This window comes from Pseudoalteromonas sp. c7(2019) (genome assembly GCF_011378625.1).
GTDB lineage: Bacteria > Pseudomonadota > Gammaproteobacteria > Enterobacterales > Alteromonadaceae > Pseudoalteromonas > Pseudoalteromonas arctica.
Window position 1 is genome coordinate 1 of the sequence record NZ_WTKS01000019.1, and the last position, 57,671, is coordinate 57,671.

Genomic DNA, 57,671 nt, shown 5'->3' on the forward strand with positions numbered 1-57,671 from the left:
AAAAAAATCCCCGCTAATTTCTTAGCAGGGATTTGTGTATAAGAGACAGCTATTAGCGCCTTTTTTAGTTAGTTAAAAACTTACTTATAGTTTTCGTAAATTTTATCGAGCGGTTCTGATAAACCACTTTCTTGCACTATACGTACATGTTCACGTTTTAATTCGCGTGCACTAGTCACACCACAAGAATGAGCTATTAGCCCAGCTCCGTAATGAATGTATTTATTATAGTTAGCTACTCGCTGCGCTTTATCAGCTACATTTAAACCACGTTGCAAACGCTCGTTATGCGTAGTGATACCCGTCGGACAGGTATCTTTATTACATTGCATTGCCTGAATACAGCCCAGTGCAAACATATGCCCCCGAGCCGATACAACAAAATCAGCACCGAGCGCTAACGCCCAAGCAACCTTTGAAGGAACAATTAATTTACCTGAGGCGATTATTTTAATACGATCTCGCAGCCCATGTTTTTCAAGCATGTTAACTACAAGCGGTAAACTTTCGCGCAGTGGTAAACCCACCGAATCCATAAGCGGTTGTGGTGCTGCGCCCGTACCACCATCAGCACTATCTATGGTAATAAAGTCAGGTGCAGACTCTATACCACGGTGGTTTATTTCAGCGAACAACGTTTCTAACCATCCGTAAGCACCAATTACCGCTTTAAAGCCTGTAGGCTTTCCTGTCGCGTTACGTACAGTGGCAATCATATCGAGAATATCGGCTGGGTTTTTAATTTCAGGATGACCATTGGGGCTAATAGAATCTTGCCCTTCTGGTATACCCCTAATTTTAGCTATTTCGGCGTTGACTTTGCGCCCTGGTAACATACCACCTTTACCTGGTTTTGCGCCTTGGCTCATTTTAAGTTCAAACATTTTTACTTGTTCGTGAGCCGCTATTTCTTTAAGTTTTTCAGTACTTAAATTACCGTGCTCGTCTCGTGCACCATATTTAGCGGTACCAATTTGGAAAACAATATCAGCCCCCCCTTCTAAGTGATAAGGGCTTAACCCCCCTTCACCGGTGTTCATCCAACAACCTGCTAGTTTTGCCCCTTTTGATAAGGCTCGTACAGCTGGCTTTGAAAGCGCACCAAAACTCATACCAGATACATTGAATAACGAGTTGGTTGTGTAAGGTGTTTTACAGTATGGACCCAAAGTAACATTGCTCGGGTCGAGTGCTTCTTCATCTAAAGTAGGAAAAGCACAGTTCATAAACATAACCGTACCTGTTACTTCTAAGCTTTGCGTAGAACCAAACGCAGCTGTACGGTCAACATCTTTTGCTGCACGATAAACCCAGCTTCGCTCTGCGCGGTTAAACGGCATTTCTTCTCTATCTTGAGCAAAAAAGTACTGTCTAAAAAACTCCCCTTGGCGTTCAAAAAAATATCGAAAGCGACCAATAACAGGGTAATTACGTCTAATAGCATGCTTTGTTTGCGTTACATCTCGAATATAAAAAATAATAACAGTAAGCACAACGAACCCGAGTACAACTATAAACATACTTGCAAATATATCGATACTAAACATTATAAAATTGCTCATTTATGACCCTTGGTGATTTTTAAAATAATACCTAATAAATACTGACCGTTTTAATGAACTAAATGGCTCATTATATTTACTAACTTGCTTGCTTAAAATAACAAATACAAACACTTACCAACAAACTAGTAACTTAAATAGCTATAAAAACAACTCAGTACCCATTTTTTAAAATTATACTTATTTACTTTCCAGCTTAACTGATTCATTTTTTATATACATGCGTACTTGTGTTTCTAGCACTGATAAAGGCACTGAACCATGACGTAATATTTGATGATGAAATTCACGAATATCAAAGTTTTTTCCTAGCGCTTGCTCTGCCTCAGCGCGTAAACGCTTAATAGTTAGCTCACCTATTTTGTACGAAAGCGCCTGTGCAGGCCATGTAATATAACGATCGGTTTCGGTTTTAACGTTATGCAACGAAAGCGCTGTATTTTCGCTCATAAAGTTCATGGCACGCTCGCGACTCCAGCCATACGTATGCATACCTGTATCAACAACTAAACGCGCTGCTCGCCACATTTCATACGTCAAACGACCAAAACGGCTATATGGGTCTTGGTAAAAGCCTGCTTCTAAACCTAAATATTCAGAGTAAAGCCCCCAACCTTCGCCAAATGCCGAAAGGTAAGCATCACGACGATAGCTCGGCAGATTTTCAAGCTCTGCATTAAGTGATATCTGTAAATGATGACCTGGCACTGCTTCGTGCAGCGTTAATGCTTCCAAAACATACAAAGGACGCTTATCTAAAGCGTAAGTATTTACCCAATAATACCCTGCTTCATCATCTCGATTAGAGCCTGAATATCGACCGGTTGTGTATTTAGGTGCAATACTGGCCGGTACAGGTGCTACACCATAAGGTTTGCGCGGTAAGGTATGAAATAACTTAGGCAGTTGTGCATCCATTTTTTTAGCAATATAAGATGCTTCTTTTAAAAGCTGCTCTGGTGTTGTAGCGTAAAATTGTGGATCAGTGCGTAAAAAGTGGATAAATTCAGCAAACGTGCCTTTAAAACCTACCTCTGCTATTACGTTTTCCATTTCACTACGAATTCGCTCAACTTCTTTTAAGCCAAGTTCCTGAATCTCTTTAGGTGTCATGTCGGTGGTGGTGTAGTACTTAGCTCTATTTTTATAAAACGCTTCGCCATTAGGTGTTTCTGATATGCCAATACTTGTACGTGCAAAAGGTCGATACTGCTGCGTAAAAAACACTAAGTAACCTTTATAAGATTTTATAACCTCTTTTTTTATAATGATTTTGGCTTTTTGTTGTAGTGCTTTAAATTCACTGTCGCTCAAACCCGCTGTATTAGTTAAAAAAGGTTTATAAAACTCAGATGTAGTTACATCGTCAACAATGTAAGCATTAATTGAATCTTCATAACCTTCCAATACAGCTTTAGGTTGAGTAAGCCCAGTCTCAAGCCCTTTTTTCATCCAATACATGTTTTGCTCAAAAAAGCGCGGAACTTGCGCCAATCGTGCAAGATACACTTGGTAATCTTCCGGGTTTTTATATTGAGAGCTATTTATTATGTACGACAAACCAGAATGAAACCCATATTCAGAGGTGAGCGGCATATAGTGCGCATTAAATACATATTCATCGACACTGTTTTGTACTTGAGCTCGAATAATATCGAAGTTAATTTGATTTTCATCGCTTAGCTTTTCAATATTAATAGTGTCTAATTCAGCAAGTAATCGCGTTTTATTTTTATATTCTTGCGCTAAAAATTCAGGGGATAAATTTGGCAATAAATAACCTTCAACACCACCTACACTATCGTAAGGGTTAATGCTTTCTCTATAATCAACAATACTTTGCGCTACTTTAGTAAATTGTTGATCTGAATTTTGCATGGTCATTTGGCATGCACTTAATGAGCACAAAACCGTGATACCAAATAAAGATTGGCGAAGTGGCTTAATTAAAAAATGATTCATTATAATGTAACTTAGCAGTGTTATTAATTTCATAAAGCTATCGTAGGGTAAATAAATAGCAAGTAAATGAGACCAACCTCATAGTAATAATCCCTACTTATACCAAGTGTATTAATACGTTACATACATTAAATGAAGTAAAAACCAGCCTAATTGATGAGAAAAACAGCGATTAAGCTGCTAAAGCAAAATTTAAGTTCCCTAACTATCGTTTTTGCTTTTAAATAGCTCGGATAATGATTACTGTATAAAAAAATAATAAAAAGCTCGGACGCATAACCGCCTCATGGAATGAGATATTTTAAAATTTGCACTTATGCGTACTTAGTTGGTATTTAAAATGATGTTCCATGATTCCATGGCTATTGCACAAGAAAAAATGACCAAAGTGTGTGTTTTTTTAGAGCGCTATACGCTCCCACCTACGCCGCTGAATTATCAAGTTATTTATGCTTATACCAGTCAAACTAATCTCAAGCTAAATAAAGCTTTAGACCGTGCTATCGCTGTTGAAGACAATATAGATAGCGTTTTAATTGAACAACTACATTCTGAGTTTTTAAATACTGGCCACAAAGCGCAAGTCAACATGATTCAAAATGTTGATGGTGTTATAAACTCACTTTCTCAAAATTCTCAAGCTACTGAAAAGCAAATAATTCGCTTTGCGGGTCAAGTGAGCGAATGCGTACATTCGCTAGATGAGAACAACATAGAACAAAGCCGTCAAGCGCTTGAAGTTCTTCATAATCAAACCGCCGAATTACTCAACCAACATAAGCAATTTAAGCAAGAACTAAGCAAAGCCAAACAACTACACGAAAAAACACAAAAGCAGCTAACTCAACTTCGTAAACAGCATATTATTGATAGCCAAACAGGGCTTTATAAGCGACATTATTTAACGCAACAAACCCAAGTGTGGACTAATCAACAAAAATCTATTTGCGCAATAGCGATTCAAATAGACAACCTTGATCACTTTACTAAAAATTATGGTGATATTATTGGTGAAGTCATTTTGAGTAAAGTCGCTAAGCAAGTGCAAAAATATGTTTTTCAAAGTGGCTTACCTGGTCGCACAGCAAAAGATCAATTTACTGTTCTCCTCGCCGACATAGACCCAGATACAGCTAATGTTATTGCCGAAAAAGTACGAAATGGGGTCGAAAAGCTACGCTTTGTTAGTTCAAAAACAGGTATCAAGCTACCAAGTATTGGCTTATCACTAGGAATTGCTCAGCATCAACAAGAAGATGATTTTAATCAGTTAGCAAAAAAAGCATCTCATGCGGCTTTTAAAGCACGTTCATTAGGTCAAAGTAGTTACACTGCAGGGCAATAAATCACCTGATAAATCATATTCAAATTGCACCTACTGTGTACAATAAAGTACACTAACCTCTATTGTCACGATAGAGATTAATCATGAACGAAACCGAACAAAAGACCACGCATTTTGGTTATAAAACAGTAGCCGAGAACGATAAAGCTTCTATGGTTGCTGATGTATTTCACTCAGTAGCTGCAAAATACGATGTAATGAATGATTTAATGTCTTTTGGGGTGCATCGTTTATGGAAACGTCAAACTATTGCAAGCTCAGGTGTTCGTAAAGGCCATCATGTACTCGATTTAGCCGGCGGCACTGGCGACTTAACGGCAAAGTTTAGCCAATTAGTGGGCGAAACGGGTCAAGTTGTTTTGGGTGATATAAACTCATCTATGCTTAAAGTTGGTCGTGAAAAACTGCATAATCTTGGATTAGTGGGCAATATCGACTACGTACAAATGAATGCAGAAATGCTACCGTTCCCAGATAATAGCTTTGATGTGATCACTATTGCCTTTGGCTTACGTAACGTTACCGATAAAGACAAAGCATTACGCTCTATGTACCGCATTTTAAAGCCAGGTGGTCGTTTACTTGTTTTAGAGTTTTCAAAACCAGAGCATGACGTACTTAGTAAAGCTTACGATTTTTACTCATTTAATTTATTGCCTACAATGGGTAAGCTAGTTGCTAACGACAGTGAATCGTATAAGTATTTAGCTGAATCTATTCGAATGCATCCAGATCAAGACACGCTAAAAGCGATGATGGAAGATGCAGGCTTTGAGCAAACAACATACCAAAACCTCACAGGCGGAATTGTTGCGCTGCACCGTGGTTTTAAATATTAAGGCTAGCAGTTATGGCGCTTGAGAAAATAACAAAAAATAATAATGATGCAATGCCATCTGAATTTTTTATGTTACCTAATTTTGTACTTTCGCTTATTGAGCGTGTACTAAATCAAGCACTTAGCCTTGACCCACAATTATCTGAAAAGCTAAGCGCCGTTAAACATCAGCGCTTAGTGGTTGAAGTAAGAGATTGGCAACAAAGCATCCAACTTGTTTATAGCGCTGAGCAATTACACTTATACAGTGCTCAAAATAATGAAAACGCAGATTGTATGATCAGCGCAGACATAGACACGCTTTTAGCGCTTAAAAACCCAGCTATGCTTACCCAGTTAATTCGCCAAGATAAGCTCGACTTACAAGGCGATTTAAATATTGCGCAAACTTATAGCAATGCGTTTTCAGGCATTGATATTGATTGGCCTGAACAGCTCTCTAGATACATTGGCGATACCCCCGCTCAGCAGTTATATCTGCACTTAAAAAAACTAAAACAAAAGAGCAGCAAAACCAACACTAAAATAAGTACAATGCTTACAAGTTTATGCCAAGATGAGCTCGCAATTACTATTCACCCATTGGAACTTGAGCAATTTAAACAAAAAAATAGAGAACTCAAAGGCCAAGTCGCTGCTGTTGAGCAGCGTATAAATACCTTGTTAAACTCTTTTTCACCTTCAAACACCCGCTAAGGATTTTTTGTGTCGACTGCACGTTTGTATAACATCACCAAAACATTACTTAGCTATGGGTTAGACGAGCTAATTCCAAAACATAAGATCCCTTGGTTTGGTAAAGTAGCTCGTGGCAGTTTGTTTTGGCTGCGTAATCAGCACAAAGAAAAACCTGCAGGGCTACGCTTACGTTTGGCACTACAAGAGCTTGGTCCTGTTTGGATTAAATTTGGCCAAATGCTCTCAACTCGTCGTGACTTACTCCCTCATGATATCGCTTTAGAGCTTGCGTTTTTACAAGATCAAGTTCAGCCATTTGAAGGCGCACTTGCACAAAAAATTATAGAAAAAGCCCTAGAAATTAACGATATAAGTGAGTTGTTTAGTGAGTTTTCACAAATTCCACTGGCCTCAGCATCTATAGCGCAAGTACATACAGCAAAGCTTATTGATGAGCAAAGCATTGAGCAAGATGTAGTAATTAAGGTTATTAGACCCAATATTTACGAGCAAATTAATGCCGACTTAGCGTTAATGGAAAAGCTCGCTAAGGTACTTGCAAAAGTCCATAACGAATCAAAACGTCTACGCCCCGTTGAAGTGGTTAAAGAATACAAAAAAACACTCCTAGACGAGCTCGACTTAATGCGCGAAGGTGCCAATGGCATTCAACTAAAACGCAATTTTGAAGGCTCTGATTCATTATATATCCCTGCAGTTTACAGTGATTACAGCCGTAGCAATGTGCTGGTAATGGAGCGTATTTACGGTATACCTGTGTCTGATACGGATGCATTACTGGCGCAAAACACTAATATGAAATTACTTGCTGAGCGCGGCGTAGAAGTGTTTTTTACGCAGGTGTTTAGAGACAGCTTTTTTCATGCCGACATGCACCCTGGTAATATATTCGTCTCTCGCGAGCATCCTGAAAATCCAATGTATATCGGTATTGATTGCGGTATAGTTGGTACGTTAAGCAAAGAAGATAAACGCTATTTAGCTGAAAACTTTATCGCCTTTTTTAATCGTGATTATCGCCAAGTTGCACAGCTACACGTAGATTCTGGTTGGGTACCACCAGATACTAGCATTGAAGAATTTGAATTTGCGATTCGCACAGTTTGCGAGCCTATATTTAATAAACCTTTGGCTGAAATTTCATTTGGTCACGTACTCGTAAATCTATTTAATACTGCACGTCGTTTTAACATGCAAGTACAACCGCAATTAGTATTGCTACAAAAAACCTTATTATACGTTGAAGGATTAGGGCGTCAGCTTTACCCGCAACTCGACTTATGGAAAACAGCCAAACCCTTTTTAGAAGATTGGGTGAAGCAGCAAGTTGGACCGCTATCAGTACTGAAGCAAATGTATGCTAACTTGCCATTTTGGGCTGAAAAAATGCCTGAACTACCTGATCTAATTTACCAAAATTTAAAGCGTGCACCACACGCTCATCAACCTCAAGAACAAAAGGTATCTCATAAACCTTTAATATTGAGTTTATTTGGTAGTGCTACAATGATTATGGCAACACTTTGTTATTTACAGCACGATTTAGTAGCTGCAAGCATTGCAATAGCCTTATCTGCTATTAGCTTTATTGCAGCATGGCGCAACGCATAAACTGAGTGCTATTTGCGCTATTGGGCGTATAATTAGTATTTAAAATATACATTTAACCGTTTTATATATTGGAGAAAACCATGGGTTTTGGTGGTATTAGTATTTGGCAATTATTAATTGTTTTAGCGATCATAGTTTTACTTTTCGGCACAAAAAAACTACGCGGTATGGGTGGTGATATTGGAGGCGCTGTTAAAGGCTTCAAAAAAGCAATGTCGGACGACACAGCGAGTGAGCAAGAAAAGTCAGAGCAAATTCAACAATCAGAAAAAAGCACCGTTGACGACTCAACCAATACTGAAAAAAACAAAGATAGCAATAAGGTTTAATTAGTATGGGGATGTGGGAGCTTGTTGTTATTTTTATTGTTGGCTTAGTGGTGCTCGGTCCTGAGCGCTTACCTGTTGCTATTAGAACAGTGAGTAAATGGGTTAAAACCGCTAAATCACTTGCCAACTCGGTAAAAGCCGAAGTAAGTGAAGAACTGCGTATTCATGAACTTCACGAAAACCTTAAAAAAGCAGAACAACAAGAACTAAAAGACTTAAGCCCTGAGCTACAAAGTTCATTAACAGAGCTACAAAAAGCGGCTGAATCAGTTACTCACAGCTACAAAAAAACACAATCTGATACATCAAATAACCAACAATTTGATGAGAAAAAGTGAAATTTATTTCTCACTTTGTGGTCAACTTACTACATGGTATAAAAAATAATGGCTGAGGAAGTAAAATCGGGGTTTGTAGCGCATTTAATTGAGTTACGTGATCGGCTAATAAAAGCACTATTGAGCATTTTAGTTATTTTCATTGCCATAGTATATTTTGCGAATGATATTTACGCCTTTGTTGCACAGCCGTTAGTTTCGCATTTGCCAAGTACTGCGACTATGATTGCAACCGATGTAACAGCCCCCTTTTTTGCACCTTTCAAACTTACTTTATTTGTCGCTTTATTTGCGTCGATTCCGTGGATATTGCATCAAATTTGGGGCTTTATAGCACCGGGGTTATATCAGCACGAAAAAAAAATGCTCATGCCCATTCTCGCCTCAAGTATAATATTATTTTATGGCGGCATAGCTTTTTGTTATTTTGTAGTTCTGCCAATTATTTTAGGCTTTTTTACAAGTACCGGCCCCGAAATGATGACCCTTGCGCCCGACATAAGTAGCTATTTAGGGTTTGTATTAAAACTATTTTTTGCATTCGGTATCGCTTTCGAAATTCCAGTAGCTATTATGCTGCTATGCTGGAGTGGCGCAACAACAACAAAAAGTTTAAAAGAAAAGCGCCCTTATATCGTCGTGGGTGTTTTTGTAGTCGCGATGTTTTTAACACCGCCTGATGTTTTATCACAAACATTATTAGCATTTCCGATGCTTCTTTTGTTTGAACTAGGTTTAATTTTAGCAAAATTTTATACCGCCAAACCACAAAAAGAATCTGAGGAATAAAATGAAAAAACAACTACTCTCACTATTGGTTTTATTAAGTGCGCCTACTTTTGCTGCGCAAACTGAATTTAATACTCAAGCGTTACAGGCATGTAGCTTTATTGAAAATGACTTTAACCGATTACTTTGCTATGACAATACAATTGCTGGTAAATCACTAACAAAGCCAACAATAACAAAAACGCTCACTCCACCAACGGCTAACAATGTACCTCAAGTCGTAGTTGCTGCACCAATTCAAGCAAAGGCAAAAGCTGACGATTTTGGCTTAGAGCACAAAGAATCACAGGTAGAAAAAGAGACTGAAATTAAAGCTATGGTTACTTCAGTGAAAGAAGCAGCTTATGGCGAGTTAATTATTTCGCTAGATAACGGCCAACAATGGCGTCAAATTGGCTCTGACAGCATGCGTTTAAAAGAAAACGATACAATTGTAATCAGCCGTGGTGCATTCAACTCCTTTTTACTGAAACAAGACGGTAAAAACCGCTCTATTCGCGTTAAACGTACTAAGTAATGTCATATACGTTAATTGATGCTGGAGTTAACTTAACTAATCATCAATTTGATGACCAGCATTATGATGTAATTACCCGTGCAAGCGAAGCCGGTGTTACAAATATGCTTATTATAGGTTGTGATATTGCGAGTAGTCAGCAATCACTTGAACTTGCGATAAAACATCTCCAATATTCTACGGCGGGTGTCCACCCACATGATGCTAAATCGGCGACGAATGAATTAGAAGCACAATTAACTGCACTTGCAAACAATAAGCAAGTCATAGCGATTGGTGAATGCGGCCTTGATTATAACCGTGACTTTTCGCCTCGCGATGTACAGCGTAGTGTTTTTAGACGCCACCTAGCACTTGCCGAAAAATTAGATTTACCTGTTTACTTACATGAACGTGATGCAAGTGACGACATGCTAAGTATTTTAAAAGAGTTTAATATTCGCGGTGTACTCCACTGCTTTACGGGTAACTCAGCAGCTCTAAAGCAATATTTAGATTTAGGTCTGTATATTGGTATAACGGGTTGGGTATGTGATGAAAGGCGTGGTAAAGATTTACAACAACTAGTGCCTAGCATTCCTCTAGATCGATTATTAATAGAAACTGATGCACCATTTTTAATTCCACGAACAGTTAAGCCAAAACCTAAATCGCGTAAAAATGAACCTGCTCTGCTTCCTTATATTTGCCAAACAGTTGCGCAACTTTATCAAATAGATGAAGAAGTTGTGGCCCGCAAAACTACAGAAAACTTTTACAATGTTTTTGGTTTAAAGAGCTGCTAATGGCGTGCGCAAAAGCATTACTAAGTTTATTGATGCTTCTTTGCACTTTTTGCTCTTTCGCAAGCCCTGTAATAATAAAACATGATTTTAACTCCCAAAACATTAATAACCTGCATTACTCTTTTGAACCAACTTCGCTATTAGATGCACAACAAAGTAGCCATATACAGTGGCAAAAAAACACAGGTAAACCTCTTAACCTAGGTCTTGAGCAGCGTTCTGTATGGATGAAATTTAAAATAAAAAACACGCTTAGTTATAATACCGAACAACTGTTGTCACTAAACAACCCTCTGCTAAACGACGTTCAAGTATATCAGTTACATAACTCGCAATTAATTTCTCACACCCAAATTGGCGATGGATACCCCCTTAATAAACGTGCGATTAAGAGTGAATCTTTATTAGTTAAACTAATTAGCCCTGCAAATAGCGAAACCATTATTATTATGAGAGTGACGAATAGCTCCGGCTTGCGAGTCCCTTTAACGCTGTGGCAACCAGAAGCTTATTTGGCACATAAAGGTAAACTTAATTTACTCTATGGCTTATTGATTGGTTTTATATTTTCTTTAGGCGTGAGTTGCTTAGTTTTATATAGTTTTTCACGTAAACGTTATTTTGTTTATGCTGGATTAATTACCCTCACATTAGGTAGCTTATTAGCCTACATTTGTGGCTTTGGCCTAAAATATATTCACCCTAATTTGCCAGCGTTACAGCAAGTTATGATCCCTATATTACTTATTCTTATTGCTTTAATGCTTTTGCCTTTACAAAAGCAAATTTGCCATCCAAAGCCCTCTTTTTTACTAATGGTTCAAAAAGTGATAGTTAATGCATTAGGTGTCTCGTTATTGTTTATTTGGCTATTTCCAACCCATATAGTGACACTATTTTGCTTAACTACTATCCCAATCGTTTTAGGCTTTTATATTGCAACTACACTTATGTGCATACGTTTATCACCTTCTAAACCTAATAAAGCGCTACTGCTCGTATTAGTTTTTTTCTTGGTGGTGATGCTTTATTTTATTATTGCAGTAATAGGGTTATACGCCTTTGACAGAAGTACATTAGCATTTGTATTTACATGCTTTTTTAGCTGCACATTTTGTCTATGCTACAGTGTAATGAAGTTATTTATTTTGCAACGTGATGAAGAAGTAATTGCTCAGCAAACCTTGATTGCTGAAAATGCAGCTCAAGATACGCTACTTAAAGAGCGCTTAAAGTTACAAGAAAAAACACGCCAAGAACTCGAATCACAAGTCGACGAACGCACCTTTGAATTACAAGTTACACTCAGAGAACTTGAAGAAAAAAACCGCTCACTTGAGTTACTCAATACCGAAGACGCTTTAACCGGAATAAAAAACAGACGCTTTTTTGATAAAAAGCTAATAATGGAGATTCGTCGGTCTCGCCGAGAACAAACGCCGCTTAGTATTGTTATGCTTGATATAGACCGATTCAAAAGCATTAACGATACATACGGACACATAATTGGCGATCAAGTTATTAAAGCAGTATCTGACCTTATAAAAGATCATTTAAAGCGACCACTCGATGAAGTTGCTCGTTATGGCGGTGAAGAGTTTGTGGTGCTATTACCTAATACCCCCAGCGAAGGTGCACAAGACATAGCTGAAAAAATACGAGCAGCTATCTCAGCCAGTACAGTAACGGTTGCCAATAATGATATTCAATTTACAATTAGCGCTGGTGTATACACCAGCATTGCTGATGATGTTAGCAACCCTCAAATTTTTACTGAGTGCGCCGACAAAGCACTTTATTACGCAAAGCAACATGGCCGTAATCAAGTAATCACTTTTCCATTACCACAGTAGGAGCATATTAATATGGCCCAGTCAGGATTAGACCTTTTCCCGTATACTCGCATGCGCAGAATGCGCCGCAGCGACTTTTCTCGCCGCTTAATGGCCGAAAACCAACTTAGCGTAAACGATTTAATTTACCCTGTATTTGTACTAGAAGGTAAAAATCGTCGCGAAGCAATTGAATCAATGCCTGGTATTGAACGTCTATCGATAGATTTACTATTACTTGAGGCAAAAGAACTTGTTGAGCTTGGCGTACCTGCCGTTGCTATTTTTCCGGTAACCCCTGCGGACAAAAAATCACTATTTGCCGAAGAAGCATATAATGACGATGGCTTAGTGCAACGCACTGTTCGCGCTTTAAAAGAAGCCTTTCCTGAGTTGGGTGTAATTACTGATGGTGCACTTGATCCATTCACGACGCACGGTCAAGACGGCATTATTGATGACACAGGCTATGTAATAAACGACGTAACCACCGAAATTTTAGTTAAACAAGCACTCTCGCATGCAGAAGCGGGCGCTGATGTAATTGCCCCTTCGGACATGATGGATGGCCGTATTGCTGCAATTCGTGAAGCACTTGAAGCTGATGGGTTTGTGCATACCCGTATTATGGCCTACTCAGCTAAATACGCATCTAGCTACTATGGCCCATTTAGAGACGCAATAGGTTCTGCTGGGAACTTAAAAGGTGCCGATAAAAAAACCTACCAAATGGACCCAGCAAACTCTGATGAAGCAATACGTGAAGTCGCATTAGACTTACAAGAAGGCGCTGATATGGTCATGGTTAAGCCTGGCATGCCTTATTTAGATATTGTACGTCGTGTTAAAGACGAGTTTGGTGTACCTACTTTCGCATATCAGGTAAGTGGCGAGTATGCAATGCACAAAGCAGCTATTGATAACGGTTGGTTAAGTGAGGAAGCTACTATAATGGAGTCTTTACTTGCATTTAAGCGTGCAGGCGCTGATGGAATATTGACCTATTTTGCTAAGCAAGCCGCACAATACCTAGCTAAAAAGTAAGGTTTTTATAAAAAGGCGGTTAAACTGCCTTTTATTTACATTTGTTTACATTTTTGTATTATTTTCGTCATATTTATTCTCTAAACTGGTGTCCCATTTTGGGATTAATACACGGGAATAATAAAAAAATGTTTAAAACAAAAATAACACCACTCGCACTTGTTATAGCAAGTCTCAGTGCACCAGCCTCTGCAGATCTAATCATTTCAGAATACATAGAGGGAAGCAGTAATAATAAAGCAATTGAGCTTTATAATAATGCACCTACCTCAATAGTACTTGATGGATACACATTAGGACTGTATTCAAACGGTAGCGATACTGTAGGAAATTCTATTGCTTTAACAGGTGAATTAGCTGCAAATACAACATACGTAATTGCCAACTCCGGCGCAATTGAAGACATACTAAGTATTTCCGATACTACTAGCACTGTTACATTTTACAACGGTGACGATGCTCTTGTGTTAACAAAAGATGGTATTGTAGTCGATAGCTTTGGTCAAGTGGGTGTAGATCCAGGGTCATTTTGGTCTGATGCCTCAGCACAAACGCAAAACAAAACACTCCGTAGAAAAGACAGTATTACAACAGGCCGCACTGATTCAACATCAGCGTTTAGCCCTAGCGATGAATGGGTTCAATTTGATATAGATACATTCGATGGATTAGGTTCTCATTCTGGTTCTGAAGGCAGTGCTCCTGAACCAATTCCAGAACCAGAACCACTTGAACCACTTGTTTGTGGCGCAGAAAAAGTACTAATTAACGCTATACAAGGCGATAGCTCTGCAAGCCCGCTTGTTAATACTTTAGTAGAGTTTGAGGGTATTGTAACCGCAGACTTCCAAGATGATGATCAATTAAAAGGCTTTTTCGTTAGCTCACTTGCTGCTGACATAGATGCAAATCCTCTCACCTCTGAAGGTGTATTTGTTTATTTTGCAGATATTGACGTAAACGTAGGCGACCATGTACGTGTACAAGGTACTGTAGAAGAATATTTTGATGCAACACAAATCGGCAGTGTTAGCCAAGTTGCCGTATGTGGCACTGGTTTAGCTGCAGCAGCTACAAAAATCACTTTACCTTTAGCTGATACAACTGATTTAGAAGCTTTTGAAGGTATGTTAGTTACATTAGAACAACCATTAGTAGTAACTAATAACTTTGGCCTTGGTCGATATGGTGAAGTTGAATTAGCAACAGAACGCTTGTATCAAGGTACCCAAGTTGCATTACCTGGAGATGCAGCTAATGCAGTTGAAACTGAAAATCTACTTAAAAATATTTTACTAGATGATGGCTCTACAGTACAAAACTTAGACCCTACAGCCTACCCAACTCCAGGCTTATCAGCAGAAAATACATTACGTACTGGCGATACAGTTAATACGGTTACGGGGGCACTTGCTTATAGCTTTAGCCTTTACAGAATCCACCCAACTGTAGCACCTTCGTTTATTGCAACAAATGCACGTGAAAATGCGCCTGAACTTAATGCTGAAGCAGATTTACGTGTAGCTAGCTTTAACGTACTTAATTACTTTAATGGTGATGGCCAAGGCGGAGGGTTCCCGACAGCCCGAGGTGCAGATTCAGAAGCTGAATTTACTCGCCAAGAAGCTAAAATTGTAAGTGCCATTAGCGCTATCCAGGCCGATGTTGTTGGTTTAATGGAAATTGAAAATGATGGTTTTGGCGAATTTAGTGCAATTGCAAGCTTAGTAGATGCATTAAATGACGCTGATAGTGCTAACAACTATGCATTTGTTGATTTTAACGTAGATCAAATTGGTACCGATGCAATTACTACCGCACTTATCTATCGTGCTAACAAAGTAGAAGAAGTAGGTACTGCTGCTATTACGACTGAGGCTCCATTTGATTTTAGTAACCGTGCTCCAATTGCACAAAGCTTTAAATCATTAGAAACTGATGAAGTATTTACTGTTGCTGTGTCACACCTTAAATCTAAAAGCTGTGGTAGTGCTTCTGGAAACAATGCAGATTCAGGTGATGGACAAGGCTGTTGGAATGAAATACGCACAGAAGGTGCTAATGCATTCGCAAATTGGCTTGATAGCAAACCAACCGGTGTTGACGACGAAGATACTATTTTAGTCGGCGATATGAATGCTTACGCAATGGAAGATCCTATACGTGCATTTGCTGATAAAGGCTACAAAAATGTAGTTGCAGAAATTGATGGTGATACGCTTGGTTATTCTTACAGTTTTTCTGGTCGCGCAGGTAGTTTAGATCATGCAGTAGCTACCCAATCACTACTTAGCAAAATTGTCGCAGCAACAGATTGGCACATCAACGCAGATGAACCTATTTCTCTTGATTACAATGTAGAGTTTAAAAGCGAAGGTCAACAATCTAGTTTGTATTCTGAAAGTGCATACCGCGCATCAGATCACGACCCTGTAATTATTGATATTAAATCTGAAATCACTTTAACACCTGAAGAACAAACGCCAGTTATTAAAGCTGATCAAGTTTTTGCAGTCGATGAAAACAGCGCAATTGGAACAATTATCGGCACACTCGATTTTAGTGATCCAAATGCCGATGAATCACCAGTTGTTAAATTTATTACATCTGATAATGACAGCGTTTCTATTAACAATCAGGGGCAGCTAATTGTTGCTGGAGAGATTGATTACGAATTTGAAAATCGTATTACTTTAACAGTGCAAGCTCAGGATAGCGTGGGTAACTTATCTAACGTTGAAAAAGTAGCCGTGAAAGTAAATAACTTACGCTCAGATGATGATAATGATGCAGGTTCATTATTATGGTTATCACTTCTTTTAGCACCACTATCAATAGTGCGTCGATTTAAAAAGAAATAACTAAGTTAAATCTAAACATTTAAAAGCCGCTCTTGCGGCTTTTTTATTTTATACAAATGTAATTCAGACAAGCTTCATTAAACCCCCCGTAATATGTTCAGACGATCTGTGAATCTTCTAGTAATTAATCAGTAACAACTACATACATTTGAGTGAATTTTACACAACAAAACCTCAGTGAATTATGTATATAAATATTACCTATTGAAAAATATGAACTTTTATTAAGGTTTAAATTTTGCTCTAAGTTATTTAGAAGATACTTACAAAATAAAATCAATATTTACCCTAAACGTAAAAATAAGTCGTGTTTTTATAAAGGAATGAGAATGAAACAACTAACCCAAAATCTGCCTAAATGGCAAAAGAAGTCAGCACCACTACTGGGTCTACTTATTATTTTTTCGACTTGGGGCAATAGCAACCAAGCGATTGCTGCAACCGTTGATGTAGCAATCCCACAAAGTAGCTTATTTGACGTAATTAGCGCCCGCGCTAAAAAGTTAGCAAGCGAAGAATACGTGGCGCCTAAAAACATTGAGCTTGAAGCACTTAACAATATTGATTATCAAGATTACCGTTCAATTCGATTTAAAAAAGACAAAGCAGTATGGAAAGATGAAGGCCTGTACGAGCTGCAATTATTCCATCCTGGTTTTTTATATAAAACACCTGTGACAATAAATACCGTTGATAGCGACTCTAAACGCAGTCGCTTACCTTTCAGTACTGACTTTTACCAATACGATGGCACTGCTGCACCACTACAAGAAGAAATAGCTAAAAGTGTTGCGGATACTCAACTAGGCCATGCTGGATTTCGTGTGCATTACCCGTTAAATACTAACGAGTATAAAGACGAAGTAATGGTATTTCAGGGAGCATCGTATTTTAGAGTTGTTGGCCCTCAGCAAGTTTATGGATTATCAGCTAGAGGCCTTGCCATTGATACTGCAGAAAATTCAGGTGAAGAATTTCCAATGTTCAAAGAGTTTTGGTTAGTTAAACCAAAGGCCGACCAAACACAAATTACCATTTTTGCATTATTAGATAGCCCATCTATATCGGGTGCATACAAGTTTAATGTTGACCCTACAACTAATATGCTAGTTGATGTTGATATGCAGATATTTGCACGTAAAGACATTAAAAAGCTCGGCGTAGCTCCATTAACGAGTATGTTTTACCACGGTGAAAACAGTACCAAATTTTTTGATGACTATCGCCCTGAAGTTCATGACTCGGATGGCCTATTAACTCAATCTGCTGATGATAAATGGGTATGGCGCCCTCTTAACAACCCTTCACAGCTAAGTGTAACTTCGTTTTCATACAATAATCCAAAAGGTTTTGGGTTAGCTCAACGAGATCGAGATTTTAATAACTATCTGGACACAGAAGCACATTACCACAACCGCCCTAGTCTATGGATTGAACCACAAGGTGAATGGGGAAATGGCCGTGTAGAGCTTGTAGAGATACCTACTGACACAGAAACTAACGACAATATCGTCAGTTACTGGGTACCAGAAAAGCCAATGAAAGCCGGTGATTCGTTAAAGCTAAGCTACAAAATGACGACCTTTAATGCAGCTTTAACTCAGCACGAAAAAGCGAGAGTACTGCGCACAAGGATCGGTAGCGCCGCTTTACCAGGTGAAGACAACCCTCCACCAAAAAGCCATCGCCAATTTACTGTTGATTTTACTGGGTCAGAAATAAATCAACTCTCTGAACAGTTAAAGCTAGATGCCGACATTCAACTTACAACAGGCGAAGTAACCGACGTGAATGTACAAAAACTGCCTGATTCACGCGGATGGCGTGTAGCCTTTAAAATTGCACCACAGGACGATCAACCCGTTGATATGCGTTTATCGTTAAAACTACGTGATAAAGAAATTAGCGAGGTATGGAGTTATGTTTGGTACCCAAATGACATCAAGTAATAAAGGTAAGGGCACTCCAATGCCATTCAAAACATTAAGAGTTTGGCTATTTGCTATTGCAGCGCTTGGCACATCTGGCTACGGCATATCTATTATGTTTGAGATTTTAAGCTCAAACGGTATGACATTACTTGAGTATGCTCTTTTAGTATTATTCTCAATCACTTTTGCCTGGATTGTAACGGCATTTTGTAGTGGAACAATCGGCTTTGTATTACAGCTATTACGAATTGACCCACTTACGCTAAAGCGTATTAAACCAATTGAGTTCAATAGTGAGGCAATTAACGCCCAAAAAACCGCCGTTGTAATGCCTATTTACAACGAAGATACCCACCGTGTTATCGCGGGCTTTGAAGTTAGTCTGCAATCGTTAAAAGAAACAGGTCAACTTGCAAACTTCGATTTTTATCTATTAAGCGACACGCAAGACCCAGAAATAGCTAAAAACGAGCTAAGTGCATGGCATGCATTGTGTGAACGTTTAGGTGATACGGCTAAAAACGTTTTTTATCGTCGTCGCGAAGATAACAAACACCGTAAAGTAGGTAACCTAACCGACTTTTGTGAGCGCTGGGGCAGCCAGTACGACCATATGATTGTGCTTGATGCAGATAGCGTAATGACCGGGAAATGTATGTTAGAGCTTACTACAAGTATGCTCAACAACCCACAAGCAGGCCTGATCCAAACTATTCCGATCCCTGTTCGTCAAGATACCTTTTTTGGCCGCTTTTTACAGTTTGCGTCAGTGCTATATAGCCCAATGCTCGCTACTGGCTCAGCTTTTTGGCAAACTGATAAAGCCAACTACTGGGGTCATAATGCAATCATTAGAGTTGAAGCATTTATAACGTGCTGTGGCTTGCCAACACTAAAAGGTAATGCACCTTTTGGCGGCGAAATTTTAAGTCATGACTTTGTAGAAGCTTCACTACTTCACAGTGCTGGTTGGGATGTATTGTTGCTATCAGATATTGAAGGTAGCTATGAAGAAGTACCAAGTAACATTCTAGACTACGCTGTACGTGATAGACGCTGGGTGCAAGGTAATATTCAGCACTTAGGTTTACTATCGTCATCCAAATTAAAATTAATGAGTAAGCTACACTTTTTACTCGGTGCCACAGCCTATATTTCATCACTAATTTGGCTCTCAATGCTAGCGCTAAGTACTATTGATGCAGTAACGCGCGCATTAAATAGTGATGTGTACTTTAACCGTGTTTATCAATTATTCCCTACATGGCAAATAGCTAAAACCGATCTGATTGATTCACTCTTGTATTTAACTATTGTTATTTTATTAATGCCTAAACTAATGGGCATAATAGTAACCTTAATACATAGAAACAAACGCTTTGGTGGTTCAATTAAGCTCATACTAGGTTCAATCATTGAAACCGTATTCGCTATTATTGTTGCCCCATTAATGATGGTATTTCATGCTTACTTTGTACTTTGTGTGTTTTTAGGTAAAAAAGTGAAGTGGGATGCACAACCGCGCGAAGGTCGTATGGTTCCGTGGAAAGAGGCGTTTGGTTATACGTTATTCTCAACTATTGTGGCTATTGCATGGGGTTGTACGGCTTACTACTTCACGCCAGTATTCTTTTGGTGGTTATCACCTATATTGCTGGGCTTAGTATTAGGCGCTCCGATTATCCGTTATACCAGTAGCATTAAACTCGGTGTACAACTAAGAAAGTTAGGTATATTTATTTGCCCTAGTGAAGTTGATAACGACTCAACTCTAGAAGCACTTAAAATACATCTAAAAGAAATTTCGGTACCAAAGGAAGGTGCTTATCCACAAACAATACCGGCACTACCACAAGAGCAGTTGGTAACAATGCCTATCCAGTCTTTTAAGAAGCCACGCAGGCTAAAGATGAAAGCGCTAAAAGCTAAGGCTATAAAAAAGTTTAATTAGCGCGTTATAAAATACAAAAACAAAAAAGGAGCGATTAATCGCTCCTTTTTGCTATCTAAATTAAAGATCAAGCATTGCATTTATCGCTAATATTTTCAATTTTGTTAGCTAACTTATTGCAGTACATTTTAGAAATAGCTGATTGCGTTTCATCATCAAGTTGCCAGTTATAAAAATGGAACGTTTTACCATTATCTAACTCCACCTTAAAAATGGTGAAAAGAAAAAACGAACTAAATGATACGCAACTAATTTCCTCGCTATTGATATAACGCTTTGTGCATAAACGCGTATAACAAATGCCTGCTTTATAACAATGTAAAAAACGAAGATGAAGAATATTAAAAGTAGTAATAATCAGTAGAGCTGGCATTACAGTGAGAAAAACAATTTTTAGGTTCACAGAAAATATAATATGAATTAAAAATATTAAGCTGAATGCTAAAACGCATTTTGTAAATTGTAGCCACCAGTTTGGTGCTAATTTAATAGATTTCATGATTGTTACGTCTTATATAGAATTAATAGCAAACGTCTCTGCTGCGGAGACTTCCTTATCTGACTTTAGAGCTCTAGTCTAAAAGTGCTAGTATTCTACATTACGTATATAGATGCATCAATAGAAGTTCTTAAAATTCATACAGTTACATTTACTTTACAATTAACCTCTTATAAACCAACCAATTAAGTGATTGAGGTAAATAAATTGCTCTCTAGTACCTTTTTATTAATTAGTAACATAGGACTAATTAATAATAAAAAGTAGTTATAAACAACTAAAAAAATAAAACCAAATTATAGGCAATAAAAAACCCGCAACATGTGCGGGTTTTTTTAAAGAGTTAAAGAGCTAATTACTTAGCAGCTTTTTTCTCTTTTTCTGCAGCGATTACTGTATCAGCAACGTTTTGCGGACATGCAGCGTAGTGTGAGAACTCCATAGAGAACTGACCACGACCAGATGTCATTGTACGTAGTGTACCGATGTAACCGAACATTTCTGATAACGGTACGTCAGCTTTAATACGGCTGCCTGTTAAACCAGCTTCTTGGTCTTTCATCATGCCACGACGACGGTTAAGGTCACCGATTACGTCACCAACGTGATCTTCTGGAGTGAACACGTCAACATTCATGATTGGCTCAAGAAGTTGTGCGCCCGCTTTAGGGATCGATTGACGGAAAGCGCCTTTAGCAGCGATTTCGAACGCGATTGCAGATGAATCCACGGCATGGAAACCACCGTCGAAAAGTTCAATTTCAACGTCAAGTACAGGGAAGCCAGCTAGAACACCAGTACCCATCATTGACTTGAAGCCTTTCTCAACTGCAGGCCAGAATTCTTTAGGTACGTTACCACCAACAACTGATGATTTAAACGTGAAACCTGAAGCAACTTCGCCTGGCTTGATGCGGTAGTCGATTTTACCGAACTGACCAGAACCACCAGATTGTTTCTTATGCGTGTAGCTATCTTCAATTTCTTTAGTGATAGTTTCACGGTAAGCAACTTGTGGTTGACCAACAATAAGGTCTACGCCGTAAGTACGCTTAAGAATATCTACTTTGATATCTAAGTGAAGCTCACCCATACCTTTAAGGATAGTCTCGCCTGAATCTTCATCAGTCTCAACTTGGAAAGATGGATCTTCTGCAACCATTTTACCGATAGCAACACCCATTTTCTCATTACCGCCTTTATCTTTAGGCTGTACAGCAATCGAGATTACTGGAGTTGGGAATACCATTGGCTCAAGTGTTACTGGGTGCTTAGGATCACATAGAGTGTGACCAGTTTGCACGTTTTTCATACCTACGATAGCAATGATGTCACCAGCTTGTGCGCTAGTTAATTCGTTACGATCATCTGCTTGCATCTCAACCATACGGCCAACACGCTCAGTTTTACCAGTAAACGAGTTAAGGATAGTGTCACCCTTGTTTAGTTTACCTGAGTAAATACGTACGAATGTTAATGCACCAAAACGGTCATCCATTATTTTGAATGCTAACGCTTTGAAAGGTTCGTCAGTAGATACTACTGCGAACTCGCCATTTTCGTTACCTTCTTCATCCATAAGAGGTTGAGGATCAACTTCTGTAGGACATGGTAAGTAATCAACAACAGCGTCAAGAATAAGCTGCATACCTTTGTTCTTAAACGCAGAACCACAGTATGTTGGGAAGAAAGCAAGGTCACGAGTACCTTTACGGATACAACGTTTGATGTCTTCTAAAGAAGGTGCTTCACCTTCCATGTAAGCTTCAAGTAGTGCATCGTCTTGCTCAAGGGCAGTTTCAACAAGCATTTCATAATACTCGTCAGTTTTATCTACCATGTCTGCAGGAATGTCTGTGATTTCGTAGTTTTCAGGAAGACCAGTGTCATCCCAAACGTATGCTTTTTTAGTTAAAACATCTACAACACCAACAAACTCATCTTCAATACCAATTGGTAAAGTCATGATTAGTGGAGTTGCGCCAAGTACTTTACGTACTTGCTCAGTTACACGGTAAAAATCAGCACCCATACGGTCTAATTTATTTACGAAGATAATACGTGCAACTTCTGAATCATTAGCATAACGCCAGTTAGTTTCTGATTGTGGTTCAACACCACCAGAACCACAGAACACACCGATGCCGCCATCTAGTACTTTAAGTGAACGGTAAACTTCAACTGTGAAGTCAACGTGTCCAGGAGTATCGATAACGTTAAAACGGTGATCTTTCCAGAAACAGCTTACAGCCGCAGACTGAATAGTAATACCGCGCTCAGCTTCTTGTTCCATGAAGTCAGTAGTAGATTCACCATCATGAACCTCACCAGTTTTATGGATTTGACCAGTAAGCTTTAGGATACGCTCAGTAGTCGTGGTCTTACCCGCATCAACGTGCGCGAAAATACCAATGTTTCTGTACTTCGATAAATCTGCCATTAATTTTGCTCTTAATAAAGTCGATAAATTATTCCGCAGGAGTATAACATCACTTAAAGCGAACATCACCATACAAGCCGCTTAAAATGCAATCAATTCAACATATTTTTTTTATCGTCAGAATCTATTAAATATCAAACATAACAAAAAAAACGTAAGGCATTGAAATAAATGAAATTTAATATTTAAGCCTTAGGTACAAAAAGTTACTTCGCTATTTTATAGCAACGTTCAGGGCGGCCAATACTGCCATAACTTTGATCCGCTGTTAACTTACCTGATTCAAGCAAATACTCCAAGTAACGGCGTGCTGTAGAGCGACTAACACCAACCAAATCGCCCATTTGCTGAGCGGTAAATGCAGTGGTTGCGTGCTCTACAAAAGCATCATGTATTTTTTGCAGGGTAAGTTGATCGACCCCTTTTGGTAAACGAACAGACGTGTTGGTTTGCTGCTTTGAACCAAATAACGTATCAACCATTGACTGCGTTACTTCACTTGCATCAGAAAAACATTGCTGACGTGATTCAAAACGTGCGAGTGCTTGATCAAGTCGGTTTAACATTAATGGTTTTACTAAAAAGTCGCATGCACCTAACTGCATTGCTTTTTCAAGGGTTTCGACCTCTTTTGCAGCAGTGAGCAGCATAACCTCACTTTTAATCGTTCGACGTCGTAAGTCGGTCAATAAATCAAGTCCGTTACCATCAGGTAAATGTATATCGAGTAAAATCAAATCGGGTTCAATTGCATGCAGTAAGGCTGTTGCCGTGCTTAAATTACCTGCAATGCCCACTACCTGATACTGTGCTTGCCTTAAACTTTGCTTTGGCGTTTGACTACCTGCGACACCATTTGGTAATAACAAGTACTGCGCTAATAGCTGTGCTACCTCTACTTCGTCTTCAATTATTACTACTGAATACGTCATGTTTAATGCTCTTATTATTTTGGAATGTAAACACTTAGTCTTGCACCAAGTAGGTCTGACTCACCAATTTCTAACGTGCCACCGCATGAGTCTAAATTTGTTTTTACTAAATATAAACCAATACCATGCTCTGCTCCTGATTTAGAGCTGTACTGAGGGGTAAAAATAACATCATGGTCAGAACCTAACCCAAAGCCTGTATCTTCTACATCAAATAAGAGAGTTTGGCTGGTTTCATCAACGGTTACCCGTACTTTTGCAGAGCGAGAGTTCGATGACCTAATAGCAGCCTCAATCGCATTATCTATAAGGTTACCTAAAATAGATACAACTCGCTCGAGCATATCTTTACGTGCAATAACACCAAGTAGGCTGTCGGGGTTAAGCTCAAGCGCAACATTTAATTCTCTTGCTTTATGATATTTACCCACCAACAAACCAGCAAGCACAGGGTCTTGTATGCGCTCTAACAAGTTATGAATTTGTGCCTGAGAGCCCTGGCTTTCTTGCCCTATTATTTCTATAGCTTGTTCGTTTTTGCCCATTTGCACTAACGCACCAATTAAGTTGAGCTTATTAGAATAGTCATGAGTTTGTACCCTTAAAAGCTCTGCAAAAGCCTGAACTTTAGTAAGTTGTTGGCTTAAATACTCAAGTTCATCAGAGGGGCGCATACTCAGTAAAATACCATCCGCCTGCCCTTGCACTTGCAAAGAAAATCTCGATAATATAAGGCGTTTATCGGCGGCAAATAATTCAAAACCCACTATTTTACGTCGCTGATTACGCAATAAAAATTCTGCATGTTCAGGTAATAAATCGTTTAAGCTGAGGTTCTGATTAATAATTGAAGTTGGTTTATCTAATATTTCGCAGGCGCGTTGATTGAGTTTTCGTACTTTTCCGTCCGGGTCGAGTGCAATAATACCGCTGCGTACCGTATTTAAAATTGCATCTTGTTCTGAAAACAAACGTGCAATTTCATCTGGCTGCAGGCCAAAAATAGCATTTCTGACACGCTGTCCAATATAAATAGCCGCCAGTATACTTAAACCTACAAGTATTAAGCCCCATATTAAAATTTCACTACTGCGAGAGAGAATAAGCGGATCGATTGATTGTACTAAAAAACCAACCGATACAACGCCTACTATTTCATTATTACCTGCGTACACCGGCACTTTGCCACGAATTGATTCACCTAAGCTACCATGGGCCACCGAAATATAGCGTTCACCTTTTAATGCAGCTTGGCTATCGCCTCCGACCATTTTTTTGCCAATTTTATCTTCATCTGGATGCACAATACGAAGCGCATTTTCATCGCCAACAACAATAAAATCAGCACCTACAAGCTGTCGTAAATCTTCAATTTGCATGTTAATAGCGGTTAAGTCACTAGGTATTTTCAGTGCATTAATTACATCAGCACGTGTGGCAATACTGCTTGCTACAGCTAATGCTTTATCACCAATATGGTTATGTAAGCTTTGCGCTGTAAGTTGATACACCAACGCGCCAAATAATAAAGCCTGCAATACACACAATCCTGTTACCCAAATAATTAATCGTGTTTCTAATCGCTTAGGTTTTATGGCCATGTTTTGCAATGGATTTAGCTTGTTGGTGTTTTTCATTTCATTCTCAATTATGCATTTACTTTGTCTGCACGGCGTTGCATTAAATAATCTTTTAACGGAAACAACAGCACTAAAATTGAAATTACAAATATGCTCAATGTTAGCGGACGATCCCATAAAAAGCTTAATGAGCCATCAGAAATCATCATTGAACGACGGAAGTTTCGCTCAATCATATCTCCTAATATAAAACCTAATAATAATGGTGCCATAGGAAATGACAGTAATCGCAATACTAGCGCAACCACCGCAAATCCTACCATCATAAATAAGTCGAAGGTATTGAAGGACACTAAGTAAACACCAATTAAGCTAAAGAACAATATCATCACGGTGAGTACCGACTTAGGCATTGCTAATACTTTTGCAAAGTAAGGAATAAGCGGCAAATTTAAAATAAGCAGTACAATATTACCAAAGTACATACTTACAATAACCGCCCAAAATACACTTGGGTTTTCTTGCATAAGCATTGGACCTGGTTGAATGCCGTAAGCAATCAAAGCACCTAGCATAATTGCCGTAGTACCTGAGCCCGGAATACCAAGCGTTAACAGTGGAACAAACGATCCTGTACACGCCGCATTATTTGCCGACTCTGGCGCAGCTAAACCACGTAATGAGCCTTTACCAAACTTTTCTTTCAAACCTTTTGGCGCTAAATTTCGCTCTGTTGCATAAGCCATAAAGCTTGCAATAGTTGCACCAGCACCCGGTAACACCCCCACTATAAAACCTAAAATAGACGAGCGACCAATCACTGGTGCTATCTCTTTAATCTCGGCTTTACTTAACTTGGTTGAACCTATTTGCGGTGTGTCTGAGTCATTAATGTTTTTAGCATCTTTTTTCTCTGGTTTTACAACATTTACAAGCGCCTCGGCTAATGCAAACGTTGCCATAGCAACCAGTAAAAAGCTTATTCCGTCGAGTAAATCAGGTTGCCCAAAGGTAAATCGGTCAGTCCCTGATGATGGATCAATACCAACCGTTGCTAGCATCAAGCCAAACACAGTCATCATCATTGCTTTTAAAAATTGCCCTTTATTTGAAAATGCTGCAATAGCTGTTAAGCCTAAAAACATCAACACAACATAATCAGGGGATTGAAAACTCAATGACACTTTTGCTAATAAAGGTGCAGCTACCATTAATAATATGGCGCCAATCGTTCCGCCTATAAAGGAGGAATAAGCAGCAATTGCCAATGCTTTACCTGCGTGCCCTTGTTTAGCAAGCGGGTAGCCATCAAAGGAGGAAGCTACCGTACCCGCCACGCCAGGCGCATTAATTAAAATAGATGACGTAGAGCCACCAAAAATAGCGCCGTAATAAACACCCGCCATTAAAATCATGCCCGAATCGGCGCCAATGCTGTAAGTAATTGGGATCATCAAGGCAATTGCGGTAATTGGCCCCAATCCTGGTAACATACCTATAAAAGTACCTACCAAGCAGCCAGCTATAACGTACATTAAATTATTAAAGTCGAGCACGGTCGACAAACCAAGCATAATTCCATCAAACATAACTTAACTCCACAAATCGCCCGGAACCAAGTAAATACCTAATACTTGAGTCATCAAAAACCAAAAAACCACCGCAACCGGTATCGATGCAAATAGCAAAATTCCCTTACGTCTTTCGCCCATCACAAAAAAGCCCGCAAGCAAAAACGCACTAGTAGAAATTAAAAAACCAATTGGCTCCAGTGCCGCGCTATAAATTACCATTAATATTAATAAACCAAAGGTGCGCAGTACGTGTGACTTTTCAAGAACATCATCAGTATTAGTTTTCTCTCTTGGTTTAAGCAATGTTGAACCAATAGAAAGTAAGCACACCACAATACCAAACCCGGCATATACTTTAGGAAGTGTCGCTGAGGTAACCGTTTCGTATTCTTCAAACGGTAGTAGCGGAATTTGCCATGCAACCACAGCGTATAAAGTAAATAGCGCCAAGAATAAACTTGGCCCTATTAATTCTCGATTCGTCATTTTAAACCTCGATTACGGCAATGTGCGGATAAAGCCAAGCTCTTCCATTACAGCTCTAAGCTGCACTTCTTGTGCTTCTAGTGACTTAATAAACTCATCTTTTTCTTGAAAAAGATTTAGCCAACCGTTACGAGCTCGTACAGCTTCCCACTCAGGTGTACTTTGCAACTCACGTAGTTTTTTTGTGTACTGTGCTAACTTTTCAGCGGGTAAATTAGGCGCAGCAAAAAGACCACGCCAATTAACAAATTCCATATCGTAACCTAGTGACTTAAGTGTTGGTATTTTTGGGTAATCAGGTAAGGGCTCACCCGATGTAACCGCTAAAATACGTGCTTGACCACCGTTAGCTACTTCAAGCGCTTCACTTAAGCCAGTAGAAAGTAAATTCACTTCGCCTGAAAGCAACCCAGCCTTAGCTTTACCGCCTGCATCGTAAGGAATATAACGTAGGCGTCGACCATCTATACCCGCAGCTTTAACTGCTTGAGCCGCCACTAAGTGATCCATACTGCCGCGAGCAGAACCGCCCGCTACTTTTACCGAACTTGGATCTTCTTTTATTGATTTAATAACATCCTCCCAAGTTTTAAATGGAGAATCGTTACGCACTACAAACGCGCCATAATCTGCAATCATACTGGCTACAGGTGTTAAATCGCGATAGCTATAAGGAATTCGGCCACTTAACGCGCGCAATACGATAGGCGTTGAGTTAACCATTAAAATATCGCCCTTTTTAGTGCCCGACTCAATTAAATACGCAATAGCACGACCGCCTCCACCACCAGACATATTTTGAAAAGATGCATTATTTTCAATGCCCGACTTAACTAACCCTTCGCCTATACCACGGGCTGTTGTATCCCAACCACCACCAGGTCCGCCAGGGATTAAAAAGTGAGTGTCGGCCATTGCCATTGGGCTACTAAGTACTAACGATGCTGCAAATATGGTCGTTTGTAATGATTTAAATAATTTCATTGTGTGTCCCTTTAAAATAAATACTGCATACGTGCACTAAAGCCCATACCAGAGTCTTCGTCGCCAACCAGCGCAGTAGTACCGGCACCTTCTACATCGCTGTAAATTAGATTACCCATAAACTTAATATCACTACTTACGTAATAAGATGTACCTAATGTATAAGTTGTCGCTTTTGTGCCTTGTAAGCTACTTGTAGCATCTACTTCTGAAACACGTGCCACCAACTCCCATGCATCTTTAATATTTTTAGGTTGTACAAATAATGCAGAGCTCGCTTTGTATTGGCGCTGTTCTCTACCTAAAAAGTAACTTGCCGATACATGAAAACCATCAAAGCGCTCGCCATCTAAAAAATCAGCACTATTAGCGGCATCAAGTGAGCGGCTTGCATATTCAGCCTCAAGTGTTAAAGAATCCGCCTGATAAGCAAACTCAAGACCGGTTTGCGATAAACTATCAAGTGGGCTTGTTACACCACCAGCAGCATAATCAACAAGGCGAGTATTAGTCTCGCGCACTTCACCACGCGCAAAACGTGCGCCTAATTCATTGCCACCCATATCGCGATATGAATGCCACACGCCTAAATGAATTACATCGCCAGGTGATGTACTCGACCATGTAGCACGCCCAGTAATAGCAAGAGTAAGCTTATCGTTTTCATCGCTACCTGTTGCACCAAATGCATCATTTTTATAAACGCCTATCGCGTAACGAAAGCCAGAGTCTTTAAAATATTGATAGGCAGAAGCGCCCCAACGAAAAAATGGGGAGAAAGTATTGGCAAGCGAACTACGCTCAATTGTATTAATGTGCTTTGAACTGGTTAATGCATTTAGCGATATATCTTCGCGAATTTTACCTGCTTTAACTTTAAGTCCGTTATCAAACGCATAACGAACACGCGCCATCACTATTTCAGCAGTGCCTTCGGCAAACTCGAGTAACAACTTGTGATCCCAATTTCCGTGCTCACTTTCAACGTAAGTACGAATACGACGAGGGAAAAAATTGCTCCCGCCAGAGCCCTCGTTATCAGCATTGTAAGCACCATCAAAATAGTTGTAGTCGAGCTGAATCCGTCCACCAAACTCTAAATTAAAACCACTGGTTGTTTTTAATGCACTTACTTCTTTTTGTAACGCATCTAATTGCTCTTGTAGTTTTTGCGTATCGTTATCGGCTAAAACGGATGTACTTGCTAATGCTGCAGCAACTGCCAAAGCGAGTTGTGTGTTACTTGCTTTCATTATTTTCTCCACGCTTGTGTATGTATTTATTGTCAGGTAGATAAGCGACGACAAACTGCTATCTAACTCGCAGCTTATTGTTAACGTGAAATTAACTAAATATTTAGAAGGTAAGGTGCATTGATGATCGTTATATGCTTTTTGCTCATAAAGTTCATGAACAAAAAGAGCAAAAACAGTTACTGTTATATTTTGATTTATAAACACTTTTAAAGGTTTGAATGATTACCGTACGAATAAATAGATAGGATTTTTGCAGCTCTAATAAAGCCCACAATAAAGTAGGCTTAGCTAATTATGATTTAGCAATACAACTAGAAAATCATTTTAGGAACATTTGAGGGGGGTTAAGCGTTTCGCACTTACCATAGCAGTTTATTTATATACTATTAATTAACTGCTCAACAATGAATTTGTTAACATCACATTGTCAAAAAAGCCTGAATTTGGTACATTATTCCTTCAATAGTATTTATAAAAACAACTATAAGACCCTACAATGAAATGGAACTTCCTTCGACTCAGCTCTTGGCTAATTGCACTTACCTTATTAATTTCCTCTCATAGTATTTTTGCGCAGCAATATAAAATAGATAAACCAGCTAATTGGGTTAATACACATATTATTGAGCAACCCAAGCATTCCGACATAACCAAAGTACGTGACGGCACACTTTATTTGTTACTCGATAACCAATCCTATATACCGAGCAGACAAAAACAGCAACGCTATACGCGTTTGGTTATGAAAGCTTTAAATCAAAGTGGTGTTGATTATATAAGCCAGCTTAATCTTGATTTTGATCCAAGTTATGAGTCGCTAACACTAAACAGCTTAACGATTATTAGAAATAATGAGCGTATTGATAAGCTTGGCAGCGCGAGAATGACGGTTATACAAGGTGAATCTGAGTTAGCTGATCGTATTTATAATGGTAGCTTATCACTCAACATTATTATTGATGATATGCGCAGTGGCGACATACTTGATTACAGCTACACAGTGGCAGGTAGCAACCCTATATATGCTAATAAATTTAGTACAAGACGCACGCTAAACTGGTCGGTACCCGTAGTGCAACAAAATATGCGTGTACTTTGGGGTAAACAAACGCCTTTACATATTAATACAATAAACGGCACAGCAGATATTCAAGAAACGCTTAACAAATATGGCAAAGATTATTCTATAACTCTTTTTGAAGAACCCTTACTCGAGCAAAATTCTCAAACCCCAACGTGGTACGACCCATATACACAAGTTTACTTTTCTGAGTTTGACGATTGGGGTCAGGTAGTTAACTGGGCATATCCACTTTATCAATCAGCCATAGAAACCCCAAACAGCATTTTGGATGTAGCTGAAGAAATAAAAGCGAAACACACAAAAACATCAGACAAAATTGCAGCAGCACTGCGCTTTAGCCAAGACGAAGTTCGATATTTAGGGCTTGAAATGGGCACTAACTCGCATCAACCAACGTCAGCTTCAGAAACGCTTTCGCTACGATATGGCGATTGCAAAGATAAAACAGTACTGCTTATCTCGTTATTAAAAGCGATGGATATAGAGGCCTTCCCTGCGCTAGTTGATACAGAGGAAACCAAACGTTTAAAAGAACTTCCACCTTCTGCAAGTGTATTTAATCACGTAATTGTTACGCTTAAACAAAACGGAAAACGCTACTGGCTCGATCCTACGGTTAGCTACCAACGAGGTACTCTCGAATATTTAGCACAGCCTGATTATGGCTATGCCCTAATTATTGATAAAGGTGAAACCACTTTAACTTCAATGGCGCAAAAACCTGTACATACAAATGTATCTGTAGAAGATAACTTTTTTATTGCTGAAAAAGTATCTGAGCCATCACGTTTTGAAACCCAGTACACTTATGCTGAATTTGAAGCTATTAACCGAAGAAGCAATATAGCCAGCAGTGGTCTAAATAGCGTTGCTAAATCTTACTTCGAGTATTACCAAGGCTTTTTAAAGGGTCTATCAATCAATGAAGCAATGACTATTAGTGAACAAGAACAAAAGGGTAAACTAATAACCAAAGAATCGTATTTAATTAGTGAATTTTGGGAAAAAACAGACGAAGGCTACGAAGCTAGTTTTTACGCGAATGAAATACAAAATAGCGTTTACGAACCAAAGCAGGTAAATCGCACCGACCCACTCTACTTTGGCTACCCCAATATAATTAACACCACAATAAAACTACATTTTGCAGAAAAAGGTTGGGGATTTGATAGCGATCAACAAGAAATTGATAACGACTACTTCAATCTAAAAACAACTACTGAATTTAATGATAACGTTTTAACACTGAGTTATGACTATTACGCAAAACAAGATCATATTAAAGCCGCTCAAATAGATGATTATTTAGCACAGCGTAAAAAGTTAATATCAGCAACCCATTACCCTATTCTAAAATACGCGAAAACGACCGAAACACCTCAAACAACAGCTGATGTGCTAGATAGCTTTGGTTATAGTTGGCTTAAATATGTGTTGGCTGGCTATATTTTAGTACTCATATTCTTTTTCGCCGATTGGCGATTAGAGTCAGCAAAGAAAGTAAAATTTGAAGATAGTCCATTTTATGCAGTATCTGTAACTAAGTTTATTATTTACAGTATTTTAAGTTTAGGCATATTTGTTAACTACTGGAGTTATCGTAACTTTAAAGCCATTAAAGAGCGCGATAACTCAAGTATTATGCCTATTGCTCGAGGTATATTTGCATTTTTATGGTATTACCCTTTGTATCTCGCACTTGCAGAGCACAGCCAACAACAGTTAAACAAAAATAGAGTAATGCCTAACTGGACTGCCTTAACACTCTGGCTAATGGTACTCGCCAGCGTCTTTGCTTATCGTATGGACGAATACGCAACCATAGTGATTTGTATAATGCCATTTTTATGGTTGCCTCTAGTTAGTTACATTGAACAAACCGATACAAGTAAAGAAGCCCTACATTACAACTCGTACTGGCGAATTAGACAGTATTTAATCTCGCTTGCGTTTGCACCTCTATTATTTTTAGGCGTACTTCAAGAAGTAAATATTTTACCCAATGCCGCAATTATAAAAGGCGATAGTTTATGGTCTTACCAAGTACACTTTTTAAAACGTAATCGCCTAACACCTGAAAACGAAGAAATACTTTATTTTTATAGCGATGCAGTATTTGATTACCGAGAAGACGGTAACGGAATAACCGAGAACTATATTTTTAGTTACTACAAAAACGATGACGGCAGGCTTGAATCGGATCTTAGTCACTTTAAAGACATAGAAAAAATAGAAACCACCTACGGTAAAACCAAACTTGATAACACAAGCATTAAAGTAATAAAAACTGACGGTAGTGATTTCTTGCTCATTGTAGGGCGTCTAAACAAGCAGGATAAAGTACTAGTGGAGCAGATTAATTTACGTATAACAGCAAATAAAGTGCGTTAGTGGCTTAAAATATCCAATTAAGTACGAATATTTTTAGCCACTAATTAAAGGCTGTTGATCTTTGGGGGTTAAGATTTTATAAGAGACTATTTTATTTGATATCAAAGCAGTCGCTGTCTTGGAAGGCGATAAAATCATTCCTAGCTTGAATTTATTTTAACTTTGAAAGATCAATACTTTTATAATAAAAATTCATATCAAATTATTCAATAAGTATTAAACATCTATTTTTTATTCTTAATTGTTCAGCCAAGATAAGCATTTTTATGAAATGGCAGTGCTAACTAGCCGATTTATATATGAATAAAAAACAAGCGTCACAATAATAAGAATTATTTGCATTTAGGTGTTGACAGATAGTTAGATCTAACTGATAATCAATATCAACAAGGCGGATTGCATACCACTTGTTAAGGAATGAATTGATTTGTTTCTCGACCCTGAAACAACGTGTGGCGCACGTAAACAGCTATGGTTACTTGTTATGAACCGCAACGCCCCTTGATGTTGATGATGAGTAACCGCCCTACTATTTTACTTGCTACATTGCTCATATCGGTGACGGTAGATATGAAACTAAAAAAGCCCTTACGGGCTTTTTTTATGTCTGTAATTTAATAAAACTAAATCACTTTAATTAAATAACCTGAACTCTGGTTAAATATTAACGACGGTTTTTACGAGCTCTTGCCCGGCGTTGAAGCTTCTCTTCTTCTTTAGCTGCTTTTTTAGCTTCTGCAGCGGCGCGTAAACCAGCAACCATTACTTCTTCTTCCTCACGCATTTGCGGAGTTTCCATAGTAATACGGCCAATAATACCGTCGCGTAATTCGTTGATTAGTATTTCAGACATTTTATATGTGTCTATTTGATTACCACCACGAATACAGCCGCGTTTTTTACCCGCCATTTCAACAAATTCCCAATCACTCTCAGGAAGATCAGCTATTTTATAACGCGCTTTTAAAAGCTCAGGGTATGCACGCAATAAGTACTCAGCGGTGTAACTTGCTACTTCTTCATACTCAAGCGCCGTATCACGAATGGCACCGGTAGCGCCTAAACGATAACCTGAGTTTTCATTCTCTACTTTTGGCCACAACATACCTGGCGTATCGTAAAGCATAATACCGTCTTCAAGCTTAATGCGTTGTTGTGCTTTGGTTACCGCAGGTTCATTACCTGTTTTTGCAACTATGCGTCCAGCCAGTACATTAATTAACGTAGATTTACCCACGTTAGGAATACCCATTATCATGGCTTTAATTTGCTTATCTGCACCCACTTTATGCGGCACTAACTTTTTACAAAGCTCATTTATACGACTTACTTCAGCTGCTTTATCATGTCCAAAAGAAATCGCTTTAACACCATTTTCTTGCTCAAAATAATCTTTCCAGATTTGAGTCATTTTAGGATCAGCTAAATCAGCTTTGTTCAAAATTTTGATGACCGGCTTACCTTCACGCAAGGTTGCCACCATCGGGTTTTCACTACTGTAGGGAATGCGCGCATCAAGCACTTCAATGATCACATCCATTTGTGGCATTATTTCTTTAATTTCATTGCGGGCTTTATTCATATGCCCAGGGAACCACTGGATAGCCATTTTTAACTCCTAACGTATAATTAACCGCTATTTTAACTGGCAATTCATTTAATTGCGCTATACTGACGCAAATTTTTTCAGATTAGTTGTTATGGCTCTTAAATCCACCATTATGAAAGTGCAGTTATCGCTTAGCGATATGGACCGCCACGTTTATCAAGATTTTAATTTAACCTTGGCTCAACACCCTTCAGAAACAGATCAGCGGTTGATGATTCGCTTACTCGCTTTTGCGCTAAATAGCTGTGATGGTTTAGAATTTACTAAAGGATTAAGCGCTGATGATGAGCCTGAACTTTGGCATGTAAGCTATAGTGAAGAAATAGAACTATGGATTGAACTTGGCTTACCAGATGAAAAACGCCTTAAAAAAGCCTGTAATAAATCTAAAAAAGTGGTGCTATATACTTATGGTGAAAACAATCAAGCAATTTGGTGGCAAAAACACCAACCTAAATTGTATGAATTTAAAAATCTAAGTGTTTTTAGCCTTGATTATGCAGCAACACAAGCACTTGCTGCTTTGGTTGATCGTGGAATTAAGCTCGCCATTACCATTCAAGATGGTGAAGTATGGGTAAATACCGATACAACCAATATTGAAATAAAACCGCTACAGTTAATGTAATTACGGTAGTTATACCAATTGCATTAAATTAGTTATCTATTATAGCGACAAATAAATAAGTCGATAACAAGGCGAAAATTATGACATATAGTTGTTCTATATAAATAATTTTTAACGCAGGTAGCGGATTATTTAATACGCTAGAATGATCATGTTTTTAATAAAATTGGTATTAGGGAGCATATGAAAGTTAAACACGTTATTGTTTTACATGGCTTGTATATGTCTGGCTTTGTTATGCGCCCACTTTGTTCACGGCTTGAAGAATCGGGGATGACAGTATTAAACATTACCTATAATACGCTCGACCCTCACCGCGATACCATATTTGCACAAATTGATGAGTGTATTTCTAACGAGCCTGCAGCGCTTGTATGCCACTCTATGGGAGGGCTTATTGCACGTGCTTACCTAGAGGCAAACTCCCCTGCTAGCCAGAATGTTACGAAGGTCATTACGCTTGGTACTCCACACAAAGGCAGCCATATTGCGCAAAAGATGAAGCAAAAAGGGTTTGAATCATTTTTAAAAAATAGTGTTGAGTTTTTACTCACTAAAAATGGTAATTGGCCTTTTAAGGCTAAGCTTTACAGTATTGCGGGCGATTTACCTATTGGGCTTATGCCCTTAATAGTCAAAGGTAGCCAGTCAGATGGCACTGTATTACTAGATGAAACCAAACTTAAAGGTATGGCCGAACATAAAGTGTTTCATTTAAGCCATACCAGTATGATTTACTCGCGCCAAGTACTCGATTACATTTTAAAGTGCTTAAACGAGAAAGATTAATCCTCAGCATTGGCTGCTATTTTATAACTAATTAAAAATACCACTGCCAATATAAGCGGAATCGGCGCCGCAATGTAGCCAAAAAAATCTGAGTTCGCAAAGCTTGCACCCGCTAAGTGCGCTACTAACCCAAGTACAAATGCGATGACTGCAATTCCTACCACTATTAACTCTGCTTTATTTTGTTTCGCTGTTTTTGCATGCATGTTATCTCTCCTAATTATTTCGACAACATTATTATGCGCCGTTAGGGTGGATGATTTTTGACCTGCATCAATAAAAAAATAGCTAAGTTATTACCTTGAATAAAGTTTGTTTTAGATCATGATTTATATACTTTTGAGGTTTATTTACTTTTGAGGGGTAGTATTTTTATTAATCAGACCCACTTCTATTAATAGTCTAAAGTGAATATAGGTATCAAAAACAGCTAATAGGTTAAAACTATTAACTAGATACATTTAAACGATTTTACTAATTTATCGAAATTAGTAATACTTATCACAAGTTCACAAACAAACGGTTATTCAGGAGCAAGTTATGTCACATGTAAACGCAATTGGTCTAAACAGCGCAAAAAGCGAAGACATCATAAAGTCACTCAATACATTATTGAGTAGCTACCAGATTCAATACATGAACGCGCGTGGCTTTCACTGGAATATTAAAGGCCGTAACTTTTTTGAACTACACGTTAAGTTTGAAGAGATTTATAACTTACTACTTCTTAAAGTAGATGAAGTTGCAGAACGTATTTTAACGTTAGATGGCGCACCTCTACATGCATTTTCTGATTACCTTGAAGTAAGTAAAATCAAAGAAGCTAAAGGTATTAGTGATGGCGTTACAGCCGTAGAAAACCTACTTGCTGGTTACAGCACATTAATTCACATGCAGCGTGATATTTTAAGCCAAGCTGGTGATGCAGACGATGAAGGTACAGCCTCACTAATGAGCGATTACATCTCAGAGCAAGAAAAATTGGTTTGGATGCTAAAGGCTTACTTAGACTAAACTAGCAAAAAAAAGCCCTCAATGAAGAGGGCCACAAATAGGGATAAATCGTTAAATAATCAAGCGATTCGGTTACTATATTAGTCTCCTCCCAATACTAAACAACGCCCCTGTTACCAGTGGCGTTGTTTTTGGTTTAAGTGGGCACAATGCTCATATATTGGGATAAACAATGTATAAGCATTACTGCTCTTATTATTTTTTCCAATAAAAAAGCCCCAGCGATACTGAGGCTTTGTGAACGTAACTAATTAAGTAACTATATTAGTGTCGTTATTGTTGGTTAGAATTTACTTCTAAAACCTATGTAGAATGATTGACCAATTGGGTCGTACGTACCAGCATCAGTTTCAGTACCAGTACTTGAACCGCTCACACCCGATAAAATGCGTGGTGGCTCTTTATCAAATAAGTTACTTGCACCAGCGTAAAGCTCTGTTGAATCGCTGATATGGTAACTTGCTTGAACATCATGATACGTTACTGAACCAATCCCTACTCCACCTGGAGCAATACCAAAACCACTTAAGAATTGATCATCAAAGTCTGCAGCGCCAATGTAAGTTAAGCTCCAGTTAAAATCAAAGTCGTTAAGTTTATAACCAAAGTTCCAGTTAGCTTTATGCTCTGATGCACCAATTTCTCCAGCAAACTCATCTTTATCAGCGCCTGGAAGTGGAATGCTATAACCATCGATTAGGTAAGTATAAGCAAGACGAGTTCTAAACGCACCAGGACCAATATCAGCAGAGTACGTTAGTGTTAAATCAACACCTTCTGTACCTAAACCACCACTGTTAGATACACCACTGTCGATAAATTCTAGTGAACCAGCACTATTATTACCTGATGGCGCACTACGACGAGTTACAAAGTCACAAAAGCTTGTATCGCCGCCGCCATAACATTGGTCAAGAATAAACTGACGAGGTGTTGATACTATTGCATCTGTAATTTCGATATCAAAGTAATCAAGCGTAATATCTAGTCCTGATATTAGGTTTTCTGGTGTAAATACTAAACCTACTGTTACAGAGTCACCAACTTCTTCTTTTAAATCTTGGTTACCACGGTTAAAGCCACTAATGCCTTGTAAGTCAGACTGGTTAAGCGTGAACTCACCATTTGAAGCGATATTAGTTGTAACACCACCATCTGTTCGACAAGCATCACCAGCAGCACCACCGCCACTATTAGTAACACCTAAACATGGATCGTTTAAGCCACTTGGGAAAGTTTGTGAAGGCGGAGAAAATAGTTCATCGATATTTGGAGCACGTGTTGAACGAGCACGAGTAGCACGTAAACGTAAGCTATCCATTACTTCCCAATCAACACCCACATTCCAACTTTCAGTGCTACCTACAGTTGAATAGTCAGATAAACGAACAGCTGCGTTCATTGTTACAGTATCAAGCACAGGGATATTTGCTTCTACATAATACTCAGTTACATCAAACGAGCCTTCTGTTGCTGGGATTGCATTACCCGCATTAAGACCTGCTTGCTGTAGTGCATCAAATTCACTGCGTGAAAATTCTTCGCGGTATTCAAAACCAGCTGCAATACCTACCGTACCTGCTGGTAAATCAAATAAATCACCTGAAATATTACCACCAATGATTTCTTGCTCAACCGACGTTGAAAGCGAACTAGGTGCACTTACAAAATCAATAGCACCTTGCGATAACGAATTAAAACCATAAATGTCTACTGGTGCACAATTAAAGCCACGTGCTGTCGCATCGATACAGATAGCCTCATCAGTAATACCATCACCATCTAAATCTTGGCTATCGATCACAGCTTCTAAACCTTGACGGAAGCTTTGTACATTAACTAGACCGCCTGAAACTTGTTGCTCTTTTGTTTTACCGTATACATAGTAAGTATCGTAAAACCAACCATCGGCTATTTCACCTTGAAAACCAAGTGCTAAACGGAATGTATCACGCTCTGCTCGTGCTCCACGATTACCGATATCACTTAAACGTTTTGCAAAGAAGATATCTCGTGCGCCATCACCGTCGGTATCGGTTGCTGCGTTATATATATCGTCTGGAACAAACGCGTTACGTAAAAGCTCACCATTTACATTAAATTCAATTGGTACCTGGCCATTTGCATAAATGTCGTCAGAGGCAAAAGGAAATGGCTCTAATTCAGAAACGGTTGTTGTTGCAGCGTAAGTGCCTTCATAAAAAAAGCTATGCTTGTCGCTTAACTCGTAGCTACCATTTGAGGCAAATAAGTAACGTTCTGTAGGTATTGCTATTGTACGTACACCGCTTCGGTTAAAACCATTTGCAGCTACGCCATCGCCGCCATTAGTACTAAATGAGTTTTGTAGGTTGTTTGCATCATTAAACGTAAATGTTTCATCCCCAGCGCTAAAACGACCTTGTGGTGGAAATGAAGATAAAAACGGGCTTACTGCATCAAATACAGAACCTGGATTTGCTACTGGATCATCTTCGAAGAAAATACCTGAAAATTGGTCTACCGCTGAGCGATCACGGTCACGTGAGAAAACAGCGCCTTGATCAGAGTAACCAAGGTGAAACATTGCGTGTCCTTTACCATCTGAGCTTGATAAGCCTGAGGTAAAGTTAAATTGGCGTGACTCATCATCACCTTCACTCGATTCACCGTACTGACCATCAAACTCAACGCCTTCAAAGTCATCTTTTAAAACAAAGTTAACTACACCAGCAACAGCGTCAGAGCCATAAACAGATGAAGCACCACCTGTCATAATTTCAACACGTTCAATAAATTGGCTCGGAATAGTGTTTAAATCGACAGCAGAGCTACCTGGTACACCTGATACATAACGACGACCGTTAACTAATACCAATGTACGGTTAGAACCTAAATTACGTAAATCTACAGTCGCAACACCTGCACTCGCTGTACTAAAGTTTGAGTTAGTACGACTGATTGCCGGTGAACCAAATGCTGGATTATCTAGTAGTAAATCTTGAATATTTAATGAACCAGATGCGTCGATTGCTGTGCTATCTACAACTTGAATAGGCGCTGATGACATCGCCTCAGCTGAACGAATGCGAGAGCCTGTAACTTGTACACGTTCTATTTTAGTAATTTCGTCATCTTCTGCAGCCACACCTTGAAATGAAATGCTTGCAAGTATCGCGCTGCTTAGCGCAACTGTTAACGACGATTTTTTAAATAATCGCGCGCTACCTTTGTTAGTTAATGTCATATAATTCCCCTGAATTGTTATTTTTGTAACTAAATAGTTACTTCGCGGATTACAGTAAGGGGATTTATTTAAACACTCTACGTACGTTATTTATTAGGCGTAATCTTTGGTATGAATAGCTAGTTTGATGGGACGAATTAGTACGTCACAATTATTTTATAAATATATTGTACTTTTCATAACAGTTTTTCCGCTAAGCACGGTCTTTATTATTATATACAGCAAGAGATATAAAATAATGGTCGCTTCTTTTCATGCATTAACTTTTGTTAGTAACACTAAGTTTGCAACATTTTTAACAAAGCGCGTGCAAGAGCACCGACACTTTGAATCTCAATCTTTTATTCAGGCAAACAGATTAGATCAGATAGATACAGATCAATACAACGTACTGTTTTACGAACTAACTAATCTGGCTGACCCTATGCAAATAGTGCATTTAACAGAGCTAGCTAAAAAGCTTAAGTTAGTCATTATTGCCCAGTCGGGTCATTTTGCGAGTTTTGCTTTTGAAGTTGGCGCTGTTGATTTTTTAATAGTAGATTCAACTGCACCACGTATCGATAAATGCTTTGATAAACTGATTCACCTTTGCCCGATTGCAAGCGCGGCCGAACGTCAATATCAACAAAGCACACAAACCGAAAAACCATCATCACATATCGTAGTTAAAGATGTAGGTAAGGTAAGGCTAATTGATATAAAAGATATTATTTGGATTAATGGTGCGGGCAATTATGTAGAGCTGCATTTTACCCAAGGTAGTACACCGGTATTACACCGCGAAACCATGAAAAATATTGAACAGCAGCTAGAGCCAGAAGGGTTTATTCGTATTCATCGCTCAACGCTGGTAAGAAAACAAGCTATCTGCGAACTGATGCCTACTGACAGTGGCGATTATAAAGTCAGACTTAAAAACGATATGTGCTTAAACCTTTCAAGGCGCTATAAAGGGTGTTTAGAGAGTATTATAAGCCCTCTTCAGTAGCGGTTTATAATACTCATATTAATTACCAGTTCTGTTTTATATAACTATCACTTGGATGCACTAATAAATAGCTTTCAGTATCTTTATAAAAATTAACTTCTACATCGCTATTTTTCCATACTTTTTCAAACATGTTTTTAGCTATGATATTAATGTTTATATAGTCAACTCGTTGATAGCCACGTTCTTTTACACCCGCAAAATAGGCCTCTAACGAATCAAGACTATCTAAAGTTAACAGTTCAAACTCTTTTAAGTTAACAACCACAAACTTTATTGTATTTTTAGGATGAAAGCTCAATTCTTGAATAACACCATTAGTTAACGATGTTATACCTTCATTGTTAAAGCTCCCCTTCAACTTCAAATACATATGAGGGGGCTGTGAACAAATCTGAAATTCGCCATGTGCTCCAAACATAAATTACCTTCTATATATCAACTTCTATATATAGAGTAATACAATTTTCCGATTTTGCAGTTAATTTAACAGCGCAATAAAAAAGGCCATTTCGAGGGCTTTTTCTTCTAAGCTTTTAAAACGACCTGATGCACCGCCATGACCTGCATCCATATCCGTTTTAAAGACTAAAATGTTACTGTCTGTTTTAAGTTCACGCATTTTTGCAACCCACTTCATAGGCTCCCAATACTGTACTTGTGAGTCATGAAGACCGGTAGTAACGAGTATGTTCGGATAGTTTTGTGCGCTAATATTGTCATAAGGCGAGTAAGCTTCTATCACATCATAAAATTGAGGCTCATTTGGATTACCCCATTCATCGTATTCATTTGTTGTGAGTGGAATACTCTCATCAAGCATTGTGGTTAATACGTCTAAAAATGGTACATGACAGCCAACACCGCAATATAACTCTGGTGCCTGGTTTACAACCGCCCCCATTAATAAGCCACCAGCACTGCCGCCTGAGGCAAACACCTTATTGCTATCACAATAACCTTGATCAACAAGCGCTTTTGTCACATCAATAAAGTCACTAAAGCTATTTTGTTTATGCTCTTTTTTACCTTGCTCATACCATTCGCGGCCTAGCATTTCAGAGCCTCGGACATGCGCTATTACATAAACAAAACCACGATCGAGCAAGCTCAGTGATGAGCTTGAAAAACTAGGATCAATCGTATAACCATAGGCGCCATAGCCGTATTGAAATAACGGATTTGTACCCTCTTTTTTAAAGCTGTCTTTTCGATAAACAACAGATACAGGTACTTCAACTCCGTCGCGAGCAGTTATCATTAACCGCTCCGACTGATAGTCATCAGCATTAAAACTACCGAGTACTTTTTGCTGTTTAAGTAATGTTTTTTCGCCCGTTGCTAAATCAACATCATATAAAGAGCCCGGTGTTGTTAAGCTCGAGTAATAAATACGCGCAGTGCGAGTGTCTGGCTCTGGGTTCATTGCTATTGCTGCATAATAACAAGGATCGGCAAACTCAAGTGCCATACGATCCCCTTGCTTATTAACAACTACAAATCGAGCTTGCCCTTGCTCGCGTTCACTCAATACTAAAAAGTCATTAAATAACTCTACACCTTCAAGCAGTACATTTTCTCTGTGAGCTGTATGCTCAAACCATTGTGTTTTATCAGCAATCGTTTCGTTTGTTGCCGTCATTAATCTAAAGTTTTTAGCTTGCCAGTTAGTCACAATATAAAATGTGTCACCTAGCTTATCTACGTCAAACTCGTGGCCATCTTCACGCGGCATTAATGCTTTAAATTCGTCAGTGGGCTTATTAGCATCAAGCACCCATGTATCGTTGGTCTCTGTCGATGCTAAATCAATAATAATTAAGCCTTCGTCGCGGCTTTTACCAAGCCCCATAAAAAAGCTGCTGTCTTGCTCTTCGTAAACCATTACGTCTTGGCTTTGCTCGCTGCCAAGCTCATGCCTAAATACTTGGTATCCTAGTAGCGTTTTTAAATCTTTTTTTACATAAAAAACAGTTTTATTGTCGTTAGCCCAAACAACCTGCCCTTCTGTATTTTCAAGTACATCAGGTAGCATTTCACCGGTCGTTAAGCTTTTAAAGCGAACATTATAAATACGACGACCTTCAGTATCTTCAGAGTAAGCCATAAGCTGCTCGCATGGGCTTAGTGCGACTTCTCCTAGCTCAAAAAACTCAAATCCCTCAGCTAATATATTCACATCGAGTAAAAGCTCTTTATTATCAGCCTTTATGCTCGTGCTTCTATAATGGCGAGAGTACTCATCATCACCACGAACTTCTGAGTGATACCAGTATTTCCCGTCTTTAACGGGTACCGAGTTATCGTCTTTTACAATGCGTGCTTTTAACTCTTCAAAAAGTGTATTTTGGAGTGGCTTCATTGCAGCTAACTGTTCATCGCAATATGCATTTTCAGCATGTAAATGTGCAAGTACTTGCTCATCCTGACGATCGTCATCACGCATCCAATAGTAATTATCAGTGCGTATTTTATTATGAGTACTTAATGTATGGGCTTGCTGTTTAGCAATCGGGAAATTAGGTAATAAACTTAAAGAATAGTCAGGACGAGACACAACAAAACCAATTAAAAAAATAACGTGATTTACAGTTTATCATAAAAATAAAAAAGCCCATCCAATAGTTGGATGGGCTAAAACGGTAAACGCTTCATTACTAAAACCGCTATACCTTTGGGAAGATAATTCACTAACAGCCTTATATTTGCTGCCAAGCCATAGCCCAACTTTGTCCAATACCGGGCTCGAACATAAACTTTTTATCGTCACTCGCGCGGCAAAACTCATTAAATGGCCAAGGCCTACATTGATAAACATGCCCTGTTTTTGGCTGCAATACCTTTGTACCCGCATTATAGTTTTCACAATTTTCAGGGTACACGTAATCATAAGTATCAAGGTTATTAACAACACGCTCATCGCATTTTGCAATACAATGAAAATCGACATGCGCTTTACATATACCACTGCTTTGCAAAGCAAAAATTTCATTGTTTCTATAGGCTACAATTAAACCTTGTTCGGTCATTTTACCTGCGCTAACAAGGGGTACATGCACGTTAATATGCTCGGCAACTAAACGTGGCCATGCGTGAGGTTCACCTTGTTCAAGCGAGGTGATTTTGTAATCAAATGATAAACTAACTAGCTCTCCTTGCATGTCATAAAAGGTTACACTCACCACATCGCCAATAAACAATTGGGTATGATGATTTAAGCAACCTATTGTTGACCACTTTCCACAGGCCAACGACGTATGCATAAACACGGCAACACCTTAAGAGTTACAAAATCTTATCCATACACTATGGATACACAAAAAATACACTGAGGGCAAGTGATACATAACAACACGTTATGCAGTAGTCCCGCTACCATAGCTTTATAAAAAGCCTTAGACCGGAAACTTTGCGCCCTAATCTTTCGATTAGTTTGCCAGCAATGCGGCGATTATAATTCGGCCCCGCATAACAATCAAACAAAAGAATGTAACCAAAAATAAAAACCAACCCTTTAAGGTTGGTTTAATGTGTTTTTAACTAAATAAATAAGTTAAAGGTTCTTTTGCCCACGTAAATATCAGCAACACCAATAAAGATATAAATATTAGCCACGCAGGCCAAGACGCTTTTGTCACTTTAGCCTCAGAGTCATCCGCTTTTAACTCTTTTGAGCCTGTGATCATCGCCTTAACTAGCGGCTTACCTTTTATTCTATAAACAATAATAGCTAATACATGTAAACCAATAGCATAAAGTAAAATGTCAAAATTCAGCTCATGTAGCCAATTTGCAAAATCAATCGTATCGCTAGACACATATTGAGCAAGCGGGCCGTCAGTTAAAATGCCATCACTACTCATTAACCCGGTAATAAGCTGCGTAATTATAATTATAAAAAATACCATTACCATACAACTGCCAGGTGCTGAATGACCTAGCGAGTCGCTTGGTGTCTTTAGTGCCTTTAAAATAGCACGAGGAGAGTGCAGCAACCCACTTAATCTCGCAGTTTTACTTCCGATAATGCCCCATATTAAACGCGTTACGATGAGTGCTAAAGTAAAGAACCCAGCAACAAAATGAAGCTCAATCATGCCCTCTTCAATACTAAAATAAAGCACCGCAATACTTACAACCAAAAACCAATGAAAGCATCTAATAAACCCATCCCACACTTTTAACGTCGTCATTGCGCCTATCCTTAAAAAAACAGTATTATCTAATTCGTTAACTACTTTAACATCATAATATTAAGGTATCCTTATGAGCCATTCTACAAGCCGTGCGAGTAAATATCATGCAACCAGTTAAAAAAGCTATTTTAAAAGGCTTTTTAGATATGCTACCTCTGTGTTTAGCCGTTGTTCCTTGGGGTATTTTATGTGGTTCTTTAGCGATTCAAAATGGCTTTAGTGCACTAGAAACCCAAGCAATGTCGTTATTAGTCTTTGCAGGCTCTGCACAGCTTGTTGCAATTGAACTTATGGCGGGCAACACACCATTGCTCACAATTTTATTCACAACATTTATTATTAGCTCTCGGCACTTTTTATACGGTTTAGCTGTGCGTCATAAGGTAATTGACCAACCTATGCGTTGGCGCTTACCAGTAAGTTTTGTATTAACCGATGAGCTATTTGCATTTTCTCACCATAGAAAAGCGTACAGAACAAAAACACGTTTAATATACGCATTGAGCGCTGGTTTTAGCTTTTATATTGCATGGAATATTTGGACGTTAATTGGCATTGTAGCAGGCACAATGCTGCCCGACTTAACTAATTTAGGGCTCGACTTTGCCATTGCTGCCACGTTTATAGCTTTGGTTATTCCGGGCATTAAAAATCTGGCCTCACTCGTTACGGTAATTGTAGCAGGCATTAGCGCAACGCTTTTAAAAAGCACAGGATTTGAGTTATGGCTTGTTTGCTCAGCGCTGCTGGCAATGGCCGCAGGTTACAGCACAGCAAGACTAACCACTAAAAAGGAAGTAACGCCATGATGACGACTATTTTACTCATGGCGTGCATTACATTTTTTACGCGTTATTTATTTTTACACCGTGCTTTGCCGTTTAAAGTAGGCCCTAAAATGCAGCAATTTTTAAGCTTTAGCGCACCAGCAGTGCTTACAGCAATTTGGGTGCCTATCGTGTTTTTGAATGAAGATGGCATTAACTTAAACTGGCAAAACCCTTATTTAAGCGCAGCAATAGTCGCCATTATTGTTGCCTACAAAACACATAATATTTATTACACTACGCTTGCCGGTATGGGGCTATTTCTAATTTTAAATTAGTGCGATCTTTATACTTTATGAAATACTGCACTCAGGTTAAAATGCGGCTAACAACAATAAAAAGACGCCAATATGCACAAATTCCATCAATTAAGCGCAACAAGCTTGCAGGGTCAACCTATCAACTTTAATGATTTTGAAGGGAAGGTTGTGCTTATTGTTAATACCGCAAGTAAATGTGGATTTACCTACCAATACGAGTCGCTTCAAGCTTTGCATAATAAATATGCCAGCCAAGGTTTAGTTATTCTGGGATTTCCGTGCAATCAATTTGGTCAGCAAGAACCCGGCGACGCAACACAAATAGAGCAAGGGTGCTTAATTAATTTTGGTGTGAGTTTTTTAATGGCGGCCAAAGTAGATGTAAACGGTGAGCATGCTCACCCAATCTTTCGTTATTTAAAATCGGCTTTACCTGGTTTTTTAACACGTAAAATAAAGTGGAATTTTACTAAATTTTTAATTGCCGCAGATGGTACACCAATTAAACGTTATGCACCTTTTATTAAACCCGAAAAGCTAGAACTTACAATTCAAAAAGCATTAGCACAGGCTAAAAGTACGCTTTAAAAAGTAATAAAGAGGCGCAAGGCCTCTTTATTGCCAATACTATTGAAACTTAAACATACGCATAACTGCACATTTAAACTCTCAATATTAATTGGTATTTTATTTATACTAGTGAAATTTAATCGGTGTAATCGCTTAAATCGTCTTCGCCTAGATTTTTACGCAAGCGTTTTTGCTCAAGGTAGTCTTCCAACTTCTTTTTAACCTTTTGCTTGTTCTTATCGTGTTGATTACGTCCGAGCATTTCGTACTCGTCTTCAACAAAATCGTCATCTAGCGCATCGTAACTAAATGTCTTACCCACAACCCACTCCATAAAGTGTTTGAGACCAACCAAGGATTTTATTATCGCAATAGCCGGTAAAATTAAAAATGTTTAATGCCAAAGTGCTCTGCAAATTAACATCAAAATAAAGCCACGTGACTACTGTAAATAGTCTTCATGTCAGTAATGTGAATAAATAGCGCTAAATTTGAATTGAGGAAAGTGAGAGTTTTTTATCGTATCGATAAATAAAATTTATTAATTTTTATTAGTTAGCCAATTTGACTAAAAAATAGTTATTTATTAATTATTTTGACTTGCTAAAAAATAAAAAAAACACTTAATTAATTGTTTTTTATGGAAAAATAAAACTGGCATCAAACTTGTTATTAATTAATCGTCATCAACAAAAAGTAGAGAACAAACATGAAAAAATTACTATTAGTTAGCGCATTAATTTGTACGCCAGCCGCTATGGCTCATAACGACAACGATTCTGCAATTTCATTTAGTAACGATGAATGTAACGTCGAATTTAAAAACGATGTACGTATTAAACCAAACGAATTAGAAATTTTTACTGCCAATAATAAAACTATGCAATTTAATGCCCATGGTGACTTAACCGTAAATGGCGAGCTTGTAGCGCTTAATAGCTCACAACGCGAAGCACTGAATAAGTACTCTGACAGCTTACGCACTCAATTACCTGAAGTAGCTAACATAGCGTTAGAGGGTGTTAAAATTGCCGGTGTGGCATTAGAAGAAGTAGGCAGTGCATTTAATATTGACGGTCTTGATAATATGTCTGAGCTTATGGACGACATTAAAATTGAGGTAGAAAACACATTTTACCAGCAAGGTACATTTGTAATGGGCCAACAAAGTTTTAATCAATTTGGCGAAAACTTTGAACAACAATTTGAGCAGCAGATAGAAACAGCGGTTGAATCAGCAGTAATGCAATCAATGGGCAGTATTTTAGTGGCTTTAGGTTCTGAGTTACTTGGTTCAGGCGGCGATATGGATGCCTTTGAACAGCGCATGGAAAATATGGGTGCACAAATAGAAGAAAAAGTAGAGCTACATGCAAGCGCACTTGAAGAGAGAGCTAACTCTTTATGTGAAAACTTTGCTGATATTGCAAAACAAGAAGAGCAATTAGTAATGCAAGTGCCAGAGCTTAAAGGTTACCAGTTATTTAGCTTTAAACTCAATTAGTACAGCAAACGTTATTTAACATCCCTTTGGCAGCACTTAAGTTTACTTAAATGCTGCTTTTTTGTGTTTCCCAAACTTATACCAACCTGCATAAATCTTTGATCAATTTAACGAATTAAATTGCACTATAACGTCGTTAAAAATTTTTTATTTAGAACAACTAGATACAAAAACTTTTGCCTAGTTCTAGCGTAATTTTCTTAACGTTAAATAGACCCCATATATAAGCAGATTGGTATTACTTTTTAGCTAATAAAGTGAGCTTACCCAGAGTAATAATTGCTTGCTCTATCTGCTCGCTCCACGGCACACCATAACTTAACCTTACGCAGCTTTTATACTTATTAGAGGCTGAAAAAATAAGCCCAGGGGTAATACTAATACCAACCTCAAGAGCAAGTGAAAATAATTTTTGACTATCGTATTCGCCTCCTAAATCTAGCCACATTACACAGCCTCCTTTTGGATCGCTTATACGTGTATTTTTTGGCATAGCTTGTTGCAAACACCATCGCATACGCTCTTTGTTATCGCGCAGGCGCTGCCTGAGTACCTTTAAGTTACGGTCGTACTCGCCGCTGGCAATAAATTCTGATAACGCCCATTGGTTTATTAACGAAGCGGAGCAACTTAGTGCTCGTTTATATCGCCGCGCTTGTGTTGCAAATTTACCGGCAACGACCCAACCCACACGATAGCTAGGCGCTGCGGTTTTAGAAAAAGATGAGCAACTGATCACTAATCCTTTTTTAGAGTACGCTAAAGCAGGTGTGCCTCGTTTTGCCGTAAAATATAAATCGCCGTATACGTCATCTTCAATAAGCACTACGTCGTGGCTTTCGAGTAACTCCACCAGCTGCTGCCTATTTGTATCTGGCATAAAGCTGCCTACAGGGTTGCTAATTGCTGTCGAGAATAAACACGCTTTTATGTCATGCTCATTCAAAGCGCGTTCCAAATCGCTTAACCAAATGCCATTATCTGGGCACAGTGGTATTTCGAGCGCTTTAAGCCCTAAGCTTTCTATTAGCTCTATAATCCCGTGATAACAAGGTGTCTCAATAGCCACTACATCGCCTGGCTTTGTTACACACTTAAGTGCAATAGCCATGGCTTCTTGTGCACCATTGGTGATCACAAGCTCGTCCATATCAATGCCAATGCCAAAATCTAAATAGCGATGCACTAATTGCTTTTTCAGCGGTACAAACCCATCTGTTGGGCCATAGTTTATGGCTTTACTGCCTGCGATAGTCATTACGCGGCGCATGTTTCTGGCGAGTGCTTTATCGGTAGGTGCTGCGGCAATTGGGTTAGCGATACCAAAAGGGACTACGTTCGCTTGATGAATCGCGCTGTACACCTGCTCTATTAAGGCTTGTTTATTTACCACAACAGGTTCGCGACTTAATTTAACTCGCTTAGGTAAATTGTGCGCCATGCTAACGACTTTTAAAAAATATCCTGATTTTTCACGCGCCTCTACCAACCCTTGATCTTCAAGTGACTGGTAAGCCTGTTTTACAGTGGGGATACTTATGCTTAAGTTATCTGCCATTTTACGCAGTGATGGAAGTTTTTCGCCGGGGAGTAAAACTTGTTGAGCGCTCATATCTCTAATCAACTGAATAACTTGCTGATATAAAAACTCATGCCCTTGGCTATTTTTTTGTCTTATCATCACACACCAAATCTGTATAGGTTACATTTTTACTTTTCTGTATATGGTAAGTATACAGATAGGTCTTAAAATAGCCATTCAATCGGGCTTTGGAGACTAACCATGAAAAGTGCAGCGCTATACATTACAACTGTTTTAATTTGGGGCTCAACTTGGTTAGCCATAGAGTTTCAGTTAGGTGATATTGCGGTAGAGTTATCGTTATTTTATCGCTTTGCTATTGCAGCGCTTTTAATGTGGTTATATGTAGCGTACAAAAAACCCGACATGCGATTTAAGTTACTGGATCATGGCTTTTTTGTTTTATTAGCCATTTGTAATTTTGGATTAAATTATTTAATGCTTTACTGGGCACAAAATCACCTTACCTCAGCCATGACCTCTATTGCCTTTTCAATGCTGCTGGTTATGAACATAGTCAATACTCGGTTATTTTTTGGTAAGCCAATCTCAAAACGAATTTACACAGGTGCTGTACTCGCTGTATTAGGTATTACGTGTCTGTTTTGGCCACAGTTACAGCAGTTCGACTTGAGTAATGGTGCATTGGTCGGGTTACTACTTGCCCTTGGTGGCACCTTTGTGGCTTCATTAGGAAATATGGTAAGCGTTCGTAATTCTCGTAAACAAATTGGTGTATTGCAAGGCAATGCATGGGGCATGTTATACAGCGCTATAGGCTTGGCTTTATATGTATTAATGAACGATGTGCAATTTAGTTTAAACGCTCCACCAAGTTACTGGCTATCACTACTTTATCTATCAATATTTGGCACTGTAATCGCTTTTGGTTGCTACTTTGCTCTACTTAGAAATATAGGCCCTGAAAAAGCCAGCTACGTTATTGTTTTATTCCCACTAGTGGCAGTAACACTGAGTAGCTTTTTTGAAGGCTTTGAATGGCACGCAAATACCTTTGCAGGATTTAGCCTAGTGCTATTAGGTAACGCCATTGTGCTTACCCCAACAAAACGAATTAACGCCTTTTTAGCTAGTAGAGCAATGGCTAAAAGTGGCTCCGTCCCCAGTTAGACGCGTTATTAACGCAACTAACGTAAAAGCGCCTACCCTACTGTAGGCGCTTTTTTATTGGCATATGAAAAAGTAAAGCCTGCCCATGTACACTAATAACGGCAGGAGTTTTACCTACCAGTTCACCATCTGCTTCAATCAATAACCCTTCAGTTTTTATGGAAGCTGTATTTAAGCGACTGTAGTTAAGGTTTTTTATATGCTGATGGCGCTTAAAAAAAAACTTCATAAAGCTTATTACGTTATAAAAAAGCCCACCCGATCGCATTTGATAACACTCAAGCAGCCCATCAGTTAAATCTGCTTTTGGCGCTATTTCTAGACCACCACCAAAGTACTTATGATTAGCAAATACGGTAATTAAATTTTTATACTGCCTAACATCGTTATTAAACGTACCTTGTAACTGCTGAGCTTGATAATAAAATAGCTCCTTAATGCTCGTCCAACTGTAATCAAAAGATGAAAAACTAGCTTTAGCATTAATCGCTTTAACTACATGAGCATCAAACCCTACCCCTGCAATATTAATAAAATAGCGGCTATTAATTTTTCCTACATCAATTGCTGTCGGTGTATTAAATAATGCCTTTCGCCAATCATCTTCTTTGCAACTAAACCCTCTCGAGAAATCATTACCTGTACCGCAAGGCAATAATGCTAACGTACAGCTACTCCCTATTAACGCATTAACCGCCAAGCTCAATGTACCGTCTCCGCCAAGTACAACTACTTTGGTAAATTTACTCAGTAGCAACCTTATTTGAGCGCAGTCATCGTTAAAGTTTCCCGTTGTAGTAAACATACAATAAGAAAAACTGCGTTTTTTACAAATGCTTTTAAGCCATATTAGTGATTTTTCACTCTGTTTTTTTGTACTTGGTTTAATAATTATTAGTAGTGACAAGCTTTTGTTTCCAACAATGTATTTAAGAACGAATAAAAAAGAGTTTAATTGAGTTTTTTTAATCTGAATAACTAGTCAAAAAGTTTGTTTAAAATGCATATAAATAAATAAATAAACACACAAACACCAGTATTGGCGAGAGTAAAGCCGATTTTATTTTAACTATTTATGCAAAAACCATAATAAAAAACACTGAACCGCACGTTAATAAAATCAATAAGGATTAGTTTAACTAATCCGTCAGGCTCAATTTTTATCGTTGTCTTTTTAATCAAACAACGTGCAAAATGCACGCGATTTCAACATATACAACTCGGAGCAAAATAATGAAACCAATTAACACATTAAATCAAACAGCAGCAGCTCAAGTAGCAGTTAAACCAACTAACCGTAAAGCAAGAATGTTAGCTAGACTTAACACTATTGGTAAAAGACTAGCACTTAGCGGCGCAGCTCAATATAAATAATCACCCAACCATGATTATTTTTCGGTGCAGCGAACACTCAACCACTAAATGAAGTCACTTATTTAGCTCCCCTTGTTTGCTGCAACCTATTTATTTTATTAAAAATTGCCTTAATTTCCCCTTATTTACAAAAAAAACCTCATTTACGTACGTTTTTTAGGCAAACAGTCATTTTGCTATTTACACAGCGGTATCACCTAAGTATTATTCTGCGTCACGGAGAGATGGCAGAGTGGTCGAATGCACCGGTCTTGAAAACCGGCATGGGTTTATAGCCCATCTAGGGTTCAAATCCCTATCTCTCCACCATATTTTAATTGGTGGCTTTTTTTACTTCCATCAATACAAACGGTTATGCGTTGGAGAGGTGTCCGAGTGGCCGAAGGAGCTCCCCTGCTAAGGGAGTATAGAGTTTGTAGCTCTATCGAGGGTTCGAATCCCTCCCTCTCCACCATACTTAATTTAAACCACTTGATTGTGGTTTTTTTGTGCCTAAAATTTAACACCGATACTAAATTGGGAGGGTGAGAACCCTCGACAGGGTTCGACAAAATGTCTGGAACATTTTGGGCCGCTGCAAGCGTCGCGCAGCGATTGATTACATGGATGTAAGCAAATCTATCCCTCCCTCTGGACCATACTTAATTTAAACCACTTGATTGTGGTTTTTTTGTGCCTAAAATTTAACACCGATACTAAATTGGGAGGGTGAGAACCCTCGACAGGGTTCGACAAAATGTCTGGAACATTTTGGGCCGCTGCAAGCGTCGCGTAGCGATTGATTATATGGATGTAAGCAAATCTATCCCTCCCTCTGGACCATACTTAATTTAAACCACTTAATTGTGGTTTTTTTGTACCTAAAAATTATAAAAACTAAACAAATTGTGCCTAGTAATAACTTAGGGCATTATTAACACAACTTTAGCCACTTTAGGTTTAGCTATGATCCGGTTCATATTGCTATCAGTTTGCGCGGCAGCACCATTTTTTACCTTGGCACAAAGTACAACAGTGTATAAGTGTGTAATTAAGGGCGTTCCTACCTTTAGCCAAACGCCTTGCGCTAAAGATGCACAAGTTATTACTCTTAAAGATATAAACGTAATTGAAGCATACAAAAGCTCTACGCCCGGTAAAGGTATTACCGACACCTCTGTGGATGACTACTTAGAAGTTCAACAAATAGAACGAGAAATAAAGCGCCTTGAGCTATCTATTGCACAAAGCCAAAAAGAATACGCAGCTAAAAAACAGCAGATAGATTACATGACTCAAGATAAAGCCAATCGTTTAGGCGCTTCGTCTATTGCTGATGCTATCGCAACTAAAACAAATTCGTTAAAGCAAGCTTACGACGCATCAATTAATCAAACGCAGCAAAAAATAGAGTCATTAAAACAAAGAAAGCAGCAGCTTAGCCAAAACCCTTAAGCGCTCGTTTTACTATCGAAATAAACTGCGCAACGTCTTCTTGAGTATTATAAATATGTGGCGATACTCGTATCCCAAATTTACGGGCATCTACACTGACTTTCGCTTTATTAAGCGCTGTAAGTACATGGTCTTGCTGCTTGTTAAAAAACAAAATAACAGTCCCGCTGCATTTATCACTACTCATAGGTGATGCAACATATTTGCCTAGTTGCTCATGAATAAGCGTAAGCATAGCTAAATTATGATCCCTTACCTTGTGAGCAGTTAGCTCTGCAAAGTAAGCAATGCTATTTGCGGCAATAATATAAGGTGCTACAGAGGGAGTACCACCCCAAAACTTGAGCGCACTGGCGTTATATTCAAAGTGGTTTATATTGAACTCAAATGGATTTTGATGCGAAAACCACCCCACATCTTTAGGCTCGCAATACTCTATTTGATTTTTGTTAACCCATAAATAAGCTGCACCTGGGCCACCACATAACCATTTAACGCTCGAGCCAACCATAAAGTCAGCATCGAGTATGCTTAAATCAAGCGGTATAATACCCGCTGATTGAGCAACATCAACTATTGATAAACTATTAGTTAATTTACTTATAGCTACAATATCGTATACAGGCGCCTGTACACCTGTATTTGAATACACATGACTTATAAAAACTAAATCGATGTCGGCGGTTATATAACGCTGCCAAACACTAATATCAGTTAGGTTTTCGTGCTCTGGTATAAACATAATTTGTGCGCACTCTGGTAATGCTTTTTGCATTGCAAAACCCATGCTCGGAAAATCACTTTGTGCCATTAGCACTTTACAATTTTTTTGCTGTAACCGTGGGTGCGACATAAGCAACTTTGTTAAGCCACTTGATAAATTAACCTGAGGACAAAACTGCGAACTAGGCGCATTAAATAACTTACCAAGCGCGGTAGTAAATTGCTCAACTGCGGGCAGCCATTGTTGCCAAGGTTCTTTATTTGAGCTCTCCCACGGTAAAAAGTAGTGCTGAGCTAAATATTGCTGCGTATTTTTAAGAGGACGCCCTACCGAGTGGTTTAGTAAATAACAGCCATCAGCCATACAAAAATCATTTTTAAGCATGCTATTTAACCCATTTTTTAAGTGTATTTAGATCGTCAAAACGTGTTTTTATATCGTCGCGTTTGGCACTGGCTCGCCTATCTCTTAATTTTTCGAGCGAATCAAGTAACACATGAAGCGGCGGACCACTTGCTGTTACCTTGCTCATATGCTGCTGTTGCATATTTTTTGAGGGCTGAGCAATAAACTTTTCAACCAGTTGATTATGATGACCGACTGCGGTGTCACCATGTAATTTACACACTTGGATAAATAACGTTGCGTGGCTTTTAAACCAATCTGTATTTTTATATTGCTCTGCTTGTAAAAAGTCATCCATAAAGCTTTGCATACGCATGGCTTCTCGTAGGATTTGTTGATCCTCTGGCATCATATATAAAAACTTATCCACCAGCATTTGCGAGTAACTAGGCTCATTTGCGCTACAAAGCCCTAGTAACATATCAATCACGTTAATACCTGCAAAGTCACCAGCATTTGCACCTCTGTAAACCTCTTTACCTACACGGTACGGTTTATAATAAGGGCGAACGCAGTTAAAAAAGCGATCTGTATCGAGCTCAGAATAAAGTGCATTATTTGATTCAATAACATCTATAAGCGCTTGTTTAGCTACTTTTAATAACTCACCACACAAGGGGTGTGAAATGCCTAACGGCAGTATTTTTAATAAAGCATCACTTGCTCGTTTATAGGCCAAAATACCTTGGGTGTTGTAATCAATAAATAGCTTTTCATCGGGTAAATTAGTAAATCGTTTATAAATACCGTTAAGTGCTTTGTTATGAGTAGTTAAATGGGCGGTAGCAAAACGAGGGGTTACGCCAATCGATGCACCAATATGCATAGCAAGCGCTGAGGCTTCTATTAGCGGGGAAGTGGTTTCTCTGCTTGGCTCAGTAATTTCATGGCGCCTACACGCTGCCATAAACAATCCTACGTTACCGAGTAAGTCAAAAGCGCTATCAAAGCCTTGATCTGTGTTTCCTTCGGCTAATAAGTTGCTAATTAATGCGTTGCCTTTTTTTTCTAATTGTTGCTTTAAGGCCTCGCCTACCCCTTCTACATTTGCTTTATCGGTTTGCTGCCAATAAAGCTGCTCTAATTCACTATTTAAAGTGACAAACTCTGTTCGTATCCAGTGATCAAAAATAGCGGTATGTGTGTTCATTGTTGTGCTCTATTATTTTTATAGTTAAATGCTAACAGAGTTCAATGAGGGTAAAACGCCAAAAAAATTAGTAAAAACTGCAATACTTAGCAATAATCGCTACAAATATAAAAATAATTAATAAAAGCCGACAACTATGTTAGATAAAAAAGATCAGCAATTACTCGTTGCACTGCAAAGCCAAGCTCGTATGTCGGTTTCAGACTTGGCCAGTAGTATTAACCTATCGGATACACCTTGCCTAAGACGTATAAAAAAGTTAGAGCAAGAAAATATTATTACCGGCTACCACGCCGCCATAAATCCTAAAGCACTTAACCTTAATGTGTTGGTATATGCATTCGTACGATTAAGCCAAAACTCGGTAAGTGCTGCAGAGCAATTTGAGCAACATGTAGAAAAATTACCACATGTATTAGAGTGTTGTGTAATATCAGGAAGCTATGATTATTTATTAAAAATCATTGCACATGATCTTGAGAGCTACGAAACATTTGTAAAACATCAACTAGGTAGTTTAAGTTGTATTGCGAATATAGAATCAACAGTCGTGTTAAAGCAGTCATTTAGCAAAAAACAGTTACCATTATAAAAATAACCAAAATAACTTACTGTTAGCTATACTGATATTTCAAAA

At 38.6% G+C, this 57,671-nt stretch carries 48 protein-coding genes, 2 tRNA genes and 1 riboswitch; of the genes, 29 read left to right on the top strand and 21 right to left on the bottom strand.

From position 1 onward, the window contains the following. Nucleotides 1-80: 80 nt before the first annotated feature. Together GQR38_RS17600 and GQR38_RS17605 are read right to left on the bottom strand one after the other, a co-directional pair. Nucleotides 81-1,562, bottom strand: coding sequence for an FMN-binding glutamate synthase family protein (locus tag GQR38_RS17600; RefSeq protein WP_024589465.1), 1,482 nt, complete (start codon nt 1,560-1,562; stop codon nt 81-83). Between the two features lie 180 nt (nt 1,563-1,742). Beyond that, the gene (locus tag GQR38_RS17605) at nt 1,743-3,524 is read right to left on the bottom strand and encodes a DUF885 domain-containing protein (RefSeq protein WP_165722838.1); all 1,782 of its coding nucleotides are present in this window, start codon (nt 3,522-3,524) and stop codon (nt 1,743-1,745) included. A 358-nt stretch (nt 3,525-3,882) separates the two neighbouring features. Between GQR38_RS17605 and GQR38_RS17610 the strand changes: the two genes are divergently transcribed. The 14 genes from GQR38_RS17610 to mdoH all read left to right on the top strand — a co-directional run bounded on the left by GQR38_RS17610 (nt 3,883) and on the right by mdoH (nt 20,394). Beyond that, nucleotides 3,883-4,869: a GGDEF domain-containing protein gene (locus GQR38_RS17610; RefSeq protein WP_007579862.1), complete on the top strand. Its 987-nt coding sequence runs from the start codon at nt 3,883-3,885 to the stop codon at nt 4,867-4,869. Nucleotides 4,870-4,952: 83 nt separating this feature from the next. After that, complete coding sequence (gene ubiE / locus GQR38_RS17615; protein ID WP_024589468.1) at nt 4,953-5,708, top strand: bifunctional demethylmenaquinone methyltransferase/2-methoxy-6-polyprenyl-1,4-benzoquinol methylase UbiE; 756 nt, start codon at nt 4,953-4,955, stop codon at nt 5,706-5,708. 11 nt (nt 5,709-5,719) lie between these two features. Beyond that, the gene (locus tag GQR38_RS17620) at nt 5,720-6,403 is read left to right on the top strand and encodes an SCP2 sterol-binding domain-containing protein (RefSeq protein WP_165722837.1); all 684 of its coding nucleotides are present in this window, start codon (nt 5,720-5,722) and stop codon (nt 6,401-6,403) included. Between the two features lie 9 nt (nt 6,404-6,412). Continuing rightward, nucleotides 6,413-8,017, top strand: coding sequence for a ubiquinone biosynthesis regulatory protein kinase UbiB (gene ubiB / locus GQR38_RS17625; RefSeq protein WP_101217598.1), 1,605 nt, complete (start codon nt 6,413-6,415; stop codon nt 8,015-8,017). Nucleotides 8,018-8,097: 80 nt separating this feature from the next. Then, nucleotides 8,098-8,346, top strand: a complete 249-nt coding sequence (gene tatA / locus GQR38_RS17630) for a Sec-independent protein translocase subunit TatA (RefSeq protein ID WP_007579853.1) — start codon at nt 8,098-8,100, stop codon at nt 8,344-8,346. A 5-nt stretch (nt 8,347-8,351) separates the two neighbouring features. Continuing rightward, the gene (gene tatB / locus GQR38_RS17635) at nt 8,352-8,684 is read left to right on the top strand and encodes a Sec-independent protein translocase protein TatB (protein ID WP_165722836.1); all 333 of its coding nucleotides are present in this window, start codon (nt 8,352-8,354) and stop codon (nt 8,682-8,684) included. 48 nt (nt 8,685-8,732) lie between these two features. Then, complete coding sequence (tatC, locus tag GQR38_RS17640; RefSeq protein WP_121953986.1) at nt 8,733-9,473, top strand: twin-arginine translocase subunit TatC; 741 nt, start codon at nt 8,733-8,735, stop codon at nt 9,471-9,473. A 1-nt stretch (nt 9,474) separates the two neighbouring features. Beyond that, nucleotides 9,475-9,990 carry a hypothetical protein gene (locus GQR38_RS17645; protein WP_165722835.1) on the top strand — a complete coding sequence of 172 codons (516 nt, stop codon included), beginning with the start codon at nt 9,475-9,477 and terminating at the stop codon, nt 9,988-9,990. Continuing rightward, nucleotides 9,990-10,775, top strand: a complete 786-nt coding sequence (locus tag GQR38_RS17650; protein ID WP_024593821.1) for a TatD family hydrolase — start codon at nt 9,990-9,992, stop codon at nt 10,773-10,775. Before GQR38_RS17645 ends, GQR38_RS17650 begins: the two co-directional genes overlap by 1 nt. Continuing rightward, a complete protein-coding gene (locus GQR38_RS17655) occupies nt 10,775-12,628 on the top strand; it encodes a diguanylate cyclase (protein WP_165722834.1) in 1,854 nt (617 codons plus the stop codon). Before GQR38_RS17650 ends, GQR38_RS17655 begins: the two co-directional genes overlap by 1 nt. Nucleotides 12,629-12,640: 12 nt before the next feature. Further along, nucleotides 12,641-13,651, top strand: a complete 1,011-nt coding sequence (hemB, locus tag GQR38_RS17660; protein WP_007579839.1) for a porphobilinogen synthase — start codon at nt 12,641-12,643, stop codon at nt 13,649-13,651. A 128-nt stretch (nt 13,652-13,779) separates the two neighbouring features. Then, nucleotides 13,780-16,512 (top strand): ExeM/NucH family extracellular endonuclease, encoded by a 2,733-nt coding sequence (locus GQR38_RS17665; protein ID WP_165722833.1) that lies wholly within the window; start codon nt 13,780-13,782, stop codon nt 16,510-16,512. A gap of 329 nt (nt 16,513-16,841) precedes the next feature. Further along, nucleotides 16,842-18,461 carry a glucan biosynthesis protein G gene (locus GQR38_RS17670; RefSeq protein WP_165722832.1) on the top strand — a complete coding sequence of 540 codons (1,620 nt, stop codon included), beginning with the start codon at nt 16,842-16,844 and terminating at the stop codon, nt 18,459-18,461. After that, nucleotides 18,433-20,394 (top strand): glucans biosynthesis glucosyltransferase MdoH, encoded by a 1,962-nt coding sequence (mdoH, locus tag GQR38_RS17675; RefSeq protein WP_024593824.1) that lies wholly within the window; start codon nt 18,433-18,435, stop codon nt 20,392-20,394. Before GQR38_RS17670 ends, mdoH begins: the two co-directional genes overlap by 29 nt. Before the next feature lie 854 nt (nt 20,395-21,248). On the opposite strand, the gene fusA is transcribed toward mdoH, so the two are convergent. The 7 genes from fusA to GQR38_RS17710 all read right to left on the bottom strand — a co-directional run bounded on the left by fusA (nt 21,249) and on the right by GQR38_RS17710 (nt 30,142). After that, nucleotides 21,249-23,333: an elongation factor G gene (gene fusA, locus GQR38_RS17680; protein WP_010554859.1), complete on the bottom strand. Its 2,085-nt coding sequence runs from the start codon at nt 23,331-23,333 to the stop codon at nt 21,249-21,251. Between the two features lie 206 nt (nt 23,334-23,539). Next, complete coding sequence (locus GQR38_RS17685) at nt 23,540-24,265, bottom strand: response regulator (RefSeq protein ID WP_024589479.1); 726 nt, start codon at nt 24,263-24,265, stop codon at nt 23,540-23,542. 14 nt (nt 24,266-24,279) lie between these two features. Continuing rightward, a complete protein-coding gene (locus GQR38_RS17690) occupies nt 24,280-25,902 on the bottom strand; it encodes a sensor histidine kinase (RefSeq protein WP_165722831.1) in 1,623 nt (540 codons plus the stop codon). 11 nt (nt 25,903-25,913) lie between these two features. Further along, entirely contained in the window at nt 25,914-27,434 is a 1,521-nt protein-coding gene (locus GQR38_RS17695; protein WP_008136529.1) for a tripartite tricarboxylate transporter permease, read from the bottom strand. 3 nt (nt 27,435-27,437) lie between these two features. Beyond that, the gene (locus GQR38_RS17700; protein ID WP_008136528.1) at nt 27,438-27,905 is read right to left on the bottom strand and encodes a tripartite tricarboxylate transporter TctB family protein; all 468 of its coding nucleotides are present in this window, start codon (nt 27,903-27,905) and stop codon (nt 27,438-27,440) included. Nucleotides 27,906-27,917: 12 nt separating this feature from the next. Continuing rightward, nucleotides 27,918-28,889, bottom strand: coding sequence for a tripartite tricarboxylate transporter substrate-binding protein (locus GQR38_RS17705; protein ID WP_024589481.1), 972 nt, complete (start codon nt 28,887-28,889; stop codon nt 27,918-27,920). Between the two features lie 11 nt (nt 28,890-28,900). After that, entirely contained in the window at nt 28,901-30,142 is a 1,242-nt protein-coding gene (locus GQR38_RS17710) for a porin (protein WP_165722830.1), read from the bottom strand. Nucleotides 30,143-30,641: 499 nt separating this feature from the next. Between GQR38_RS17710 and GQR38_RS17715 the strand changes: the two genes are divergently transcribed. After that, nucleotides 30,642-33,620, top strand: a complete 2,979-nt coding sequence (locus GQR38_RS17715; RefSeq protein ID WP_165722829.1) for a DUF3857 domain-containing transglutaminase family protein — start codon at nt 30,642-30,644, stop codon at nt 33,618-33,620. A 664-nt stretch (nt 33,621-34,284) separates the two neighbouring features. Here GQR38_RS17715 and ylqF read toward each other — a convergent pair. After that, on the bottom strand, nt 34,285-35,229 hold the full coding sequence (gene ylqF, locus GQR38_RS17720; RefSeq protein ID WP_165722828.1) for a ribosome biogenesis GTPase YlqF: 945 nt from the start codon (nt 35,227-35,229) through the stop codon (nt 34,285-34,287). A gap of 91 nt (nt 35,230-35,320) precedes the next feature. Between ylqF and GQR38_RS17725 the strand changes: the two genes are divergently transcribed. After that, nucleotides 35,321-35,857 carry a YaeQ family protein gene (locus GQR38_RS17725; protein ID WP_033026171.1) on the top strand — a complete coding sequence of 179 codons (537 nt, stop codon included), beginning with the start codon at nt 35,321-35,323 and terminating at the stop codon, nt 35,855-35,857. A 183-nt stretch (nt 35,858-36,040) separates the two neighbouring features. Further along, a complete protein-coding gene (locus GQR38_RS17730) occupies nt 36,041-36,646 on the top strand; it encodes an alpha/beta fold hydrolase (protein ID WP_010554854.1) in 606 nt (201 codons plus the stop codon). On the opposite strand, the gene GQR38_RS17735 is transcribed toward GQR38_RS17730, so the two are convergent. Beyond that, nucleotides 36,643-36,852 (bottom strand): hypothetical protein, encoded by a 210-nt coding sequence (locus GQR38_RS17735; protein ID WP_007579816.1) that lies wholly within the window; start codon nt 36,850-36,852, stop codon nt 36,643-36,645. The genes GQR38_RS17730 and GQR38_RS17735 overlap by 4 nt on opposite strands. Before the next feature lie 334 nt (nt 36,853-37,186). Here GQR38_RS17735 and GQR38_RS17740 point away from each other — a divergent pair, with 334 nt between their 5' ends. Then, nucleotides 37,187-37,660 (top strand): Dps family protein, encoded by a 474-nt coding sequence (locus GQR38_RS17740; RefSeq protein ID WP_004334993.1) that lies wholly within the window; start codon nt 37,187-37,189, stop codon nt 37,658-37,660. A gap of 283 nt (nt 37,661-37,943) precedes the next feature. Here the strand turns inward: GQR38_RS17740 and GQR38_RS17745 are convergent, their stop codons facing one another. Then, nucleotides 37,944-40,886 carry a TonB-dependent receptor gene (locus GQR38_RS17745; protein ID WP_165722827.1) on the bottom strand — a complete coding sequence of 981 codons (2,943 nt, stop codon included), beginning with the start codon at nt 40,884-40,886 and terminating at the stop codon, nt 37,944-37,946. A gap of 238 nt (nt 40,887-41,124) precedes the next feature. Here GQR38_RS17745 and GQR38_RS17750 point away from each other — a divergent pair, with 238 nt between their 5' ends. After that, the gene (locus GQR38_RS17750) at nt 41,125-41,877 is read left to right on the top strand and encodes a response regulator transcription factor (RefSeq protein WP_007579810.1); all 753 of its coding nucleotides are present in this window, start codon (nt 41,125-41,127) and stop codon (nt 41,875-41,877) included. A gap of 22 nt (nt 41,878-41,899) precedes the next feature. On the opposite strand, the gene GQR38_RS17755 is transcribed toward GQR38_RS17750, so the two are convergent. The 4 genes from GQR38_RS17755 to GQR38_RS17770 all read right to left on the bottom strand — a co-directional run bounded on the left by GQR38_RS17755 (nt 41,900) and on the right by GQR38_RS17770 (nt 46,070). Beyond that, nucleotides 41,900-42,298 carry a hypothetical protein gene (locus tag GQR38_RS17755; RefSeq protein ID WP_165722826.1) on the bottom strand — a complete coding sequence of 133 codons (399 nt, stop codon included), beginning with the start codon at nt 42,296-42,298 and terminating at the stop codon, nt 41,900-41,902. A 60-nt stretch (nt 42,299-42,358) separates the two neighbouring features. After that, a complete protein-coding gene (locus tag GQR38_RS17760) occupies nt 42,359-44,434 on the bottom strand; it encodes a S9 family peptidase (protein WP_165722825.1) in 2,076 nt (691 codons plus the stop codon). A gap of 142 nt (nt 44,435-44,576) precedes the next feature. Beyond that, nucleotides 44,577-45,140 (bottom strand): hypothetical protein, encoded by a 564-nt coding sequence (locus GQR38_RS17765; RefSeq protein ID WP_024589489.1) that lies wholly within the window; start codon nt 45,138-45,140, stop codon nt 44,577-44,579. Nucleotides 45,141-45,236: 96 nt separating this feature from the next. Further along, nucleotides 45,237-45,325: riboswitch (cyclic di-GMP riboswitch) on the bottom strand. An 88-nt stretch (nt 45,326-45,413) separates the two neighbouring features. Next, nucleotides 45,414-46,070: a cytochrome b/b6 domain-containing protein gene (locus GQR38_RS17770; RefSeq protein WP_007579804.1), complete on the bottom strand. Its 657-nt coding sequence runs from the start codon at nt 46,068-46,070 to the stop codon at nt 45,414-45,416. 107 nt (nt 46,071-46,177) lie between these two features. Here GQR38_RS17770 and GQR38_RS17775 point away from each other — a divergent pair, with 107 nt between their 5' ends. The 3 genes from GQR38_RS17775 (at nt 46,178) to GQR38_RS17785 (ending at nt 47,748) form a co-directional block, all read left to right on the top strand. Beyond that, complete coding sequence (locus tag GQR38_RS17775) at nt 46,178-46,882, top strand: AzlC family ABC transporter permease (protein WP_024589490.1); 705 nt, start codon at nt 46,178-46,180, stop codon at nt 46,880-46,882. After that, the gene (locus tag GQR38_RS17780; RefSeq protein ID WP_004335020.1) at nt 46,879-47,178 is read left to right on the top strand and encodes an AzlD domain-containing protein; all 300 of its coding nucleotides are present in this window, start codon (nt 46,879-46,881) and stop codon (nt 47,176-47,178) included. The genes GQR38_RS17775 and GQR38_RS17780 overlap by 4 nt, the downstream gene beginning before the upstream one ends. Nucleotides 47,179-47,250: 72 nt before the next feature. Then, on the top strand, nt 47,251-47,748 hold the full coding sequence (locus GQR38_RS17785) for a glutathione peroxidase (protein ID WP_165722824.1): 498 nt from the start codon (nt 47,251-47,253) through the stop codon (nt 47,746-47,748). 118 nt (nt 47,749-47,866) lie between these two features. Here the strand turns inward: GQR38_RS17785 and GQR38_RS17790 are convergent, their stop codons facing one another. After that, on the bottom strand, nt 47,867-48,052 hold the full coding sequence (locus GQR38_RS17790; protein WP_007579801.1) for a hypothetical protein: 186 nt from the start codon (nt 48,050-48,052) through the stop codon (nt 47,867-47,869). A 387-nt stretch (nt 48,053-48,439) separates the two neighbouring features. Here GQR38_RS17790 and GQR38_RS17795 point away from each other — a divergent pair, with 387 nt between their 5' ends. Then, nucleotides 48,440-49,234, top strand: a complete 795-nt coding sequence (locus tag GQR38_RS17795) for a YggN family protein (RefSeq protein WP_165722823.1) — start codon at nt 48,440-48,442, stop codon at nt 49,232-49,234. A gap of 238 nt (nt 49,235-49,472) precedes the next feature. On the opposite strand, the gene GQR38_RS17800 is transcribed toward GQR38_RS17795, so the two are convergent. Beyond that, nucleotides 49,473-50,915, bottom strand: coding sequence for a PLP-dependent aminotransferase family protein (locus GQR38_RS17800; protein ID WP_165722822.1), 1,443 nt, complete (start codon nt 50,913-50,915; stop codon nt 49,473-49,475). A 102-nt stretch (nt 50,916-51,017) separates the two neighbouring features. Between GQR38_RS17800 and GQR38_RS17805 the strand changes: the two genes are divergently transcribed. After that, nucleotides 51,018-51,947, top strand: a complete 930-nt coding sequence (locus GQR38_RS17805; protein ID WP_165722821.1) for an EamA family transporter — start codon at nt 51,018-51,020, stop codon at nt 51,945-51,947. Nucleotides 51,948-51,984: 37 nt separating this feature from the next. Here the strand turns inward: GQR38_RS17805 and GQR38_RS17810 are convergent, their stop codons facing one another. Next, nucleotides 51,985-52,854, bottom strand: a complete 870-nt coding sequence (locus GQR38_RS17810; protein WP_165722820.1) for a YegS/Rv2252/BmrU family lipid kinase — start codon at nt 52,852-52,854, stop codon at nt 51,985-51,987. Between the two features lie 326 nt (nt 52,855-53,180). On the opposite strand from GQR38_RS17810, the gene GQR38_RS17815 reads away from it, so the two are divergent. The 4 genes from GQR38_RS17815 (at nt 53,181) to GQR38_RS17830 (ending at nt 54,755) form a co-directional block, all read left to right on the top strand. Beyond that, nucleotides 53,181-53,321 (top strand): hypothetical protein, encoded by a 141-nt coding sequence (locus GQR38_RS17815; RefSeq protein ID WP_010554841.1) that lies wholly within the window; start codon nt 53,181-53,183, stop codon nt 53,319-53,321. Between the two features lie 218 nt (nt 53,322-53,539). Further along, nucleotides 53,540-53,630: transfer RNA gene (locus tag GQR38_RS17820), tRNA-Ser, on the top strand. Nucleotides 53,631-53,682: 52 nt separating this feature from the next. Continuing rightward, nucleotides 53,683-53,775: transfer RNA gene (locus GQR38_RS17825), tRNA-Ser, on the top strand. Nucleotides 53,776-54,266: 491 nt separating this feature from the next. After that, nucleotides 54,267-54,755, top strand: coding sequence for a DUF4124 domain-containing protein (locus tag GQR38_RS17830; protein ID WP_007579794.1), 489 nt, complete (start codon nt 54,267-54,269; stop codon nt 54,753-54,755). Here the strand turns inward: GQR38_RS17830 and GQR38_RS17835 are convergent. Together GQR38_RS17835 and GQR38_RS17840 are read right to left on the bottom strand one after the other, a co-directional pair. Further along, complete coding sequence (locus tag GQR38_RS17835; protein ID WP_165722819.1) at nt 54,739-55,863, bottom strand: aminotransferase class V-fold PLP-dependent enzyme; 1,125 nt, start codon at nt 55,861-55,863, stop codon at nt 54,739-54,741. The two genes, GQR38_RS17830 and GQR38_RS17835, sit on opposite strands and share 17 nt — an antisense overlap. Nucleotide 55,864: 1 nt before the next feature. Further along, nucleotides 55,865-57,034 (bottom strand): monodechloroaminopyrrolnitrin synthase PrnB family protein, encoded by a 1,170-nt coding sequence (locus tag GQR38_RS17840; RefSeq protein ID WP_165722818.1) that lies wholly within the window; start codon nt 57,032-57,034, stop codon nt 55,865-55,867. 136 nt (nt 57,035-57,170) lie between these two features. Between GQR38_RS17840 and GQR38_RS17845 the strand changes: the two genes are divergently transcribed. Continuing rightward, nucleotides 57,171-57,626, top strand: a complete 456-nt coding sequence (locus tag GQR38_RS17845) for an Lrp/AsnC family transcriptional regulator (RefSeq protein WP_165722817.1) — start codon at nt 57,171-57,173, stop codon at nt 57,624-57,626. Nucleotides 57,627-57,671: the final 45 nt, after the last annotated feature.

Excerpts from the sequence above, each read along its gene's own strand:
- GQR38_RS17815 (WP_010554841.1), top strand. The coding sequence starts at position 53,181 with ATGAAACCAATTAACACATTAAATCAAACAGCAGCAGCTCAAGTAGCA.
- GQR38_RS17805 (WP_165722821.1), top strand. The coding sequence starts at position 51,018 with ATGAAAAGTGCAGCGCTATACATTACAACTGTTTTAATTTGGGGCTCA.
- ubiE (WP_024589468.1), top strand. The coding sequence starts at position 4,953 with ATGAACGAAACCGAACAAAAGACCACGCATTTTGGTTATAAAACAGTA.
- ylqF (WP_165722828.1), bottom strand. The coding sequence starts at position 35,229 with ATGGCTATCCAGTGGTTCCCTGGGCATATGAATAAAGCCCGCAATGAA.
- GQR38_RS17775 (WP_024589490.1), top strand. The coding sequence starts at position 46,178 with ATGCAACCAGTTAAAAAAGCTATTTTAAAAGGCTTTTTAGATATGCTA.
- GQR38_RS17840 (WP_165722818.1), bottom strand. The coding sequence starts at position 57,034 with ATGAACACACATACCGCTATTTTTGATCACTGGATACGAACAGAGTTT.
- tatA (WP_007579853.1), top strand. The coding sequence starts at position 8,098 with ATGGGTTTTGGTGGTATTAGTATTTGGCAATTATTAATTGTTTTAGCG.
- GQR38_RS17620 (WP_165722837.1), top strand. The coding sequence starts at position 5,720 with ATGGCGCTTGAGAAAATAACAAAAAATAATAATGATGCAATGCCATCT.
- GQR38_RS17845 (WP_165722817.1), top strand. The coding sequence starts at position 57,171 with ATGTTAGATAAAAAAGATCAGCAATTACTCGTTGCACTGCAAAGCCAA.
- GQR38_RS17795 (WP_165722823.1), top strand. The coding sequence starts at position 48,440 with ATGAAAAAATTACTATTAGTTAGCGCATTAATTTGTACGCCAGCCGCT.
- GQR38_RS17665 (WP_165722833.1), top strand. The coding sequence starts at position 13,780 with ATGTTTAAAACAAAAATAACACCACTCGCACTTGTTATAGCAAGTCTC.
- GQR38_RS17715 (WP_165722829.1), top strand. The coding sequence starts at position 30,642 with ATGAAATGGAACTTCCTTCGACTCAGCTCTTGGCTAATTGCACTTACC.
- mdoH (WP_024593824.1), top strand. The coding sequence starts at position 18,433 with ATGTTTGGTACCCAAATGACATCAAGTAATAAAGGTAAGGGCACTCCA.
- GQR38_RS17780 (WP_004335020.1), top strand. The coding sequence starts at position 46,879 with ATGATGACGACTATTTTACTCATGGCGTGCATTACATTTTTTACGCGT.
- tatB (WP_165722836.1), top strand. The coding sequence starts at position 8,352 with ATGGGGATGTGGGAGCTTGTTGTTATTTTTATTGTTGGCTTAGTGGTG.
- GQR38_RS17600 (WP_024589465.1), bottom strand. The coding sequence starts at position 1,562 with ATGAGCAATTTTATAATGTTTAGTATCGATATATTTGCAAGTATGTTT.
- GQR38_RS17655 (WP_165722834.1), top strand. The coding sequence starts at position 10,775 with ATGGCGTGCGCAAAAGCATTACTAAGTTTATTGATGCTTCTTTGCACT.
- GQR38_RS17605 (WP_165722838.1), bottom strand. The coding sequence starts at position 3,524 with ATGAATCATTTTTTAATTAAGCCACTTCGCCAATCTTTATTTGGTATC.
- fusA (WP_010554859.1), bottom strand. The coding sequence starts at position 23,333 with ATGGCAGATTTATCGAAGTACAGAAACATTGGTATTTTCGCGCACGTT.
- GQR38_RS17695 (WP_008136529.1), bottom strand. The coding sequence starts at position 27,434 with ATGTTTGATGGAATTATGCTTGGTTTGTCGACCGTGCTCGACTTTAAT.
- tatC (WP_121953986.1), top strand. The coding sequence starts at position 8,733 with ATGGCTGAGGAAGTAAAATCGGGGTTTGTAGCGCATTTAATTGAGTTA.
- GQR38_RS17685 (WP_024589479.1), bottom strand. The coding sequence starts at position 24,265 with ATGACGTATTCAGTAGTAATAATTGAAGACGAAGTAGAGGTAGCACAG.
- GQR38_RS17670 (WP_165722832.1), top strand. The coding sequence starts at position 16,842 with ATGAAACAACTAACCCAAAATCTGCCTAAATGGCAAAAGAAGTCAGCA.
- GQR38_RS17765 (WP_024589489.1), bottom strand. The coding sequence starts at position 45,140 with ATGCATACGTCGTTGGCCTGTGGAAAGTGGTCAACAATAGGTTGCTTA.
- GQR38_RS17690 (WP_165722831.1), bottom strand. The coding sequence starts at position 25,902 with ATGAAAAACACCAACAAGCTAAATCCATTGCAAAACATGGCCATAAAA.
- GQR38_RS17710 (WP_165722830.1), bottom strand. The coding sequence starts at position 30,142 with ATGAAAGCAAGTAACACACAACTCGCTTTGGCAGTTGCTGCAGCATTA.
- GQR38_RS17645 (WP_165722835.1), top strand. The coding sequence starts at position 9,475 with ATGAAAAAACAACTACTCTCACTATTGGTTTTATTAAGTGCGCCTACT.
- GQR38_RS17785 (WP_165722824.1), top strand. The coding sequence starts at position 47,251 with ATGCACAAATTCCATCAATTAAGCGCAACAAGCTTGCAGGGTCAACCT.
- GQR38_RS17725 (WP_033026171.1), top strand. The coding sequence starts at position 35,321 with ATGGCTCTTAAATCCACCATTATGAAAGTGCAGTTATCGCTTAGCGAT.
- GQR38_RS17770 (WP_007579804.1), bottom strand. The coding sequence starts at position 46,070 with ATGACGACGTTAAAAGTGTGGGATGGGTTTATTAGATGCTTTCATTGG.
- GQR38_RS17740 (WP_004334993.1), top strand. The coding sequence starts at position 37,187 with ATGTCACATGTAAACGCAATTGGTCTAAACAGCGCAAAAAGCGAAGAC.
- GQR38_RS17700 (WP_008136528.1), bottom strand. The coding sequence starts at position 27,905 with ATGACGAATCGAGAATTAATAGGGCCAAGTTTATTCTTGGCGCTATTT.
- GQR38_RS17650 (WP_024593821.1), top strand. The coding sequence starts at position 9,990 with ATGTCATATACGTTAATTGATGCTGGAGTTAACTTAACTAATCATCAA.
- GQR38_RS17755 (WP_165722826.1), bottom strand. The coding sequence starts at position 42,298 with ATGTTTGGAGCACATGGCGAATTTCAGATTTGTTCACAGCCCCCTCAT.
- GQR38_RS17735 (WP_007579816.1), bottom strand. The coding sequence starts at position 36,852 with ATGCATGCAAAAACAGCGAAACAAAATAAAGCAGAGTTAATAGTGGTA.
- GQR38_RS17730 (WP_010554854.1), top strand. The coding sequence starts at position 36,041 with ATGAAAGTTAAACACGTTATTGTTTTACATGGCTTGTATATGTCTGGC.
- GQR38_RS17750 (WP_007579810.1), top strand. The coding sequence starts at position 41,125 with ATGGTCGCTTCTTTTCATGCATTAACTTTTGTTAGTAACACTAAGTTT.
- hemB (WP_007579839.1), top strand. The coding sequence starts at position 12,641 with ATGGCCCAGTCAGGATTAGACCTTTTCCCGTATACTCGCATGCGCAGA.
- GQR38_RS17705 (WP_024589481.1), bottom strand. The coding sequence starts at position 28,889 with ATGAAATTATTTAAATCATTACAAACGACCATATTTGCAGCATCGTTA.
- GQR38_RS17835 (WP_165722819.1), bottom strand. The coding sequence starts at position 55,863 with ATGCTTAAAAATGATTTTTGTATGGCTGATGGCTGTTATTTACTAAAC.
- GQR38_RS17745 (WP_165722827.1), bottom strand. The coding sequence starts at position 40,886 with ATGACATTAACTAACAAAGGTAGCGCGCGATTATTTAAAAAATCGTCG.
- GQR38_RS17800 (WP_165722822.1), bottom strand. The coding sequence starts at position 50,915 with ATGATAAGACAAAAAAATAGCCAAGGGCATGAGTTTTTATATCAGCAA.
- GQR38_RS17610 (WP_007579862.1), top strand. The coding sequence starts at position 3,883 with ATGGCTATTGCACAAGAAAAAATGACCAAAGTGTGTGTTTTTTTAGAG.
- GQR38_RS17830 (WP_007579794.1), top strand. The coding sequence starts at position 54,267 with ATGATCCGGTTCATATTGCTATCAGTTTGCGCGGCAGCACCATTTTTT.